Source organism: Bacillus sp. LNXM12-1, assembly GCF_003004375.1.
GTDB lineage: Bacteria > Bacillota > Bacilli > Bacillales > Bacillaceae > Bacillus.
On sequence record NZ_PVWX01000001.1, the window covers coordinates 460,988 to 518,658 of the forward strand.

The window sequence follows — 57,671 nt, forward strand, 5'->3', positions numbered from 1 at the left end:
ATGAACATGAAGGCCGGTTTCTCTTTGAATTCGTGCCATGAAACGAATAGCCGCAAAGCATTCATCTGTTTCCTGCAATGTACGCTTCTCTTCGTTTGAAAGGTGTACAGCACGTTCTAGCTTCATCCGCTTAAAGTAGAAAAAGAGATCCAAAGACAGCTGATCCAGCATGTCATCTGCAAACTCGAGCTTAAGCTCTTGTTCTGACTGCTCGAGGAGATGCTTTAACCGTTTATATGAAATTGGCCCCTTTAACCAAAAAGGTGGAAACGCTTTTTCGTTTTTTATCATTGTGCGAATGGAATGAATATAAGGTTTCAGCGCCAATCGAATCGCTCTTTCTTCTCCTGAAATCAAATAGCCGCAGGCTGCCTGATAGTGGAGGATAAGCTGCTGCTTTGAAAGTGCTTCTTTTAGCTGTTTCATATCTTCAAGCAATGTATTCCGGCTCACTTTGGTCATCTTCATAAAATCATCAATTCTTAGGCGTTTCTCACTGCATGCAATGGATAAGAGCAGGATGGCTCTTCTTTCCTTTACACATGGTTCATAATCATGGCCAACGAGAATGGTGTTCGCTTTTTGAATAATGACTTCTTTTTCATGTGGGTGTAAGTAGTAGCCAAGTTGATCTTTTCGCTGAATACCACTCAGCTGCTGAGTTTCCAGCCAGCTATTCATGCGTTTGATTTCAGAGTAGACGGTTCGAGTAGAGACATTCAGTCGATTCTGTAAATCTTCAATTGATAAATAAGATGTCGTGTGAATCAGCATTGATAGTAAAGTCGTGCCCCTTTTGGTTAAATACAGTTGGAATTCCTCCCTTCTTCCCTTTGGTTATAAGTCTAATCAACTCACATGCGTCAAAGAAGCCCAAATGTCTTCAGCACATGCTGTGCAGCTTTTGGGTGCTCTTTTGCCATAAGAAAAAGCACACCCGCTTGAGTGTGCTTTGAGACTTTTACAAAAAGAATCCTTTGTTTTCTTTAATGTGATAGAAAACCTTTGTAATGAGATCATGAATGTCCTGAAAAATCTTTTTGAATTTTTTTGATCCTTCACAATGCTTTTGGCATTCTTGATTCACACATATGTACTGCATCAGTGTCCGCAGGTTCTTTCTTCTGGACAAAATATTCACGTTCGTTTTGCTTGCCTCTATCATACGATGATCCACTTAGAAAAAAAGGTCCCCTTTTTCTCGGCCAATACAAATAAGAAAAAGTGCCCATAAACATGGACACTTTTTTTATATTATTTTCAAAACGCATCGCCTTCGTAATAAATATATTCCTCAACAAAAGTTTTAAAGTCTACATAAACGTCTTCAAACAGATAAAGCTGTCTTCTTCTATATCCTGTTGTTTTATTGTAACGTATCCCACAAAAACACTATGCTTTAATAATACCGTTTTCTTTTAGAAACCGTTCGAACAATTCATCCCCTTTATCCTCAATATATTCATCATCAATATTATACTCTCCAACCAACAAACCAAAATCATCATATTTTTCATATTTTTGTTTAAGTTTTATACCATAGCTTTCTTGATCAAAAAACAATAACCATTTCCCTGAATCTAAACTTTTAAAAAACACACCTTCATAATCTGAATCATTTTCATAATAGCCTACATGCAAATGCATTGTATCGTCTAAGTTAAGCAACGTTGATCTCTCCTTTAGAAAATAACATGATGATCTTTTAGATTAGGTGGAACATGATAATGCAGAACAGCAGGTCTTCCATGTTTTATAGGTGCATAATCTAGTCTGAATAGTGGTTTTTTGGTTTTTTTGCTACGTACCTGTATAATGCGCCCTCCTGATCCAGGGCCATCAATAATATAATTTTGAGGCGCCTTTAATGCTTTCTGCACATATGGTCTAGCTACTTTCCATCCTTTTTGCATTCCCTTTTTTCCAACTTGAGAAATTAATAATCTTAAAGCAGCAGCCACCACCGGTATCCACTGACCAGTTACACTGTCTTCTTTCAATTCAGCATTCTGGCTCTGTAACGCTAAAGTTTCTTCTAATTCAATAAATACTGGATCATTCAAAAGAAAGTCAAATTCTTTATTAAAGTTTGATACATCTACATTTGAAACATCTATACCGGTATCCTCGTATACTTGTTCAATCAATTGATCACTAACCACAAGTTCACTATCCTGTGAAGTTACGCTCTCAGCATATACTGGAGTCACCGCCGAAAAACATAGAATAAAAGACAGTACTACTAGAATAAGCTTATTCTTCATATAAACCCTACTTTCTCAAAAAAATTTATCTGTATTCATAACTGAATACCCGTTTATTTTATCTAAATTTTTGATTTTTTTCCATATTTTTTTCGAGATTGTGTGTTTATTATAAGAAGAATATTCTTCAAAAAAGAGAGCAGCAAGACCTGCCATGTAGGCAGCTGCCATTGAAGTACCACTACTATATAAAAAAGAACCATCTTTTGAATAACTTTTTATATACTGCCCCGGAAGTAACACATTTAATCCTTTACCTACAGTTGTCCCTTTCCATATATCACCGTTCATATTTAAAGCTCCTACAGCAATAACATCTTCAAATTTAGCAGGGTAGAGTATTTCGCTCTTTTCTTGTAACCCATAGTTCCCAACCGATGAAATTACAACAATATTATTTTTTAAAGCTCTATTTATTACAGATTCCAGTTTTCTAGAATATTTTAAAGTGCCAAATGACATTAAAATAATGTCAACCTTTTCTTCAATACTATAATTCACTGCTTCTATTACATTATTAATATCACCATTTAAATTGTTATCCAAGGCTTTAATTACATATAAATCGATGTTTGGCGCAACACCAATGTCTTTACTAGTTAATATTCCAGCTAAATGAGTTCCATGACCATGATTATCTTGATATGATCTTTTGGGATCTAAAACGTTTACCCCTTTCTTAACATTGACCTCCTGCTTTAATGAAACACCTGAATCAATTAATGCTACTTTAACACCTTTTCCAGTTAGTTTTTTCTGGTTATGCAGTTTATTAATTTTTAAATATTCATAGGCCCAATTTTCATTCTTAAATTTCTCAGTTTTGTTTTTATTTATTATTAATGTTATAGATACCACAGTTAGAATTAATGCTACTAGAAGGAGTGTAAGTTTCTTCTTCAAAATCATCGCACCTCTTTTAAACATATTATGAGAAACATGATGTATTTTACCATTAATTTTTTTCAAATACAAAACAGCACTCAGATGATTCCAAGTGCTGTCGAAAGGTTACCAAAAATCCTATAAATCGCAACAAATAAGGTATATTATAACAATACTCATGTTATTTTATATCCTTAATCATATTGTATCCTTATAGGTACTCCGTTTTTTGAATGAATACTAGTCTTTCCGTAATCAGGAATGTCTGATAAATAGGCTTTGTGGTTAACTCCGTCTAAGATTAGGAGTTTTACTCTTCCCAACTCTATGTGCTTTCAATTTTCTTTGTAGTTAGAATTTCAAAAAGAGATGTTCGTCCCTTAAATCTAAAGACAAATAATCAAAGCCTTCAGATCAGCTTCAGTCAGAGCCTCATCTATGTTTTCAGCCCAAGATAGTTATCTTTGACAGCTCAGTCCTCCTCTTATCATCAGTTATACTTTCAGCTAAACCATCTTCAAAAACAGCGTGCAGCCTTTGAGTCCATTTTTCCATAAAAAAGCACACCCGCATCAGTGCGCCTTCTTACGATTTAGACTTAAGCAATTGCAGCTCTTGGTCCATAATATCTGCTGCTTCGTTAATAAATTGAATGATTAAGTCTAATTCTTCTCGTTTGTATTCGTTTGTGAGCTGTTTAGTTGATGCCGATAAGGATTGGAAAAGTTCTTTTACCTGTGATTTCCCTGCCGTTAATGGAACGATGATAACTCTTCGTTTGTCTTTTGGGTCTTTTTCTCTTTTGACGTAGCCCGCTTTTTCAAGGCGATCAATAAGAGCTGTGACCGCACCTGAGCTAAGACCTGTTTTTTCACTTAATTCTCCTGCTGTGAGAGGACCGAGTTCGTTTAATAAATCGGCTGATTTGAGGTCTGTTGGGAAAAGGCCGAGCGATTGCGCGGCCGCTTGATGGAATAAAACCGTTCGTGTGGCGAGGCGCCTCATTGTATGTATGATCAGGTCTGCTCTGTCTTCAGTCTCGTTCTTTATTGACAACTTGTTCTCCTCCCTTTAAAATCAATTTATCTTGATCATCAAGATAAATGTTCTCTTACTTATGGTTAAGTTGATCATAGCAAAAATAAGAAGAGAACGTAAGCAGGAGGTAAATGAAATGAATCATGTGGATAAAGGCAAGGCATCCACTCGCTTTGTTGTCATCGGTTTGCTGTTAGGGATTTTTATGGCAGCGATGGACAATACCATTGTTGCAACAGCGATGGGAAGCATCGTAGCAGATTTGGGCAGTTTTGATAAATTTGCTTGGGTGACGGCTTCTTATATGGTGGCAGTGATGGCTGGAATGCCGATTTACGGAAAGCTTTCTGATATGTATGGTCGAAAGCGTTTTTTTCTGTTTGGACTTATTTTCTTTTTAATTGGATCAGCGCTGTGCGGTATCGCACAAACGATGGATCAGCTCATTATTTACCGGGCCATTCAAGGGCTTGGAGGCGGTGCCCTTCTTCCGATCGCGTTTACGATCATCTTTGATATCTTCCCGCCTGAAAAGCGCGGAAAAATGTCCGGTATGTTTGGTGCAGTATTTGGTTTATCGAGTGTACTAGGACCACTGTTAGGAGCTATTATCACAGATTCGATCGGCTGGCATTGGGTTTTCTATATTAACGTGCCAATCGGTATTGTTAGTGTGTTCTTGATCGCCAGATACTATCATGAATCGCTGGAACATCGCAAGCAAAAAATTGACTGGTCAGGTGCTATTACACTTGTCGTGGCAGTTGTGAGCTTAATGTTCGCACTTGAGCTTGGCGGTAAATCTTATGCGTGGGATTCGGTGCAAATCCTCACACTTTTTGCCGTGTTTCTTGTGTTTGGTACCATCTTCTTTATTGTTGAGCGTAAAGCGGAGGAACCGATTATTTCTTTTTGGATGTTTAAAAATCGTTTATTTGCGACATCTCAAATATTGGCGTTTTTATATGGGGGGACATTTATTATTCTTGCCGTCTTTATTCCTATTTTCGTGCAAGCGGTGTATGGTGAATCTGCGACAAGTGCAGGGTTTATTTTAACACCGATGATGATAGGATCTGTGATTGGCAGTATGATTGGCGGAACGATGCAGACGAAAGTGCCTTTCAGACGTCTTATGACGATCTCTGTTATTTCATTTTTTGCTGGGATGCTGCTTCTTGCCAATATGTCACCAGATACAGCTAGACTGTGGCTTACACTCTTTATGATGATATCAGGCTTTGGCGTCGGCTTTAGCTTCTCTCTTCTGCCTTCAGCTTCAATGAATGATCTTGCCCCTCGTTACCGAGGCAGTGCAAACTCAACCAATTCATTTATGAGATCACTTGGGATGACGCTTGGTGTCACGATTTTTGGGACGATTCAAACCAATGTCCTAACGAATCGCTTAGCAGATGCCTTTAGCGGAATAAAAGGAGCCCCTTCTCAAATAGGCGATCCACAAGCCATTTTTCAAGAAGGTGCTCGCTCACAAATTCCGCCTGATATTTTAAATAAAGTCATCGATGCGATGTCACAAAGCATTACGTACGTATTTTTGATTGCGTTGTTTCCTATTGCCCTTGCAGCGATTACGGTCCTATTTATGGGAAATGCACGAGTACGCACATCAAATGAAATGAAAGAAAGCGAATAATGTGAAAAAGCAGAGCCTTAGCGGCTCTGCTTTTTTGTTTCACTGATATAGAGGATGGGCTTTGCCCTCACTGCCAACGATCCGTATTTTCGATGTGACCATGTCTTTTGCTGCTTGTTTTGCTTTTTGTAAATACATACGTGGATCTAAGCTTTCAGGTTCGTTTGAGAAATGATCACGGATGGCTTCAGAGTACGCATTTTTCAATTCAGTAGAGACATTGACCTTTGCCATACCAAGTGCTACACATCGTCTGACGTCCTCATCCGGTACAGCGGAACCGCCGTGCAGCACAAGGGGAACATCGACCAGCGCTGCAATTTGTTCAATGCGGTCAAAGTCAATATCCGGTACCCCTTTATAAATGCCGTGAGCGGTACCAATCGCAGGCGCTAAAGTAGGTATCCTAGTTTCTTCCACAAATTGACAGCACTCTGAAGGAACGGCTTTTTCAGCATCCTTTTCATCGACGACGATATCATCCTCTACGCCGCCTACCTTGCCTAATTCTGCTTCGACGTTCACCCCTACTTTTAACGCGAGGTCTACGACTTCTTTTGTGCGGCGTACATTTTCTTCATATGAATGCATGGATGCATCGATCATGACGGATGTATATCCCGCTCGAATACAGGTGAGAATCACATCAAAGTCCGTGCAGTGATCAAGGTGCAGACCGATTGGGATTTGATATTGATCAGCCGCCGCTTTGACTGTATCTGCAATCGCTTTTGCTCCAAGTGATTGAACCGTTCCAACCGTTGTTTGCAAAATGACAGGTGATTTTAATTCTGCGGCCGTTTCGAGCACCCAATAAATACTGTCAAAGGAATGTACATTGAATGCAACGATTCCGTATTTTTCTTTTTTCGCAGCCTCAAGCATCGGTGTTGTTGAAAGTAAAGGCATGATCAAACATCCTCTCTCGTTAAAATATCTGTTTCTAAAACAGTAAGCATGTCTTCATTTGTTCTTGTTTCCAGTAGCTTTTGTCGTTTCGCTTCATCCATTAATCCTCGTGAAAGGGCAGAAAGAGCCTTTAGATGAGTGGTGCCCGCTTCATTTTTGGGGATCAGTAAGGATAAGAAGAAAAAGCATGGCTTCCCATCAAAAGCGTCCCATTCAATGCCTGTTTCCGTGCGGACGATCACGAGTGCTGGTTTTGTGATGGCTTCTGTTTGTGTATGTGGAATGGCAAATCCATCTTGAAATCCAGTCGTGCTCAGTGCTTCCCTTTCAGCTAAGCCTTTTTTGACATCCTCTGCTGATGTACAAATACCTGCTTTGTAGGCAATGTCAGCAATGGCTGTGAAAACGCCAGCCTGTGAAGAAGCTGTTTCATGAAGATTCATATAGATATGTTCCATCATTTCTCTTCCTCCCTATTAAACTGCGGGTTTGTCTATTTTTTTACGGTAAAGTCCGTATAGAATGGCACCTACAAGTGATCCGATCAGTATGGATAGTACCCACTGAAATGCACCTGTGACGACTGGAAGGACAAGGAATCCACCATGCGGAGCTGGAACCTGTACGCCAAATAGATACGTCAATATAGCAGAGATGGCTGAGCCAAACATGATAATTGGCAGGACAACGATCGGGTTTTTTGCCGCAAATGGGATGGCACCTTCTGTAATATGTGTCGCCCCTAGAATATAGTTGATTGCCCCTGCATTTCGTTCCTGCGGTGTGAAATGTTTTCTGAAAATCGTTGTGGCAATCGCAATGATAAGCGGCGGTGTGATACATGCTGCGGACACACCTGCCATGAAGTAAAGGTTGCCTTGTGCAAGTAAAGCCGTTCCTGTGACATAGGCTGCTTTGTTAAAAGGACCTCCCATATCAAATCCACACATCGCTCCAACAATTAAACCTAAGAGCAGCGGGTTCGTGGATTGAACAGCTGAGAGAAAATCCATTAATGAATTATTTAGGCCTGTGATCGGAACTAATAGTGGTGTCATCACAGCTCCAATCAAGAAAATACCGATAACAGGATAGATGAAGATTGATTTTAAACCGTCAAGTGATGCAGGTAATTTTTGAAGCAGGAATTGAAGGAATACGATGATATATCCTGCTGCAAAACCTGCGATAATACCACCTAAGAATCCAGCGCCACCGTCGTTTGCAAGCAGGCCGCCGATAAATCCGACAACCATCCCTGGGCGTCTGGCGATTGAATCAGCGATAAATGCTGCTAAAATAGGCACCATTAAGCTAAAGCCGAGTCCACCAATGCTTTTTAAATAGGCAGCAAACGGATGATACGTTTCATGCTGAGGATCAGCTGAGTAAATACCGAATAGAAAAGAAATAGCAATTAAGACTCCGCCTCCAACGACAAATGGAAGCATGTGTGATACACCGTTCATTAAATGTTTGTAGATCGTGTGTATCCATTTATTCGTCGTCTTTTGTTGAGAGGATGAAGGAGCAGATGTTTTCTCCGTCCCAGGAGCCCTTCCTTTCACTTGATGAACGGGTGCATCTCCATTGATAATGCCTTGGATCAGTTCTTCTGGCGTGCGGATGCCTTTCGCTACAGGCACTTCAATCAGTAGTTTGCCGTGAAAACGATCTGTATTCACATCTTTGTCAGCTGCGACAATGACCCCATCGGCCTCCAGAATGTCTTGATCGGTTAAAGCGTTTTCAATTCCTACTTGACCATGCGTTTCGACTTTGATGTCGACCCCTAATTGCTCAGCAGCTATTTTTAATGCCTCAGCTGCCATAAACGTGTGTGCAATGCCTGTTGGACAGCCAGTTGCAGCGACAATTTTTTTACGGCTCATATCTGATTCCCCCTTATATCTTGTGAATGTGTACTTGCTCAATTAATGAATGAATGTCATGTAAATCACTTAAGCCTTTAGAAAATGCAGTAGATGCGCCCGTTGCAATGCCGTAACGTAAGCATTCTTCAGGTGAATGACCTTCAAGCTGTTTACTAAGAAAGGCTGCGAGCATTGCATCTCCAGAACAAGCTGTGTTTACCACAGTGCCTGTCGGTGCGTTTCCTTTTAAGATGACGTCTTTCGTAATGAACAAAGCCCCTTCTCCTCCGCGGGAAATAAGCACTTGCTCTGCACCCATCTCAATGAGTTTTTCTCCTGATTGAATGAGTTCTTTTTCTGACATAGGATGTATTTTGCCGAAAAAAGCAGCGATTTCTTCTTCATTCGGTTTTAATAAATACGGCTTGTATTGAAGCGTCTCAAGAACTGCTGCGGAGCTTGTGTCTAAAATAAACTTAACGTTGTGCTGATGACAAATAGCTGCTACTTCTGAAAAAATGCTGGCGGGTACGCCCTTTGGCAGGCTGCCTGACATGATAAGGATGCCCCCCTGCGGGATGGCCGCTATTTTTTCACGAAAGGCGTGAAGCGATTTTGCTTCAATCGCAGGTCCTTGGTTCACGAGCTTGTATTCTTCTGTCGTATTAATAAAAACATTAATGCGTGTAATTCCTTCAACCGAGATAAAATCGGTTTGAATGGAAAGGTCCTTTAAGGATTGTTCAATATAAGAGCCTGAAAACCCAGCAATAAATCCTAATGCAGTGCTGGTGAATCCATATTTCTTTAGCATAATGGAGACATTGACTCCTTTGCCATTCGGCTGATAGTCTTCATCTTCTGTGCGGTTGACTGCATTTGCCCTCATTTCTTTTAATGCAATATATAGGTCAATAGCAGGATTTAAGGTGCAGGTATAAATCAATTGGTTTCACCTTCTTTCTTTTCTCTAAAGAAAGTATCTCATACGATGGAGTGAAAATGTTTTCAGATTGTGTAAAGGTTTTCATGATAAAAAGCCTTCCAGATCAAAGTCTCGAAGGCTTCTTAAGCGGTTATTTCATTCGGATCACATAGGCATCTAGTAAAATGCGGGCAATGACATGAAGAGACAGGCGCGATCTGACTTCATAATCTGGGAAGAAAGATTGTTCGCCTTTATATCCGACTAGAGTCATATCTGATATTTTGCTTAATGTAGAATCTATTCTTGTCGTGACGGTAATGGTTGTGACTTGCTTCATGCTGAGATTTTGACACGCTTCAACGAGCTCTGCTGTTTCGCCATTTAATGAAACAAAGATCGCAAGTTCATTTTTACCAATATCTCGTGATTTCAGCCGAATGATATTCGGGTCGTCGTGTACTTCGCATGTTTTTCCGATGAGCTGTAATTTGATGGTCATTTCTTTAGCAATCATCTCTGAGAACCCTCTGCCGAAAATATAAATTTTGTCCGCATTATGTATTTTTTGAACGGCATCTTCAATTTGCCCAATACTTTGCAGCTGAATCGTCTTTAAAACCTCTTCTTCATTTTTCCGAATCGCTAGTTTGATGTCTTCATCGATGTTTTTTAGCTGATCACTTGCATCGGTCATTTTCTTTTCTTGTTTCAATCGATACTTAAAGGAAGTATAGCCGTTGTAACCAATTTTTTTCATCAATCTGACAATTGTGGCTGTCGACACATTCGCTCTTTCACTTAATGTGACGATGGATAAGGTGGAGATATCCTCTAGATGCTGGTGAATATAATGGAGTAAATAACGTTCTGTTTCACTTAACGTTTGATACACATCGCTTGGAATGTTAAATAGTGGTTCATTCAATTCGATTCCCCCTTACTCATTTCATACTATAATTAAATACCCAATAAAAACAAGGTGATTCTTTTGTCATATATTTTGATGGAAAGCCAAAATGAGTGAAATTTGATTTTTGACATACACTAAGGAAAAGTTGTGTCTGTGTGAAAGGAGCTGATACCTATGCTTCATCTCTTGTTTTTTCTCATCCTTCTCTATGTCGTCTATGTATTTTTGACCGCATTTGTTTTGTTTTATTTACCGATACGAAAAACATGCAAAGAACATTGTATTTATAAAGCCTCTTCTATCTCAGGAGACGATCAGGGGACAAATCAAGTGATGCTTCTTGACGATGGGTTTGAATCTGGTCAGGTTAGAATCCAAATGATTCGTGAGGCAAAGAAGGTGATCCGTCTCAGTTACTATTCCATTCAAAAGGGAAAAACAGCCGAATGGGTACTAGGTGCTTTAATTGAAGCAGCTGATCGAGGTGTGAAAGTCCAGGTGTTGTTAGATGGCATTTGTCACAGTTTGCGCGGGCCGCTGAAGCATTTGCGCTATGCGGTGGCAAATCATCCGAACATGTCGATTCGTTTTTATGAGCCCTTTCGTTTGTTCAAGCCATGGACGTGGCATAATCGGCTTCACGATAAGCTGCTACTAGCAGATGGTCGAGTGGCTGTGATGGGCGGAAGAAATATCGGTGATAAATACTTTGCAGATCAGCCGCCGAAAGACTTTGCTTTTGACCGCGATGTGCTGCTCTATAACGCCAAAAAGGGAAAAGTATTAGATGAAATGGAGCAATATTTCGTTTATCTATGGAATCATGATTTTACGAAAAGAACAAAAGATGTGTTCTCCAAGCCAAAAGCGAAAAAAGGGTTAAAGCTTAGAAAACAGCTGCTCAGATCCTATCAAGAAGCAGTGCGCACAAAAGAACCTTTTGTGATGTCCTCCTTTGATTGGGCAGCAGATGCCACTTCAGTGAAACAGATTGCCTTTTTCACAAATCCTGTGGAACGCTTCAATAAGCGGCCGCTTGTGCTGAAAAAACTGAACGATCTTGCGCACCGGGCAAAGCGTTCTGTGCTTATACAAACGCCTTATGTCATCCCAACACGCCCAATGAAAGCCGGACTCACCCCCTTAGGTAGTGAGATTCAAACGACAATGGTCACGAATTCTCTTACAGCGACACCAAATCCGTTAGCCTTTGCTGGATATTTAAGCACTAAAAAGGAACTGATGAAAACAGGCGTTCATTTGTATGAATATGAAGGCCCCTATTCCATTCATGGGAAATCAATGGTGATTGATGATTACTTGAGTATTATTGGGACATATAACTTAGATGCGAGGTCTAGTTTTTTAAACACAGAGTCGATTTTGGTGATTGACAGTGCCCCGTTTGCGTTATCACTTACACAGGCAATCGAACGAAAAATCGCCTACAGTAATCTCGTTGCTAAAGACCGAACAGCCTATCATGCGAGCGCATATGGGCAGAAAAAAAAGCCTTTGATGAAAAGGCTCCTTTTAAATGGATTATCCGCGATAACGGTATTATGGCGGCGATTGATTTAAAAAAGGGCGGCTACTCTTGTGGCAGCCCTTTTTCTTGCGATTGATCTTTTTCTGCTGACTCCAATTTGGTCAATTTAAACACTAAGATCCCAGCAACAATCACAATGACACCTAATAGTTTTGTAAAAGAAAATGCCACTTTTTCTAACCCAAGCCAGCCAAGCGAATCAAACAAAAGAGCGCAGCCCAGCTGTGACGTGAGGACAATCGAGATGCCATAAGTCGGTCCAAGACGTTTGATACTCTGAACAAGACAAATGACCACTCCTACCCCAATGGCTCCGCTGATCCAGTACCAAGCTTCCATATGTCTTAATTGAAACATGCCAGTTCCCTCTAGTAAGAGACCCATCAGGAGTGAAGCAATAAAGCCCATTCCAAGAACGAGGGTTGTAGTTGACCAAGAGCCTGTATGCTCATTGACCTTACTGTTAAAAATGGTTTGTAAGCTGACGAGTGCGCCAGCAGTGATAGCTAATAGTATTCCTATGATCATATATAAATCCCTTCATTTCTTCTATTCATAAATATTGTGCTCTGCTATTTCTAGGAGCCCTTTCCGGTCACAAATCGTAATCTCTCCTCTACGCCTCTCTATCAGCCCTTTTTCACAGAATTGCTGAATGACCCGGTTAATATGACGATAGCTTGTACCGATTAAGCTTGCCGCATCAGTGAGACGAAGGGCGCTCGCGCTGTCATCATTTGTTACAACAGACAATAAGTAGCTTGCAAGCCTGACCTCCACAGGATATAAAAGGTGGAAACTCAAATCGTTTGATTTTGTATAAAATTTGTTTGTGATGCCTTTTAGCAGAAAGGTTAACACGCGTGGGTCATCCTTCGCATGGCGCATGAGCGCTTGATGAGAAACCCTTAGCATATGTACTTCTGTGACAGCTTCGACTGTATTGACCATATCCGTCTGCTGAACGTATTCAATATCTCCAATCGCTTCAAGGGGATGTTTAAAGCTAAGAATAAAGGTCTTCCCTTCCTTTGTGGTCGTGAAAATCTTTAATTTTCCTTTCACTAACAAGTACAGGTACTCCCTCTTATCCCCTTTTGAACAAACGAGCTCACCCTGCTCATAGCGCCACAAGCTCACGTGTGATATGAGCTTTTGATGAAAGACGTTTTCTAATTGATGTGCCTTCATATATGAGGCAAAAAGAGATTCATCATAAAGCTCCTCCATCTGACGCCCTCCTTTATAGCTTTAAAATGATCACGCCTGCGACCATCAGTAATATTCCTGCATAATGAGGCCATTTCATTTTCTTCTTCTGTACACCAAACCATCCTTTTGCATCGATTGCAAAGGTAAAAGCAAGCTGTGCAATAAGTAACGCTGCGATGGTGAGTGTGACACCGATCATTTGAATCGCGGTGACTTCATTAAAAATAATAATGGCTGCAAATGCGCCGCCTATTAAATAAAGTGGCCGCACCTTTTGATATTCCCTGAAGTGCCCGTCTCGAACGATCAGTAAGATGACAAGCGAGATGATAAAACCGGTTAGCTGTGTGATAGTTGCTGCCTGCCATGTGCCGATATCCTGGCTAATTCTTGCGTTGGCCACGCCTTGCAGTGTAATGCAAGCGCCTCCTAATAAAGCGAAAATAACACCTTTCATTCGTTCAAATTCTCCTTCTTTTTTCAGTCTAGTTCCATTAAATGATACATGCCCATCTATTGAAAAGGACATATGTCCCACTTTGCGTATTATATCAGAAACTTTTTCTTTTGCAGTTTCTTCGTTTTAGATTTTTCACAGTGGGTACAGTTTTATATCAGCTGAAAACAGAATATTGATTGAATCACATATAAAAAGGAGACATGTCAGAATGAGAAATCAAGAGAAACATTTTATTAACGGAGAATGGATTGCTTCAACAGGAAACGAAAAGACAGAGGTCATCAACCCTGCGACAGAAGAAGTCATTGGCACCATTAGCTTAGGAACAAAAGAAGATTTAGATAAGGCAGTGAAAGCAGCTCGTGCCGCCTTCCCTTCTTTCTCGAAAACATCTCGAAATGAACGCGTGAAGATGCTGGAAAACATTGTGCGCGGGTACGAAAAACGCAAGGATGAACTTGTAGAAGTGATGACACAAGAGCTCGGTGCACCGCTGAAAGTATCAGAAGAAGTTCATTACACAATGGGCTATGAACATTTTTCTAAAGCAGCGGAAGCACTTAAATCTTATACATTTACCGAGGACCGCGGCGGACATACCATTATAAAAGAAGCGATTGGCGTCAGCGGATTGATTACACCGTGGAACTTCCCAACGAATCAAACTTCTCTTAAAATTGCGGGTGCCATTGCGGCAGGCTCACCAGTTGTCTTAAAGCCAGCAGAAATTACACCTTTTGCTGCGATGATTCTTGCAGAAATCATTGATGAAGCAGGCGTACCGAAAGGAGTCTTCAACTTAGTAAACGGAACTGGTGACGTGATTGGTGACGGTATTAGCTCACATCCTGATATTGACTTTGTTTCATTTACTGGATCAGGTGCTGTCGGCTCGAAGATTATGGAAAACGCTGCTGACAATGTGAAGAAAGTGGCTCTTGAGCTTGGCGGGAAATCCCCTCTTATCGTCTTAGATGATGCAGATGTGGATGAGGCAGCAGAAACCGCCGTTCATCATATTGCGATGAATACAGGTCAAGTGTGTTCTGCGGCTACGCGTGTGCTTATTCCAGAATCAATGAAAGACAAATTTGAAAAAGCGCTGCTGAATGCCCTGCCGAAGTTTACAGTTGGTGATCCGAGAGAAGATCACGCCACAGGCCCGCTTGTTTCTAAAAAGCAGTGGGATACTGTGCAATCTTATATTGAAAAAGGAATCGATGAAGGTGCTACTCTGCTTGCAGGGGGAACTGGAAAGCCGGACGGAATCGATAAAGGATATTTCGCCAAGCATACCATTTTCACCAATGTAAAAAATGATATGGCCATTGCGCAAGAAGAAATATTCGGACCAGTCATGAGTGTCATCACGTACCAGGACCTCGATCATGCCCTTGAGATCGCCAATGATACGGTTTATGGCCTTGCCGGGTATGTTGTTGGAAAAGATGAAAAAACTTTAAAATATGTAGCTGAACATATCCGTGCTGGCCAAATCACCATTAACAATGCCGAAACAGATTACTTTGCCCCATTTGGCGGCTTTAAGCAATCTGGTATCGGAAGAGAATGGGGAGACTTCGGCATCGAGGAATATTTAGAAGTGAAAGCTGTGATGGGACTTCCAACGGCATAAATTGAGAAGGGAGAAAAACTCTAGGGTTTTTCTCCTTTTTTATTTGTGAATTTTAAGAAGTGCTCATTGCCCTCCTACTTATCCATAATGATTTTATATTTTTCGACCGTTGCTTTAGGAGGAAACGATTCTTGTAACTCATCAAACCAGATCTCAACCGTTTGACCCTGTGCCAGCTCTTTAGTATCAACTTTCGATAAATCCATAATGATGAGATCATGTTTATACTTATCAATAAGAAGGTGAGTATTCAATGAATAATCGCTTTTTAGAGGAGTTTTATTGTTTATAAGAAGTAAACCAGTCTCCTCTTTACTCAGCAGTATGCCTTTTTTTGAAAAAGGCGTTGTTGTTTTATTCTTATTGTATGAATCCTTTATATTGTCCTTTGGAGAATTGCACGCTACTAATAAAATGAGAAAAATCAAGAAGACAAACCGAAAACATTTTATGTTTTTAAACTTTAGCTGCATCAACTTTCCTACACCCCTTTTCAATTCTTCACGATAGCTTCTTCATGCTAGCATTCTCAGAACAAAACGCCTATTTTTCTTAAGGTGCTTTATAAGTTAAGCTGATTTACCTTCAAGTTCATTCACCTTGTAAAGGTATTAGAAATCTTAATCATGACAATCAATATTATATATTTTACTTAATGGCAAACTTTCGGTAAAGTTCAAATTGAACCTATATATATAATTCCTATCGAATTAATCTATGTTTATATTTCTTGTGAGGTGGATATCGTTGCAACTTCATGTATTGAACAGTCCTTTTAGTCAGCAGCAGGCAGACTTGCTCAATCAGCTGCTTCCGACTTTAACAGATCAACAAAAAATTTGGCTTACCGGTTATTTATCAGCACAGGCAGCTCTAGCCGGATCAGAAACGGCCGCTCTGGCCCCTACTCCTTCTGCCGCAGCCCCTGCGCAGCCTGTCAGTAAAGATGTGACCGTACTTTATGGCTCGCAAACAGGCAATTCTGAAGGATTAGCGAAAAAGACAGCGCAGCATCTCGAGGAGAAAGGTTTTCAAGTGACGCTCTCTTCTATGTCAGATTTTAAACCAAATAATCTGAAAAAAATACACAATTTACTGATGATCGTCAGCACACATGGCGAGGGAGATCCGCCTGATAATGCCCTTTCTTTCCATGAATATGTCCATGGTAGACGTGCGTCAAAGCTCGATCATTTAAGCTTTTCTGTTCTTTCGCTTGGCGACAGCTCTTACGAATTCTTCTGTCAGACTGGAAAAGAATTTGATGAGCGCTTCAAAGAACTTGGCGGAACGCGCCTTATAGGCCGAGTGGATTGTGACCTTGATTATGATGAGCCGTTTTCTGAATGGCTTCAAGGGGTGACATCGGCACTTAGCGAAGGTGAAGCCGCAGCATTCCCGCAAGAATCAGCAGGAGCAAACAACCAAACAGCAGCTTCTGAATATTCAAGAACGAATCCTTTTTATGCGGAAGTTCTTGAAAATATCAACCTAAATGGCCGCGGCTCTAACAAAGAAACCCGCCATTTGGAGCTCTCTCTTGAAGGATCAGGACTTGTTTATGAGCCGGGTGACAGCCTTGGTATTTATCCAACAAATGATCCTGCGCTTGTTGATGAACTGCTCACGACATGCGGATGGAATGCAGAGGAAGCCGTAACCGTGCATAAAAACGGCGACACTCTTCTTTTGAAAGAAGCACTCACCTCGCACTTTGAGATTACAGTATTAACAAAACCCCTTCTTCAAAAGATGGCGGACTTTACAAAAAGTGAAGCCCTCCATGCCCTTTTAGAAGAAGGGAATGAAGAAAAGTTAAAAGCGTATATAGCAGGAAGAGATCTAGTAGATGCAGCGCGCGATTTTGGTCCTTTTGAAGGAACAGCCGCAGATTTCACCGCTATTTTAAGAAAAATCCCTGCACGCCTTTATTCGATTGCAAGCAGCCTGAAAGCCAATGAAGAAGAAGTTCATTTGACAATAGGTGCTGTGAGATATGATGCACACGGGAGAGAACGCCAAGGTGTCTGCTCCATCTTATGTGCGGAGCGCTTAGAGCCAGGTGATACACTGCCTGTTTATATCCAGCACAACCAAAACTTTAAGCTTCCTGAAAACCCTGATGCACCGATCATTATGGTGGGACCAGGCACAGGTATCGCTCCTTTCCGTTCGTTTATGCAGGAACGAGAAGAAATCGGTGCAAACGGAAAGTCATGGCTATTCTTCGGTGATCAGCACTTTGTGACGGATTTCTTATATCAAACTGAATGGCAAAAGTGGTTAAAAGATGGTGTCTTAACGAAAATGGACGTGGCTTTTTCAAGAGATTCAGAGGAAAAGGTATATGTCCAGCACCAAATGAAGAAACAAAGTAAAGAATTATTCGAATGGCTGGAGCAAGGTGCCTATGTATATGTCTGCGGAGATGAAAAACATATGGCGCATGATGTTCATGGTACCCTTCTATCGATCATCCAAGAAGAAGGTGCGATGAGCAAGGAGAAAGCAGAAAGCTATTTAGCCAATTTGCAGCAGCAAAAACGCTATCAGCGTGACGTATATTGATTGATTTGATGCTTGAAAGAAAGGAGCTTTTACTTACATGGTGAAGACAGCATTAACAGCGCCGGATGGACCTCCGAGCGACGTAGAGGAAATCAAAGAAAAAAGTGATTATTTACGGGGTACGTTAAAAGAAGTGATGCTTGATCCGATTTCAGCGGGTATTCCTGATGATGACAACCGCCTGATGAAGCATCACGGCAGCTATTTACAGGATGATCGAGACCTCAGAAATGAACGGCAAAAACAAAAGCTTGAGCCAGCCTATCAATTTATGCTGCGCGTACGCCTGCCTGGCGGAATCGCCACATCTAAGCAGTGGCTAGTGATGGATGAGCTTGCTCACAAATACGGAAACGGTACGTTAAAGCTGACTACTCGTGAAACCTTTCAGCTTCACGGTATTTTAAAATGGAACATGAAAAAGACCATTCAAGACATCCATTCTACTATGCTAGATACAATCGCTGCTTGCGGCGACGTGAACCGGAATGTCATGTGTACATCAAACCCCTATCAATCAGAAGTGCACCATGATGTATACGAGCTGGCCAAAAAATTAAGTGATGACCTGCTTCCGCAAACGAGAGCGTATCATGAAATTTGGCTTGATGAGGAAAAGGTAGCGGCAACGCCTGATACAGAGGTTGAGCCGATGTATGGTCCGCTTTATTTGCCAAGAAAATTCAAGATTGGTGTGGCGGTCCCTCCTGCTAACGATATTGATGTCTTTTCGCAGGATTTAGGCTTCATTGCGATCATCGAAAATGAGCAATTGATCGGCTTTAATGTCGCAATTGGCGGTGGAATGGGCATGACGCATGGTGATACAGCAACCTACCCTCAGCTGGCAAAGGTGATTGGCTTTTGTACACCGGAACAAGTTGTAGAGATTGCGAAACAAGTGATTACCATTCAGCGTGACTATGGAAACCGTTCGGTGCGAAAAAATGCCCGCTTTAAATATACAGTGGACCGCCTCGGTCTTGAGAATGTAAAAGAAGAGCTTGAACGACGCCTTGGGTTTGCCCTTTTAGACGCAAAAGATTATCACTTTGATCATAACGGAGACCGCTATGGCTGGGTAAAAGGCATCAATGGCAGATGGCATTATACGATGTTTGTAGAAGGCGGCCGCATCACGGATTACGATGACTACCCGCTGATGACAGGTATTCGGGAAATTGCAAAGATTCATACAGGTGACTTCCGCTTAACAGCGAATCAAAATTTGATCATTGGAAATGTCACTTCTCATAAAAAGAAACAAATCGAGCAGCTCATTCAGGAGTTCGGTTTATCAGATGGCCAGCAGCACTCTGCACTCCGCCGCAGTTCAATGGCCTGTGTTTCTCTTCCAACATGCGGCTTAGCGATGGCAGAAGCAGAACGCTACCTTCCACTCTTGATTGACCGAATTGAAGAGATTGTTGAAGAAAATGGCTTAAGTGATAAAGAAATCACGATTCGAATGACTGGATGTCCAAATGGATGTGCCCGCCATGCGCTAGGTGAAATTGGCTTTATCGGCAAATCACCTGGCAAATACAACATGTATCTTGGCGCTGCGTTTGATGGCAGCAGATTAAGTAAGCTGTACCGTGAAAATGTTGGTGAGGAAGACATTTTAAACGAGCTTGGCTCTCTGCTCCCTCGCTATGCAAAAGAACGAGAAGACCAAGAACATTTCGGTGATTTTGTCGTTCGGGCAGGGATTGTCAAAGAAACAACAGATGGTACGAATTTTCATGTGCAATAAAAAAAGACAGGACACTCTCCTGTCTTTTTTTATGGATTCTGTTTCCGTTTCAAGTATTCGCAAATGCTTTTGTACACATGAGGGTTTTCTAAAGAAGAAAGATCTAGTGAAGGCTGCTGTTCATAGGCTCCTTTTAATAAACGCCGGACGATTTTTCCGTTTCTTGTTTTCGGCAAAGCTGAAATGAGATGAATTTCCTTTGGCATGAGCGCTTTTCCCGCGTGTGAACCAACATGTGTTTTGAGCTCTCGAATCAGTTTTGCTTCGTCACAAGATTGTGAGCTAGTCACGATGAAGCACACGAGTGCCTCCCCTTTCACCTCATCCTTTACCCCAATTACAGCTGCCTCATGTACAGCTGGATGACTGACAAGAATGGATTCAATTTCTGCTGGACCGACACGTTTTCCTGCTGTATTAATGACATCATCTGATCTGCCCGTGATATGGAATGTGCCATCCGCTGATTGCATCACCCAATCACCATGTGTCCACACCCCATCAAATCGTCTGAAATACGTGTCCTCATATCGCCCCAGATCTTTCCAAAAACCACATGTCATGCCGACCCATGGTTTTTTCACAACAAGCTCTCCTACTTCATTTATGACGCTCTGACCTGCTTCATTATACACATCTGCCGCCATTCCTAAGATCGCCGCATTAAAAAGGACTGGTTTGATTGGGCGAAGCAGCGTACTTCCTACAATTCCGCCAGAGACTTCTGTTCCTCCTGAATAGTTTAGAATTGGAATATGCTTTTGACCGATTTTGTCAAAAAGCCATTGCCATGGTGCTTCATTCCACGGTTCACCTGTAGAAATGATGGCTTTGACATGCGGCAGCTGAATACCTGAAAGGTTTTGCTGCATCGCAGACCGAACAAACGTAGGTGAAAGCCCAAAGTGGGTGACCTTTTGCTTGTGAATGAATGACCAGAGATGCTGTTCATCTGGATAATCGGGTGCACCGTCATATAAAACGATTGCAGCTCCGTTGATCAAGCCGCCAAAGACGAGAAATGGCCCCATCATCCAGCCCATGTCTGTGAGCCAAAACAAACGGTCTCCTTTTGCAACGTCCATACAAAGACCGGCGTCAAAAGCAGCTTTTATAGGGAAGCCTGCGTGTGTATGGACAGCTCCTTTTGGCGTACCAGTTGTTCCAGAAGTGTATAAGATCATGAGAGGCTCTTCATTTGTGAGATAGGTCGTTTCACTTATCGGATCTTCTTTTAACAAATCGTTTAGCCTAATATCTCCTTCATATTCAGTATCAGAGGAGGTGTGTACAATGACGGTTTTGACGGTCGTGGTTTTGTCGATGGCTTCTGCTGCACATTCCCGCATATTGATCTTCTTCCCGCGGCGCGTCATGTCGGAGCCTGTGACGACAATGGCTGCACCTGACGCACGAATACGCACGGCAAGAGGCTCGCTTCCATAGCCGGAGAAGACGGGGCTAAAGATGACACCAATTTTTGCAAAGGCTAGCATGACAGCGACCGTTTCAGGAATCATTGGCATATAAATGACCGCCACATCTCCTTTTTGAAGCCCATTCTTCAAAAAACCAGCAGTGAGGCGATTAACCTTTTCCTGAAGGTTGAGATACGTCCATCTCCTCTCTGCCCCAACTTCATTTCTCCAAATCACAGCTGGCTGATGCTGGGTCTCTTCGTTCTCTGCCCATTTGTCCACGGCCGTTTCGGTCACGTTTAGTTGACCGCCTTTATACCACTTCGGCCACATGAATGAATCTTGACCTAATGCGGCTTCATACGGCACCTTCCACTTGATGCCGACCGCCTTTTCAACTTCTCTCCAAAACCAATCGGTACGCTCGATACTAGCTTCGTAGAATGCATCATAAGTAGAGAAACCAAGTGAGTGCATCCATTTGTAAAGACGTGTATGTTTCACCTTCTGCTCTTCCGGTACCCATGCTGGTTTCAGGTTCATCATAAGGATGCCCCCTTTAGACCGGATAGACCGGATGTTTTCGTCTTGTAAATGTCATCTCTTTTGAGGAATAGGCTTGTAATCGATGACAAAGCTCAGCTCGCAGGTGGTCAAACGGGATGACGCCATCGACAATCATTTCAGAGGCAAGCTCATATATATTCATATCTTCCTGATATTCCTTACGTTTCTCTTGTATAAATGCAGCTCTCTCTTCGGCAGGCAGCTCTGCAATTTTATTCGCATAGACAGCATTCACAGCCGCTTCTGGCCCCATGACAGCAATTTGCGCTGATGGAAGAGCAAGACAGCAGTCTGGTTCAAACGCTGGTCCTGCCATTGCATATAAACCTGCACCGTATGCTTTACGCACAATGACCGATATTTTCGGAACGGTTGCCTCTGACATAGCGGAGATCATTTTCGCCCCGTGTCTAATAATGCCAGCTTGTTCCACTTTCGTTCCAATCATAAATCCCGGTATATCCGCAAGAAAAAGGAGCGGGATATGAAAGGCGTCACATAGCTGAATAAACTTGGCGGCTTTGTCAGCTGAGTCATGGAATAACACCCCGCCTTTCACCCTAGGCTGGTTGGCAATAAGACCAACAGGCTGACCATTCATGCGGCCAAAGCCTGTAATCAGCTCCGCGGCAAACAGTTTTTTGATTTCAAAAAATGACCCTTCATCAATGAGTAAATAAATGAGCTGATACATATCAAAAGGGGTATTCTGCCCCTTAGGGATAAGGTCTTGGATGGTCATCTCAGATGGCTGAGGTGCTTTTGCGGCTGCCCGTTTTGGTTTCTCTGTATAGTTGGCAGGCATGTAGGTTAAATAGTCGCGAGCGATTTGAATGGCTTCTTCCTCTGTTTTGGCTAAAATATCACCACATCCTGATATGCTGCAATGCATGTTTGCCCCGCCCATTTCTTCTAGTGATACTTTTTCTCCAATCACCATTTCGGCCATTCTCGGAGAGCCTAAATACATCGAGGCATTCCCTTCGACCATAACGACGATGTCACAAAAAGCAGGAATGTAAGCACCTCCTGCTGCAGAAGGACCAAATAGTAAACAAATTTGCGGGATACGTCCAGACAGCTTCACCTGGTTATAAAAAATGCGTCCCGCGCCCCTTCTGCCTGGAAACATGGCAATTTGATCGGTGATTCTTGCACCCGCAGAATCGACTAAATACAGCATCGGGCAGTTGAGCTTTTCCGCTGTTTCTTGGATTCTAATGATTTTTTCTACCGTTTTGACGCCCCATGATCCAGCTTTGACGGTAGAATCATTCGCCATGACGCAAACCGTTTGCCCATTCATCCGCCCCGTCCCTGTGACAACCCCATCTGCTGGTAAATGTTGATCTTTACACTCGGCAAACATGGCATCCTCAATGAAAGAATCCTCATCTAATAACAACTGGAGCCGGTCACGGACGAACAATTTTCCTTTTTCTTTGTTTTTTTGATGGTATCGTTCGGCTCCTCCTTTTACAATCCGCTGTTTTTTCACTTCATATTCTTCGATCATGCCCATTCCCCTTTCTTGCTAGTTGCCTCGGTAATGAGGCGTTCGTTTTTCTTGGAAAGCTTGAAGTCCCTCCATTCGATCTTCTGTATCAATGAGCCGTACATAGGCTTCGTATTCCTTCATCAGACCTGTACGTAAATCATGATCAAGGCTCATTTGAATCGCTTGTTTCGCTTCTTTTAAAGCAATTGGGCCGTTTTTGGCGATTTGTTTTGCGAGAGAAATGGCGTCATCCATAAGAGAATCTGCTAAAGAGAGGTGCTCAATCAACCCGATTTGAATGGCTTCTTCAGCTTGTAATGAACCACCTGTGAAAATCAGTTCTTTTGCTTTACCGAGTCCAATCAGGCGCGGAAGCCGCTGGGTTCCTCCGGCTCCTGGTATGATGGCTAGTCCAGTTTCTGGCAGGCCGAGTCTTGCTCCGGCTCGTGCGATGCGGAGATCACAAGCCAGTGCGAGCTCAAGGCCTCCGCCAAGTGCGTGTCCATTCATCATGGCAATGACAGGCACAGGAAGGGAGTCAATTTCTGTAAAGGTTTGCTGAATCGACAGAACCGCCGCTTTTGCTTCTTCTTCTGTCATCAATCGTCGCTCTTTTAAATCAGCTCCTGCGCAAAAGACGTTAGAACCAGCTCCTGTAATGAGCAGACAGCGGATGCTTTCATCGTGTTTGATTTCTTGAATGATTTGATTGATTTCCTCAAGCATCGCAGCGGATAGGGAATTCGCTTGTTCCGGCCTGTTTAAGGTCATGATCCCAATCCGTTCATCTTGTATCATAAAATTAACCAATGATGTCATGTCACATTCATCCTTTATGAAGTAGTATGAGAGTGAAAAGCACGTAAACAATGACTAGGCAGGGTTCGTTCTACTTTTGTTTCGATCCATTCTGCCGCTTTTATCAATGCAGGAAAATCGATATTTGTTTTAATTCCTAGTTTTTGAAGCATATGCACTACATCTTCTGTCGCGACATTTCCGCTAGAGCCAGGTGCATATGGGCAGCCACCAAGCCCGCCGCTAGAGGAGTCAAATGTTGTGATTCCCGCTTTTAATGCCGTATAAATATTGGCAAGACCCATCCCCTTCGTATCGTGAAAATGTAGAGCGATTTTATCAGCAGGAAAACGTTCAAGTAAAATGTCTAATCGCCTTTCTACTTGAAGCGGATGGGCTTCTCCAATGGTGTCGCCGAGTGATATTTCATCAATGCCATAAGAGAGCAGAATATCCGTTAACCGCAGAACTTGATCCATTGGCACTTGATGTTCATAAGGGCAGCCAAACACGGTAGAAATATATACGCGCGTGATCTTTCCTGCTGCTTTTAAATCAGCTGTCATTTGTTTGATGACAGGAAGTGTTTCGTGGATGGATTGATTCATATTTTTTTTGTTATGTGTTTCACTCGAAGAGATAAACATAGCGCCTGCGTCAAGATTTGCTTCAAAAAAGTGAGCCAAGCCTTTTTCATTAGGAATGAGTGCAGCATAGGTGATGTTGTCATTTTTGTGTAAGGATTGAGCTAACTCTTTGGCGTCTTTTAAGGCTGGGACCCATTTAGGATGAACAAATGAGGTGACTTCAATATAAGGGAGCCGGGCTGCTGTGAGCAGTTCAATCCACCTTTGCTTCTCGCTTGTGTCCAGCCAAGTGGATTCATTTTGCAGTCCGTCCCGCGGGCCGACCTCTCTAATAAGTACACGCTTTGGTAATGCCATCTCGCTCACTCCTATTCTGTCAGCTCTAGAAGGACCTCTCCTTCATCGACAAATTCCCCCTCTGCCTTATACACTTTGCTGATGACACCAGCCTCTTCTGCAACAATTGGAATCTCCATTTTCATTGATTCCAAGATAGCGACCTCCTGCCCTTTTTGCACTTCATCGCCTTGTTTCACAAGAAGCTTCCATAAGTTTCCGGCCATTTGTATCGTGACCATTTTCATGAACGGTTCCCCTCCCTTTTTTTCATGAGAAAATCGGTTGTGATGCTGCCATGTAAGAAAGCAGAAGATCCAGCCATTTCCCTTAAAAGCGGTAAGTTGGTTTTGATCCCTTCTATTTCATATGCTTGTAACGCCTTTTTTAATCGTTCTATTGCAAGTTTTCGTGTATCACCGTAAACGATCATCTTCGCAATCATTGGATCGTAATATGGGGTAATGACGCTCCCACTTGTCACACTTGATTCATGGCGTATATAGGGAGCTTCTGGCATAAATAGCCGAGTGATTGTTCCTGGTGACGGATAAAAGGTAACGGGGTCCTCCGCATAGATTCTGACCTCGATGGCATGCCCAATTTGATGAATATCCTCCTGAATGAAGGAAAGCGGCTCTGATGCAGCGATTTTCAGCTGCTCCTCGACAAGATCAATACCTGTAATTTCTTCTGTGACAGGGTGCTCTACTTGTAATCTCGTGTTCATCTCTAGAAAATAAAATTGTTGGTTTTGATCGACTAAACATTCAATCGTCCCTGCATTTTCATAGCCAATGGCTTTGGCTGCTTTGACGGCCATCTGTCCCATCTGTTGTCTCACTGATTCATCGAGACAGACAGCTGGTGCTTCTTCGATGATTTTCTGGTGTCTTCTTTGGAGTGAACAGTCGCGCTCAAATAAGTGAACCCCATGGCCGAAGGAATCAAAAAGGACTTGAATTTCAATGTGCCGCGCGTCTTCAATGACCTTTTCCATATAAAGCGTCCCGTCGTTGAAAAAACTTTGCGCTCTTTTTTGATTTCCTTCAAAAGCTTTATGCAGCTCCTCGTCATTTCGCACAAGCTGCATGCCAATTCCCCCGCCTCCGCTTGATGCCTTGAGCATGATCGGATAACCGAGTGACTGGGCTTTACTGACTCCTTCTTCTGCGTCATGGAGCGGGGCTGAAACGCCTGGTACAATGGGAACCCCCGCATGGTCCATCGTTTTTCTCGCTTCAATTTTATTCCCCATTCGCTGAATGACCTGTGCGGATGGTCCAATAAAAATAATTCCTTCGCTGCGGCAGCGTTCAGCAAAGCCCGCATTTTCTGATAAAAGGCCATATCCAGGGTGGATGGCATCTGTATTTGTCTGCTTGGCAACCTCGATGATCACTTCCATGTTTAAATAGCTTTCAGATACTTTCGCGCCTCCAATGAGATAGGCGCTGTCTGCTTCTTGCACATGAAGCGCATGCTGATCTGCCTCTGAATAAACAGCCACGGTGTTGATCCCGAGCCTTTTACAAGTCCGAATAATTCTACGAGCAATTTCGCCTCGATTCGCAATGAGTACTTTTTTGAACATCGCTGCCCTCACTCCTTTATTAGATCAAGCGCCTGTTTTTTCAGACGAAATTTTTGAATCTTCCCTGATGCGGTCATCGGATACTCGTCTGTGATGAAAAAATATTTTGGAATTTTGTAGCGAGCCATTTGTGACTGACAATAGCTGGTTAATGACTCAATCGTCACTGTGTGACCTTGTTTGAGCCGAATGAATGCGGCGGCTTCCTCTCCATAGGTCTCGTCAGGAATACCAACGACCTGTGCATCAAGAATGGCTGGATGCGTATAAAGAACGTCTTCAATCTCTTTTGGATAAACATTTTCCCCGCCTCTAATGATCATATCTTTCAGCCGTCCTGTGATTTTCACATAGCCATCCTCATCCATCTCCGCTAAATCCCCTGTATGAAGCCACCCGTCCTCATCAATGACTTCATTTGTGGCTTCTTCATTTTTATAGTAGCCTTTCATCACATGATAGCCTCTTGTACACAGCTCGCCTTGTTCTCCTCTTTGTACTTCATCCGGCGTACCTGGGGCGGTGATTTTTACCTCGATGTGAGGAAGTGCCCGACCGACTGTTTGAACCCGCCTTTCAAATGAATCATCTGTTCTTGTTTGGGTAATGACAGGTGAGCTTTCGGTCTGACCGTAGGCAATCGTGAGCTCCTTCAGGCCCATTTGTTCAATGACTGCTTTCATCACATGGGATGGGCAAAGAGATCCTGCCATAATGCCTGTTCGTAATGTGGACAGATCGTATTGGTGGAAATTCGGATGATCAAGCTCTGCAATGAACATTGTCGGGACGCCATGAAGAACAGTGCACTTCTCTTGTTCCACTGTTTGAAGGACTCGCTCTGGGTGGAAAGATTCAATTGGAATGATCGTGCCTCCTTTTGTGAGACAAGCAAGTACGCCAAGAACAGATCCAAAGCAATGAAAGAACGGCACGGGGATACACATGCGGTCTTCATGGGTGAGCTTCATGCGATCTGCGATCTGACTGGCATTGCAGACGATGTTTGTATGGCTGAGCATGACGCCTTTTGGGTAGCCGGTTGTGCCAGAGGTATATTGCATATTAATAACGTCATCAGGCGCCAGCTCATCCATTCGTTTCTCCCATGCATCATCCTCCATTCTTTTAGCAGCAGCTTGAATACTGTCCCAGCTGCGCATGCCCTTTGGCGTGTGCTCGCCAATATATACAACACTTTTTAAATATGGAAATGATGATGAAGTGATCTCGTCTTGATGAGCTGTTTGAAGCTCTGGAATGAGGTTTTCAAGCATCCTGACATATGATGTCTCTTTAAACCCGTCAACGATAAACAGCATGCTGCTATCAGAGTGCTTTAGTAAGTAAGCGAGTTCTTGTGATTGAAAGTTCGTATTCACGGTGACAAGAACGGCTCCAATGGAGGCGCAGGCGAATTGCAGCATGAGCCATTCAGGGACATTAGGTGCCATGATGGCGATATGATCCCCTTTTTGAACCCCTAATGCCATAAGACCTTTCCCTGTTTCCTTGACCTCTCTAAAAAACGCTTCGTATGAATAACGTAATGAACGTTCTGGATACACAATGGCTTCATGTGCTGGGTGCTGCTCCTTTTTCTCTTTTAATAGGGAGCCGATCGTTTGTGGATGAATCGACATCATGATTTTCCTCCTCCATCAGTGGTAAGCGTTTTCATAAAAGGGTTATGATAGCAGTTGTCTCGCGATGACTAGACGCTGAATTTCAGAGGTGCCTTCCCCGATTTCCATGAGCTTGGCATCTCTCACAAGCCGTTCTACCCCGCACTCTTTCATGTAGCCTGTTCCTCCGTGAATTTGGACAGCATCAAGACTTGCTTTTGTGGCCATTTCCGAAGCGAAAAGCTTGGCATAGGCAGCTTCTTTTGTAAATGGCTTGCCATGATCTTTCAGCCAAGCGGCTTTCCACACCATTTGACGAGCAAGTTCTATTTGCATCGCCATATCTGCCAGTTTAAATTGAATGGCTTGAAAGGACGAGAGGGTCTGCCCAAATTGCTTTCTTTCCTTTGCATAGGAGAGAGAAGCATCTAGTGCAGCTTGCGCGATACCAACAGATAAGGCAGCAATTGATATGCGTCCCCCGTCTAATGTATATAAAAATTGCTTGAAGCCTTTGGCTGGGTCTCCTAATATATGATGTGCTGGTACACGTACGTTGTCTAAAATGATTTCAGCCGTATCTGAACCGCGCACCCCCATTTTGTCGTATGGATTTGTAATGGACAGCCCTTTTTGACCTTTTTCTACAATGAAGGCGGAGATGATCGGGCGACCGTTCTCATCATGATCCGTGACAGCTGTGACGATAATGGTTCTGGCAAAATTGGCATTTGTGATCCAGCACTTCTCCCCGCTAATCACATACTCTTGTCCGTCTTTGACCGCTTTTGTTTTCGTCCCTTTTGCATCTGATCCTGCATTTGGCTCTGTTAATCCGAAGGAACCGAGTGCTGTTCCAGATGCCAGCGGGACAAGGTGATCCATCTTTTGCTCCTCTGTACCGAAGTAATAAAGCGGGCTTGCGCCTAAGGAAACGGCTGCGGCATAGCTAAGACCTGTACTGGCACACTGTTTTCCGATTTCTTCTACAGCGAGCGCATATGAGATCGTATCTCCTCCTGAGCCTCCGTATTTCTCTGGAAAAGGAATGCCCATCAAGCCGAGTTCTCCCATTTTTTGAAAAGTTTGGACCGGGAATACGGCCTGTTCATCAATGGTTTGAGCGAGTGGTGCAATTTCTTCCTTGGCGAATTCTTTGACCATCTGCCGAATCATTTGTTGTTCTTTCGTTAATTCAAAATCCATCTTGTTTCCCCCTTTGGCTCTTTTCTATCATATTTATTAATCAAGTGGCTGCTTCATGCCAAGCTTGGCTGAATTCAGAAAATTAAAACAAAAATAATAGAAAAAAGCATGAACGAAGAAAATCCTCATTCATGCTTTTTCGTTATCTCACTTTTATTGTAGAAGGCTTGCTTTCGTGATGAAGTCGATTGAGAGCCGTTACTTTGTAAGTATCACTCTTATTCTGATGAACTGAAAGATCTTTGACAGATGTCAGCGTGCCGGTTTCTTTTCTAACGGTTTGCAGCAATTCATATGTTCCTTTCGTCGTCAAGCGATAGACCGCGTAATAGGATGCGGTAGATTGCGGATCATTTTTGATCTGTAAAGCCGCACCCTCTGCTGTCTTTTTAATAGATTGAATGATTGGTTTTTTTGGCGCTTTCTGATGAAGCCAAGGCATTTCTGGAATGAGAGCCGGTTTACGGTAAGCATCTTCTATCAATCGATTTTTGACATTCAAAGGGTTGCGATTGATATCCTTTAGGCTAAAGTGCATGCTTCCCTGCACGAGAGGCGACTGTCTGTTCAGTTTGATCTGCCGAAAGTATTCTTCTGGATCAGACCAAGCAGGATCACTGTTTTGATTAATTTTATACGTCGCCTGACCAATGTACAGGTGAACAGGCTCTCCCTTCACTTCATTTGACCACCATTTTGTTAGCACATCGTATGCGGCTGCCTGAAAGCCGATGCTCCAGTAAATTTGCGGGGTGACATAATCGATATCGTGCTGCTGAATCCACTCTCTTGTATCAGCATACAAATCATCATAGTTGGTCATCCCTGCTGTGGTGTTTGAACCAGTCGGATCATCCTTTATGTTGCGCCAGACTCCGAAGGGGCTAATACCAAACTTCACATACGGCTTTACTTTCTTCACGGTGTCGTTGATTTGCTTGACCAATTGGTTCACATTATCTCTTCGCCAATCTTCTATATGCGTGAATGCCTTTTTTCCATATGTTTCATACGTTTCTTGATCTGGAAACGGCACACCGGCTATTTTATTCGGGTAAAAATAATCATCCATATGCACTGCATCAATATCGTAGTTTTTCACGACTTCTTCTATGCTGCCGACAATGAACTCCTGAGCTTTAGGAATGCCTGGATTGTAGTAAAGCTGATTACCGTACGCAATAGTCCAATCTGGATGTTTTTTTGCAGGGTGATCGGCTGATAAACGGCTGAGGTCGGTATGATTCATTGTGATTCGATACGGGTTAAACCAAGCGTGAAATTCGAGCCCGCGTTTATGAGCTTCTTCGATCATGAATTCAAGCGGGTTATACCCGGGATCTTTCCCTTGCGTGCCGGTCAAATATTCGGACCACGGGCCGTATGCCGAAGGATAAAAGGCATCTGCTGTCGGTTTAATTTGCATGATCACGGCATTCATATTCATCGCTTTGATCTCATCTAACAAATGAATAAACTCTTGTTTCTGCTCTTTGACAGGCAGTCCTTTCTTTGAAGGCCAATCTAGGTTATAAACCGATGCGATCCATACCGCGCGCATCTCTCTTGTGCTTTCAAGCTTCCCTTTTGGCATTGGACGAGCTAGACTGCTAGAAGGAATCAATAAGAATACAAACATCAAAATTAGTGTTAGACACGTCATACTGATTTTTTTCAGCATTTTTTGCATCACCTCATATTCAGTTTATTCCGCTTTTTGAGATCGAATGCCAGCAGATGGTGTCAGCAGGATGTTTTTCATTTCCTTGAGCTGAGCTTCAGGTATTTCGCAAGCCTCGATTAAATACCGCTCTGCACTTCCGTATGTGTCCATCATTTCGTTTAGCACATCTTCCAGATAATCTTGCTGCACACCGAGAAGCGGTTGAATTTGCTCTTTTGACACCCGGTATAAACTCATCATGCGGACAAATCGCTGCTGCCTTCTGACAAGCATTTTCACACCTTCATTGGAACGCATATATTCACTTAAAACGGCCGGCATCGGTACACCTGCTGCTAATTGAATGAGGGCAGATAAAAAGCCTGTCCGGTCCTTACCGCTCGTGCAGTGAAGCATCAGCGGGTAATTGCTCTTATCTGAAAGCAGCGAGAACAGCTGCTGAATCTCTTCTTTACGTTCTGTGAGCATACTTTGATATAAATCTTTCATAATCGGTGCAAATGAAAGAGATTTCCCTTCAGTTGTCAGCATACGAAACATGGTCCACTTACTTGGCATCTTACTGTCAGGCTGCATCGGGATATGAACGATTTTGTTGTGTTCCTTGATTTTTGGCGGATGTGATTTGCGTTCTGAGCTTGTTCGGAGATCACAAATGGTTTGAATCCTAAGCTTTGAGAACGTCAACATATCTTGTTTTGTGAGACGCGATAGATCTGCGGATCGATAAATCATTCCCTGCCTGATCACCATCTCACCTGTTGTTTGAAGTCCCCCTACTTCTCTAAAATTCGCAAGCTTTGAAAATGGGTTGTTTGATTGATTCATAGAAGTGAAAATCCTTTCCGTTACGTTCTTTTCTCTATCATACGCTTTTATTGAGATGGGGAAAAGAGAAGCCATTTGGTATAATGGAAAAAGGAGATTCGGATGGATTGGAGATATGAAGCATGATAAAAACAAAACGGATTCAGCAAATCAAAGAGTATGTGTTTGACCGGGAATCTGCCTCACTTGATGAGCTTGTGGCGCATTTTGGCGTCTCAAAAAACACGATACGCCGAGATGTACAAGCATTGGTCGAATCCGGCGTGCTCAAAAAAGTATATGGCGGAGTCGCTGTGAACCATTCAACATTAGTAGTATATCAAGAGCGAAAGACCCGCCAGCTCAGTAAAAAGCAATTGATCGGACAAACGGCTGCTGCTTTTGTGGAAAATGGGGATATGATTTTTGTTGATTCTGGTACGACAACACTTGAGATGCTTCCCTATTTGACTGAGAAACAGGTGACCGTTGTGACCAATAATGTAGATTTTATTACACAGGCGATGCCTTATGAAAATCTCACTATCTTTTCCACCGGCGGGATGCTTGAGAGAAAAACGAATTCTTTCGTTGGCTATCAAAGTGTAGAGCGTTTGAAAGCTTACAATGTCAATAAAGCCTTTATCGCATCAACTGGTTTATCCATTGATCACGGAGTCACGAATTCGTCCCCACTTGAAACGGATATTAAAAAGACAGTTGTTGAAAAAAGTGCCAAAACGTTTTTATTAGTTGATGATAGTAAGTTCGATCACTACGCTTTGACCACGTTTTGTGATTTACACGATCTTGATGTCGTCGTCACGAATAAACAGCCAAGTGAAGATTATCTTCAATATGGAAAAGAGCATGATGTACGGTTTGCCACGCCTTCATCAAATGAGCAGACGTAAATAAATGGATCACAAAAAAACGGCTCAGGAATTTGAGCCGTTTTTTGATTCATTCATTTCAAGCTGCATGATCATGCGGAATAAAAAACGGTATACGGCTGAGATGACTTCAATGAAAGGCATATCTTCGTGGATGTCCTCAAGCTCAAGAAGCTGTAAATTCACATCGAATAAGCCGTCTTGCCCATTAAATTGAAGCTGCGCACCATTTAATGGAGCCAGCATGTCTTTTAAAATACCTGTGTCTTTTTTAGGACGTTTTAAACCGAATAACACGGTATACGTTTGAAACACTTCGTCCCATTCAATGGCTAATCCATCGACTCTCACCACATCAAACCACTTTGATTCGATATAAATGAATTCTTTTTGATGTTTTTTTACATATGTAAGCGGTGTGTTTAGAAATGAGGCGCCTTCTGTTTGAATCATGTCCTCGGATTCTTTGTCTACACGCTCTATATATACATCGCTAAAGCGTGCCTCTTCCTTTATTCTTGCACCTTCTAAAGGCCAATTGTGGCGCGCCGCTTCGTCATATTCAAAGTCTGGCAGCGCTTGTCCTTCTTTCAGTAAATCTTGTAAGCGATTTTGCAATGACATGGCTATGTCTCCTTTCTTCTCTTTCATGTGCGTTTATTATTTTAGCATAACTCATGAAAAGAAAGATATGACTCAGCATATGATGGTATGATAGTGTCAAAAGAAACATCTCGGAGGGGTACGTTTTGCTCACAATGACACTGGCAGAAAAAATCGTAGACGAGGTCAAAAAAGTGCTGACTGAGGAAATCATCATCGCACAAACAAACGGCACCATCATTGCGGCAACAGATCCAGCGCGCATTGGTCAATTTCATGAAGGGGCGTATCTGACATCCTTTGAAGGACAAAAACGAATCCTCACAAAGGATGATGAGCAGCAAATGAAAGGGGTCAAAGCCGGCATCAATCTGCCTATTTATTTTAAGCAAGAGGTCATTGGGGTGATTGGGATGACAGGAAATCCCGTCCATGTCTCTCCATTTGGCGAAATATTACGAAAAATGACCGAACTGCTTATTCAAGAGCATGAATTTTTTCTAGAAACGGAAACCGATGAACGGCAGCTTGAAGCGTTTGTGTTCGACTGGCTTCATCTGCCAGAGACAGCAATCAATCTCACTGAAAAAGCAGCGCGGCTTCAGCTTGATGTCAACAAGCAGCGTATCGTCGTCCTCATTGATTGTCACGATGAATCGTTTATGAAGCAGGATCAATACAAAAAAGTAAAGGAAATGCTGCATCTCACAAGTCAGGAAATGATCGTTCGCTGGGGACATGCCCGCTTTTTGCTCATGCTGCAAACCTCGGCAAATGATCGTGATACCTTGCAGCAGCGTCTTTTTCACATCCATGCTTCCCTCACCTCACGTTCCACGTCAAAGGTTTTGATAGGTGCGGGAAAACCAGCAGCTGGACATATGATGAAGCAATCCTTTCATCAAGCCTTTCGTGCCTTAAAATTGGCGAATGTGGATACACCGATTGTGTTTGATGAGGATTTAACACTTGAACTTTTTATAGAAGAAGTGAGTCAGGAAACAAAAGAAGTGTTCCTTGATCGAACGATCGCCCCACTTCTCCCCTACCCTGAACTAGTGAAAACATTGCGTGTACTCATAACATCAGATTACTCATTGAAGTATACCGCGGAAGCGATGCACGTACATATCAATACACTGCATTACAGACTAAAACGTATCCAAGATTTAACGACACTTGATCCAAAACGCATGCAAGATGCGATGCTCTTTTATTTAGCCTTGATGCTATTAGATCATCATCCAAATAAACGAGGCGAACAGCCCAATATTTTGTAGAATCGTCCATAGGCATGAGGCGATTCTTTTTTTATACTGAAAGAAACGGTATGTCTAATCAGTAGGAGTGAATGCGCATGTTAAATTCTGAATTTTTAAGTCAATTAAAAAAGATTGTCGGGGCGCCCTATGTACAAGACAGTAAAGCCGATCGGCTTGCCTACTCTTATGATGCAACACCTAATTTTCAGCATATGCCAGATGTCATCGTAAGCCCGCGCGCGGCTGAGGACATCCAGCAAATTGTCCGGCTCTGCGCTTCATATAAGGTGCCGATCGTGCCTAGAGGATCAGGAACGAACCTTTGTGCAGGAACCTGTCCTACACAAGGCGGACTTGTGATGTTGTTTACAAGAATGAACCAATTAATCGAAATAGACGAAGAAAACCTCACCGCAACGGTCCAGCCTGGTTTGATCACACAGGAACTTATTCGCCAAGTAGAGGCAAGAGGTCTCTTCTACCCACCAGATCCAAGCTCGATGAAAATCTCCACGTTAGGCGGCAATATTAATGAAAATTCAGGTGGTCTCCGGGGGTTAAAATATGGCGTGACGAGAGATTATGTACTTGGACTTGAAGTGGTTCTGCCAAACGGTGACATCATCAAAACGGGCGGCAAGCTCGCAAAGGACGTGGCCGGATATGATCTGACCCGTTTATTTGTTGGATCAGAAGGAACGCTCGGAATTGTCACAGAAGCCACGCTGAAGCTTTTGCCGCTTCCAGAAACCAAACAAACGATGCTTTGCTTATATGAAAGCCTAGAGGAAGCAGCCGCTTCAGTTTCGGCGATTATTGCAGAGCGTATTATCCCCGCCACATTAGAATTTATGGATCAGCCGACACTGAAAGTCGTCGAAGACTTTGCCAAAATCGGCCTGCCGACTGACGTTCAAGCGGTGCTATTAATCGAACAGGACGGCAACCCTGAGGCCGTTTCCCGTGATATAGAGAACATCGCAAAGGTCTGTCAGCAGCACGGTGCAAAAGGAGTAAATATCGCACATTCTGAAGAAGAGGCAAGTGCCCTTTTAACAGCGAGACGAGCCGCTTTATCTGCCCTCGCCCGTTTAAGCCCCACAACGATTTTAGAAGATGCTACAGTCCCCCGGTCTGAAATTGCGAACATGGTGCGGGCGATCGAAGACATTGCGAGAGAGTACGAAGTGAAAATCTGTACATTTGGTCATGCAGGTGACGGGAATTTACATCCTACTTGTGCAACCGATGCAAGAAATGAAGAAGAAATGAAGCGGGTCGAAGAAGCCTTTCAGGCCATTTTTGAAAAAGCAGTCTCCCTTGGCGGCACCATTACGGGTGAACATGGCGTGGGTCTGATGAAAGCCCCCTATTTAGAGCTAAAGGTCAAAAAAGAAGGAATCGCTGCAATGAAAGCAATCAAACAAGCGCTAGATCCAGCAAATATTATGAATCCTGATAAGGTGTTTGGAAAAGCAGCAAGAAAGCGGGTGGTGGTCTCATGAATTCCCCTAAACAATCAGAGATTCAGCAAAACTTTCAGCAGCAAATGGATGAAAAGGAGCTGCTCAACTGCATGCGCTGCGGCTTCTGCCTCCCTTCCTGCCCTACTTATATTGAATCCGGTCAACAAGAAACTCACTCTCCCCGCGGCCGGATTGCTTTAATGAAGGCGGTGAGAGACGGCGTGATTGAGCCGGATGAAGATGTCGAACATTCACTGAACCTTTGTCTTGGATGCCGTGCATGTGAACCGGTCTGCCCTTCCGGCGTCAAATATGGACGTTTACTTGAGGATGCGAGAGACATCCTTCAGCAGCACAAAAAACAATCTCTTCCTGTCAAATTTGTGAGACGTGTTGTGTTTAAAGGACTCTTTCCTTCACAAAGTCGAATGCGTCAAGCGGCTGGACTTCTGCGATTTTATCAAACCTCTGGTCTGCAAACGGCCGCCCGCAAGTCTGGCATGCTAAAGGTGCTTCCGCCGCATTTACAGCTGATGGAGCAGGCCCTTCCAAAGGTGCCGCGTCAACAAAAAAGCCGTGCGTTAGAATACAAAGCCATTGGCACGGCAAGAAAGCGTGTGGCCTTTTTTACTGGCTGTTTAATGGACACCGTTTTTTCCAGCACAAACGAAGCGACCATCCAGCTTTTGCAGCTGGCCGGCTGTGACGTTGTCGTCCCTCCTGTTCAGACTTGCTGCGGTGCACTTCATGGCCATAGCGGAGAAAAGGAGCAAGCGAAACAGTTAGCAAGGCGGAATATTGAAGCATTTGAGGAGATTGAGGCAGATGCCATTGTCATGAATGCGGGCGGATGTGGTGCCTTTTTAAGTGATTATGATCATTTGCTAAAGGATGATCCGGCTTTTCAAAAGCGAGGTGAAGCCTTCTCAAATAAAATCACGGATATATCAGATATTCTCGTGGAGCTTAAGTTTCACCGGCGTACATCGCTTGCCTTGCCAGAGCAGATCATCACCTATCAAGACTCTTGTCACTTACGAAATGGAATGGGTGTAGAGCAAGCGCCAAGGGTGCTGATGAAGGCGATTCACGGGGTATCATTTAAAGAAATGAAGGATGCCGACCGCTGCTGCGGATCCGCCGGAATTTATAATATTTTGCAACCAAAGATGTCGATGCAAATTTTAGATCATAAAATGACAGAAGCTAGTCAAACAGCGGCGGCTGCCATTGTCACGTCCAATCCAGGCTGTCATTTGCAAATGGCAGCGGGTATCAAACGTTCAGGACAATCGCCCAGCATGCGTGCCGTCCATCTCGCAGATTTTTTATTAGAAGCCGTTCAATATGGAAAAAAAGCGTCTAGCTCATCAAGCTGAACGCTTTTTTTCATGCATATCTTCAGACAATTAGTTGGATAATAGAGGCAAATCGCGGAAGGAGATGATTCAAGTGCTGAAGAAAAACAAACAACATCAAAAGGACCCAAATTCAGTATTTGAGGCATTGTCACGTTCCTCTGATTTTACAAACGAATTGTCACGAAGTGAAGGTTTTCTTTATCGAATCTCTTTTTTTCGTTCTTTAATTAATGGTCATCTACTCCATGAACAAATTTTGCCCTGCATGAAAGAGTTGCACCTCACCCCCACTCTTGAGGAGCTGAAAGAACGAATCCCCATTGAACAGTCTGTCATCACGACCGATCTTCAAAAAGTGGAAGAAGCCCTTCATCTGGGCAATATGGCCATTCGGCTCGAAACGGACTGGGGCAAAGCACTTCTGATACCGATTGAAGAAAAGAAAGGCAGACAAGTTGGGCCCCCCGAGATTGAATTTGGCATTATCAGTGCCCAGGAAGCATTTGTGGAGGTTTTGGATACCAATTTAAATTTGGTCAGGCGGCGGCTGCCGACGCCGAACCTGAAAGTGGCAGAAAAGACAGTTGGCACGCTATCTCAAACAAAAGTAGCGGTGTTATATATTGAAGAAATCGCCAACCCGCAAAACATCGAAACCGTTCTCCAGCGCATTGAGGACGTTGATTATGATCAGATTTTAGATGCGAATTACCTCGCTCAAATGCTTTATGATGTATCCAATACGATCTTTCCATTGTTTTTAAATACAGAAAGACCCGACCGCGTGTCGTCAGGTTTAACAGAAGGGAAAATTGCCATCTTAGTCGATGGATCGCCTCATGTCTTGCTTGCCCCGACTATTTTACTTGAGTATTTTTCCACAATGGAAGACTACAATATGTCGTGGATGGCGGCTTCTTGCTTTCGGCTGTTACGCATATTTGCAGTGATATTCTCCATTTTTGCGACACCTTTATATGTAGCCGTTTTAACCTTTCATTATGAGCTGATCCCAAAGGATTTATTAGAAACCATTGTGTCCTCGCGCTATCTTGTTCCATTTCCTCCGATTATTGAGGCCCTATTTTTAGAGATTTCGATTGAATTACTAAGAGAAGCAGGTTCGAGGCTCCCAGCTAAAGTCGGGCAGACGCTCGGGATTGTTGGCGGGATTGTCATTGGACAGGCTGCTGTGGCAGCAGGCTTAACAAGTAATATTTTACTCATTATTGTCGCCCTTTCTGCTCTTGCCTCATTTGTCACCCCTATTTACAAAATGGGCAGTGCCATTCGGCTGCTGAGATTTCCATTTCTATTTGCAGCACAGATTTGGGGTGCATTAGGCATTGCCGTGATGGGATCTTTCCTACTCACCCATTTAATGAAATTAACGTCTATTGGAAGGCCGTATCTAGAGCCTATTTTTCCACTGCGTCTGACGGATTTAAAGGGTAGCTTGATTCGTCCTCAGCTCCGCTTTTTGAATAAAAGACCGGAAAATTTACGCCCGCAAAATGAAACGATTCACCGGCAAAAGCCTAAGCAAGGCCGTAAGGGGAAAAATGATTTTTATGAATAAGGAAGTGAAAGCATGAGTTCTTCTTCTGTGAAAGAAAAATTTCAAGTTTCCCCTTTTTTTGTGTTTTTTCTCATCAATGCCAATCAAGTAGGTGTCGGCATTTTAAACTTTCAAACAAACCTTGTTCGTTCTATGAATAATGATGGATGGATCGCCATTCTTATTTCTGGCATCAGCGTCAATGTGATGATCTTTCTGATGTACTTGATGTTTAGAAAGGCCCCTTCGGATGAATTTGGTGATATCACGCAATACGTATTTGGCAAATGGATTGGGCAATTATTCAACATACTCTATATCTTATATTTTGCTTCTTTGTCGTTGACCGTTCTCGTCCACTATATGGATGTGATCCATGTATGGCTGTTTAAAGAAATTCCTGGTCTATTGTTTGCGTCTGTACTGCTGCTGCTTGTGTATTACATTCATACCGGCGGCTTTAGAACCATTGCTGGATGGGCATTTTTTAGCATTGTACTGACGTATTGGATGACGTTTATTTGCTTTTATGTCATGAAATATAGTCACATTCGCTTCATGTTTCCGATGTTTGATCATACATTTTCGCAGCTGGTAATGGGCGTCAAAGATGCCTCCTTATCCATGTTTGGTTTTGGCACGCTGCTTGTCTATTATCCCTTTATTAAACAAGCACAGACGTCACAAAAATTTGCCCACATGGGGGCATTATTCACGACATGCTTAAATTTACTTGTCTTTCTCGTCTCCATTGCGTATTACTCTAGTGCTCAGCTCAAATTAACAAAATGGCCGACATTAACGTTAACAAGTATTGTGAAACTTCCCTTTATCCAGCGCTTTGAATTTATTGAAGTGTCCCTCTGGCTGCTTCTGATCATTCCAAATATCGCCATTCCATTATGGGCAGCGAGCCGAATGGCGAAACAAGTATTTCATACGAGTCAGCGCGTCACTTTAATCTGTCTCAGCATCCTCATTTTGGTCATGTTTTCGTTTTTTGCCGGGGCAACCTCTTTTGAAGCCTTTAATCAATGGGTGGAATATAGCGGATACATTCTTATATATGGATTGATTGTCTGTATGGTCATTGGGCTGATGCTGAAAAAAAGGTGGGTGAAAAAACGAGCATGAAACGTTATATACTCATGGGTCTCATGTTGTTTAGTCTTTTGTTAACTAGCTGTGCACAGCCTCGCCTTTTAGATGAATTAAATATCTCTCAGGCGGCAGGATTTGATTTAGTAGAAGATGGCGAAATGAAGGGCTTCTTCGTCTTCCCTGTCTTTAAAAGTGAAGAGCAAGGAAGTTATCAAATATTAAGTGCGAGGTCAAACACCATTAGTAATATTCAGTTTCTCGTGTCAGAAAAATCACCTTTTCCAGTGGTCATGGGCCAGGTGCTCGTTATTTTAATCAGTGAAAAATTAGCAAAAGAAGTCGGCATGATCGATTTAATGAATTACATTTATCGTGATCCTATCATTGGTTCACGCCAAGTGTTTGCGATTGTAGGCGGAGAAGTTGAAGAGTTATTATACACAAAAATGAATCAAACGAACTTGAATATTGGCGTGTATCTCTCTGATCTGTTAACCCAAAATATGCGAAATGGCAATGAACCTGTGACCAATCAGCATATTTTTATGAATCAGATGCTGGCAAAAGGGGTCGATGCTTACCTCCCTTACATCAAAAAAACAAGCAATGCCATCAAGGTCACAGGAGTCGCTCTGTTTGATCAAGAAAAAATGGTGGGTCATATCCCTGGAGAAGAAACGTTCACATTTAAAGCGATGATTGAAAATCATAAAAATGGCATCTACGAGTTTCAATTGGATGATCAAGCAAAGACCCATGTCGTCATTGAAAATATCAAATCACATGTGTCTTACCAGATCAAACCAACGAAAAACCTAACAAAAAAGCCTCATATCACGATTGATATCAAGCTGAAAGGTGAATTAAAAGAATTTATGAAGTCCAAAAAAATTGATAAACCTTCTATATTGGACCATGTTGAAAGAAAAGTTGAAAAACGTGTCGCTAAGCAAGGACAAGACCTTGTTCAGTCCTTTAAAAAGCAAAACATAGATCCGCTTGGGCTGGGTTTGAGGTATCGATCAAAAGACAAAGCAATGACACCAGAAAAATGGCAGGAAATCTATCCTGATGCGGATGTACAAATTAAATGCCATATGAAAATTGTTCAAACCGGTGTCAGTCAATAAATGAGTGAAAAATTATTCGAAAATGTCTTCTTTGTTATTCATTATTTTAGACACGTTCATTTTGACTCGTGGCACGCGATCTTTTTGAAGATAGTCATTTAAAGTGTTCTCTACTTCATTTTTATCTGTTCTAAGGATTTTAGGTGAACATTGTTCCACAAGGACTGGTCTATTCCCTTTAGCGCAGTTTGCCATTGTATCCAGTGCAATTAAGCTGAAAGGTCTTCCTTTGTCGAGCCATGTTTTCATTCTATCCCAGGTTGGACAGCTTACGGCTGCCAGCCTTCCCCAATGATCGTGAAATTGGGTACAGGCAGACTCCATCCAATCCATGATTTTGTAAGAACGGAAACGGTACAGGCAGATAAAAGCAGCTGTCGGCAATTCTTTTTCACTGATCGATTTCAATTTCTCTATCACATGTTGTAAACCCTCATCTTCTGGCAGGCTGCTGGCTGCTGCCCAGGAAAGTGGATAAAGAAATTCTTCGTCAGCCTGATCCAAAAGTTCCCTAACCCACCCAGCGGCAGATGTACCTAAAACATCAGCCGCGATTTCTATCATTCGTGATTTCACTTCGACATGCCGAGTTTCATCAAACCGACTTTGAACAGAGTCTAAGATCTTTTTCTCATCGTGCTGTTTCAGAGCATCGATGACATCACCCTCAAGAAACCACCTAGTGATTGAAAAGTCTAATAAAGACGCCAAATCTTGCCGAACGTCTTGTAATGTGGGTGCTTTATCTTCTTTGGTGACGATGACATCATCCTCTAATTGGAAAGCCTGTCCGTCCTCTCCATAAAAGTCATCGTGCAGTAAAAATTGTTTAGGAGAATGGAGAACGGCTAAGTTATACCATTCAATAGGTCGTAATGAATAGTTGAGTAGTCTCTTGTGACACGGATGACATAATTGATAAGGCTGTTTCGGCTCATCAGAATTCTCTACTACATTCATTGCGTTTTTTTGACAGGCTTCACATAAAGCGGCTTTTTCCACTCCATTCACTTCCTTTTATTGCATATGTATGATCTTTTATATTTGTCATCATTGAATCATGTGAAAAGAACAATGTTTTCTAATCTTCGTCCTTTACATCTGGATCTTCAGGAATCGGTTCATTTAAAATCTCTTGGACGAGCTCTTTGTATTGTTCAAGCTGCTTCATATGCGTTTGAAACTGTCCTTGATAAATCAGATAGGATTCGCCGTCAAATACATAGCGGATCTTTTTTTGCTGGATTAATTTCTCAATATACGCTTCAGCTACTTCTAAGTATTCAGCTGTTTCTGCGATTGTTAAATACATGTTTGTGCACCACCCGTTCGTTTCATCTAACAAATTATATCATGATCTGTTGAAAAAAACGGATGCAGCCTGTTCATATTTTCTTTACTGATTTGACCACTGACATCATGATAGTTCTTCACATAACAAGTGTTCAGCAAGTAGATCGTCTAGGTACAAGCAAATATGGTATGATAAAGTTTGCTAGACGAGAGTTTATCGTCACAGACTTGGTGGAAAAGCCAGGCATTCATGAGGCGTCTTTCGGTTTAGCCGTGGGAGGTAAGCGGAAAGCATACTCATGAGAAAAGCAAAACAAGCATAGGCTTTTATAAGGATGCTTGAAGAAAATTCGTATTTAAAGGCAGAGTGAAATGAATGGGAACCTTGTTCAATGAAATTTTAACCTGGCTGACAAGCCTTGGTTATGTAGGTGTAGCACTAGGTCTGATGATTGAAATCATTCCGAGCGAAATTGTTCTTGCTTATGGCGGATATATGGTGTCAACAGGAACAATCGGTTTTGTTGGAGCTGTTATCGCTGGCGTCATCGGAGGTACGCTCGCACAGTGTTTTATATACTGGATCGGTCTTTATGGCGGAAGACCTTTTTTAACAAAGTACGGAAAATACTTATTCATCCATGAACACCATATCGCAACTGCAGAGCGCTGGTTTGACCGATATGGAACCGGTGTGGTGTTTACAGCGCGCTTTATTCCTGTTGTCCGCCACGCCATCTCCATTCCAGCAGGTATTGCCAAAATGCCTTTTTTGAAATTTGTCCTCTTGACAGGATTAGCTGCCATCCCTTGGTCGATCTTATTTATCTATCTCGGTATGCAGCTTGGGACAAAGTGGGATCACATTCAAAGTGTTGCTCACGCTTATACAACCCCTATTATGGCCATTGCGATCGTCCTGATCGTTCTCTATTTCGTCATCAAAAAAATTCGTACGAACCGAAAACGGACAATCTAATGAAAAACGCCTTCCACTGATCGGGTGAAAGGCGTTTTTTCTATGAATGTGATGATTGTTTTTTCATATATTGGGATAATTCCATAATCATTGCACCCATTCTCTCAAGTGACGGAGCTAGAATTCTGTCTATTCCCTCTACTTTTAAAGCTTCAGCTGTGACTTTTCCGACGGCCACTGCCAGTACGTGCTGCTCGAATAGCTCTTGGAGTTCTTGTTTTCTACCCCATTTTGCCGCTAGTGTGAAAAAGGCGTGAACCTGAACAGCGGTTGTAAAACAGACGGCATGGACTTTATCATCTTTCATTTCTTGAAGCAATGTTTCTGCGGCCTCTGGTTCAGGAGGTGTGTGCTGATAAGGTAAAAGCGGCAAAACATCAGCCCCTTTGTCATGTAAAAACTGGATGAGAGCCGGAGCGTTTTCCCCGTGAAGCTGCACCATGACGCGTTTGCCATGAAACTCCTTGTCTTCAAGCTTTGAGATCATGTCACGAACCGTTCCATCTTCATCAGATACGTCTGGCTGAATTCCGCGTTTTTTGAGTGCTGCAAAGGTTTTATACCCTCTTGAAGCAATATGCGCATTTGATAGAATGTGCATAAATGCTTCCCCCAGATGAAGCTCTTCTGCACTCTCAATCAATGTGTCTGTCCCGATGCCTGTTGTGAAAATCACCCAATCCGCACCTTGCTTCACAAAGGTTTCAATGCCTGGCTTTAACTCCTCTTTGGCTAAAAATACAGTTCCTTGAAGAGAACGAATAACGGCTTGTCCTCCTTGCTTTTCGACAAGTGTACGCATTTCTTCTGTTTTTCTCGTTCCACAAATGGCAATCGTTTTTCCAGCTAAGCCTTTACTCATTTTATCCCTCTTTTTCTATCACATTTGATATGTATTAAATATAGATTTATTTGGAAGACGTTGCAAGTGTCTACTAAAAAAGAGCTTGACGTTTCGGTCTAATTCGAGTATCTTTTGTAAGTGCAAATTGTAGGAGGTCATTATGGAAAAACAGAATGTTCAAGCTATTCGATTATCAATTGCAGACCCAACACCACTTGGTTTGTTTGGTTTAGCAATGGTGACGCTCGTTGCGTCCTCACAAAAACTAGGAATTACAGAGGGCACTTCCCTTATTTTACCTTGGGCTATCTTCCTTGGAGGCATCGCGCAGCTAATCGCGTCCATACAAGATTCAAAGCATCATAATATTTTTGGAGCCACTGCCTTTGGCGCATTCGGTCTTTTTTGGATGGGCGTTGGAACGACTTGGCTCATTCAAGCCGGCGTTTTTGGGAAAACGCTTGCGGGAGCAGCAGATCCAAAACAACTAGGTTTTGCGTTTATCGGTTATTTGATTTTCAGCTTGTTTATGACGATTGGTGCAATGGAAACACATAAAGTATTATTTTTGATTTTCGTCTTTATTGATTTCTTATTCCTTGGTCTTTCCCTTAGCTCGTTTGGTGTGATGTACGATGTGACTCATACCATTGCAGGTATCGCAGAATTGATCATTTCCCTGCTTTCGTTTTATGGTTCAGCAGCAGTTGTGCTCAATACTCATTTTGGCCGTACTGTGCTGCCAATTGGACAACCATTTCGTATTTTTACAAAAGCATAAATAAAAAAGAACTGCTTTGTGCAGTTCTTTTTTCATGTTTATTTTTCTTGTGCCTCTTGGAAGATCTCTCCGATGATTTCATACGAGCGCATTCTTTCTTGATGGTCAAACATATCCGAATTAATCATCACTTCGTCTGCTTGAGTGGCTTCAATAAAGGCTTCCAATTCTTTTTTCACCTTTTCTTTATCCCCGATCATTGTCGAACTTAATTGTTCATCCACCATCGCTTTTTCATACGGACTCCAAAGGCCGTCCATACTGTCAACAGGCGCTTTGAGTTTTCCTGGAGTATTTCGAATGAGACTCAAAAACCGCTGATAATGAGAGGTCGCCAAATATTCAGCTCGCTCTGTTTGATCTGCAGCAAAAACTGTCACACCCACCATGGCATAAGGCTCTTTTAACACATCAGAAGGTCTAAATGACTGTCTATACAACTCTAAAGCAGGAATTGTATTTTTAGGTGAAAAATGTGCCGCAAAGGCAAATGGCAATCCAAGCTCTCCTGCAAGTCTTGCGCTAAAACCGCTTGAACCAAGCAGCCAAATCGGAATGTCTAGACCCTCTCCTGGAACGGCTCTTACTTGTTTTTTGACCTGTCCGGTTGGTTTAAAATATTGCCGAAGTTCTTCTAGCTGCTCAGGGAAATCTTCTCCGTTATGAAGGTTACGTCTGAGAGCTCTTGCCGTTAACTGATCTGTCCCTGGTGCTCTTCCAAGACCTAAATCAATTCTCCCCGGATATAATGTCTCAAGTGTCCCAAATTGTTCGGCAATGACAAGTGAAGAGTGGTTTGGCAGCATAATCCCGCCAGATCCTACTCGAATTTTTTCGGTTCCCCCAGCAATATATCCAATTAAAACGGACGTTGCAGAGCTCGCAACACCTTCCATATTATGGTGTTCTGCTAGCCAGTATCTATGATAACCCCACTTCTCCGCCTTTTTTGCTAAATCCATACTATGTTCAAAAGACTCCTTAATGGTGCCTCCTTCTGTCACAGAGGATAAATTTAAAACGGAATAAGCTGTGCGCTGTAAAACTGATTGACTCATAAATGATGTCCCCATTTCTGTCAAAAATCATACTAGTTATATACTTTCAACACCATAACATAAAATCATGAAACATTTAAATGATTTGATTCGATGATTTTCGAAATGATGAGTTTCTAGGTTTTACTTCAAATTTGAAAATTTGCACATAGAATGAAATATCAATTTTAGGAGATGGGCAATTTGTACAATCAATTCGATCACAAATGTCCCTTTTGCGGTAAATATCATGAGCAGCCTCATTACAAAAGATCACGTCATGACCGTCCTCAAAGAAGAGACTGTCCATTTATCAATCAAGAACATTCAAAACAAAACAGGTCTCGAGGGAATCCCCATGTGAAAAAGGAGAAAAACAATCAAAAACAATTCAAAGGGTTGGACGAAGAGGCCCAGCAGGTCCCGCTGGGCCAACCGGACCAACTGGACCTGCTGGCGGATTAACCGGCACCCTCCCTTTTAACCCCTCACAATCACAAGATTACGAGGCGGGTCAAGTTGTCACTTATGAAGGTGGTACGTATATTGTGGACTCTGCTCCACCTTTAGGTACGCCAGATACGTCACCGGATTATACGCTTTTGGCAGCACCTGTGCTACAGGTTCAACAGGTAGCACAGGTGCTGCTGGACCTACTGGCGAAACGGGAATCACCGGTGCTACTGGAACAGGTGGTTTTACGGATACAGCACTTTATGCTGCTAATAGTTCTGGCCCTACCATTGTTACTGTAGCCGGAGGAACGAATATTCCTTTGCCAAACTTTCAAAACATTACTGGTTTTACAGCAAACGGCACAAGTACTGTTTTTACCGTTCTGCAAACTGATAAATATTATATTACGTATCAAGTCAACACCACTGCAGCTCTTTTAATTAATACATGTTTGCTTTTAAATGGAGCAACCACTGTGCCTAGTTCTGTTCAATCACCTGTTATCTCTACTTCGTTTATCCATAATACTGTAATCGTTAATTTAACAGCTGGAAGCATCATTTCACTGCAGTTTTTTGGGGCTGTTGCCACAGCTGTTTTAGTTGGCGGGGGTGCTGCTGCAGGTGCTGCCTTGACCATTATACGGCTCAGCTAAACGAAAAAAGAAAGGCTTTTTCAGCCTTTCTTTTTTATGTCTTCTATTACATTTATACAATGTTCAATATCATGAGACTGCAAAAGGTGAAAAATAGATTGGATGATTGCAAACTCTAAATTCCACCATTCTAATAACTGCAGTTTTTCGATCATTTCGGATGAAAACCGATATTTCATGAACTGCTGCGGATTTCCTGCAGCAATTACATATGGCGGCACATCTTTTGTGATGACACTATTTGCTCCGATCACTGCTCCGTTCCCTATACATACTCCTGACATAATCGTCGCGCCATATCCAATCCATACGTCGTGTCCTATCTGCACATCTCCTTTTGATTTGGGATGTCCTTTGATGTGGGCAGCTTCTTTGAAAATTTGATTAAACGGATACGTTGTGACCCAATCTGTCCGGTGTTCACCGCCAAGGAAAATTTTCACTTCGTTTGCGATGGAACAAAACTTCCCAATGTTTAGTGTCGCACCTTCCCCCCATGTCAGCACTTGGAAATCTGGTCCGGCATAAGAAAAATCACCGATATTGTGCGAGCTCAGTTCACTTCTTTGATTCAAAAACATAGAAGATCAGACCTCCTGAAAAGTGATAGATCTTCGTATGTATATGCTGCTTCACACTTTCACATTATGACTGAACAAGCGCTACAATTTGTTTTTTCTTCCATACGAGCTGATAGTAGCCGTATTGAAGGAGTAAGTTCACAAAGAAAGCCGCAGGATAGCCAATCCATATGCCCTTGATGCCAAGGGATGTGTAGTGCGATAGCACATAAGCGACTGGTACTTCTACAAGCCAAATGGAGCAAATACTAAAGATTGTTGGCCATAAAACTGTTCCACTTGCTCTCATCGTGGCTGCAACAATTTGGGCCGTTCCAAAAATAAGATAGCTCCATAATGTAATGACGACCAAGCTATAGGCAATGTCAATCGTCTTAGAATCTGTTAAAAAGATAGATAAAATCTGTGGTGCAAAGAGATAAACGATGATAATAATGAATCCGCCTATGGCAAAATTGAGCCCTAACCCGATTTTTATCACATCTTTCAAGCGGTTGATATTCCCTGCACCGATGAATTGTGCTGCAAAGATAGAGACTGCAATGCCAAGACTCACTGCCGGCATCTGCACATAGCTCACGACTTGATTGACAACACCATAGGCAGCTGTGGCCTGTGATCCATAATCGTTGACAAAAGAAATAACAGCAATTTCTGATAAAGAAATAAGGATCATATTAATGCTCGATGGAATGCTGAGCTTTAATAATGTTTTTAGTAGATCCCCTTTCATCAATAAATGCTTTCTCACTGATGCATCAATGCGAAGCGGGTGCTTTGTCTTATATAAGTAGATATGTAGAATAATAAACGTCACAATGGTTGAAATCACAGAAGCATATGCAGCGCCGTATAAACCAAATGCCGGCAGTCCCATCCAGCCAAATAATAAAATGGGCAGCGTCAAAATATTCGTTGCCGTACTAATCATTAAGAAATAAAAAGGCGTTTTTGAATCCCCAGTTCCTCGCAGGAAGGTTGTGTAAACAAAATAAAGAAATAAGATCGGCATTGAGATGAATAGAATTCTGGCATATGCCGCACTTTCCTCCACAATATTTGCAGGTGTTCCCATGAGATTTAGGATGTCTGTTGCAAATAAACCTCCAATGATCGCTAAAGAAAGTCCGATTAAAAAGGTGAATGAAAGCGTTGTGCCAATAATTTCTTTTAATCTTTTTTCATTTTTCGCGCCATACGCTTGTCCAATAAGGATGGAACTTCCCGATCCAATTCCAATGGAAAAAGAAACGAGTAAAAAGAAAAGCGGAAAGAATGCAGAAATAGCAGCTACTGCATCCTCTCCAATCCATCTACCGACAAGAACGATGGATACAAGCTGTCCGATTGATTGCAAAATATTGCTAAGCAAAAGCGGGACGAGAAAAATGGACATGGTTTTTACTAAAGATTGATTGTTATCTAACGTCATGATGGTACTCCTTCTCTATCTAAAGATTCTCAGCTAAAATGCTGACAATATGGTCTTCTATCTCTTTCCCTTTTTCGTCATCAACAAGATGATTTAATAAAATGGAAAAGGCGACCGTCTTTCCGCTCTTCGTGTCAATATATCCAGAAAGTGTGCTAACCGTTGTTAATGAACCTGTTTTTGCACGTACTTTTTCTAGTGTAGCTGGTTCTTTCAATCTGTTCCTTAACGTCCCTCCGACCATTCGTTCACTTGCCCCTGCTAACGGAAGCGCATGTTCATAGGTCTTAAACCATTTTTCCTTTTGAATGTTTGTCAAAAATAACGTGAACTGGTTGGCAGAAACAAGGTTAATAGGTGATATGCCCGACCCATCTCGCAGCACTGCATGCGAAGGATTGATGCCAAAAGCAGGAAGCCTTTCATTCATGACATCCAGTCCATCCTCAAAGCTCCCTTTGCTTTTCACTTGTTTTCCAAGTTCCTTTAGCAACATTTCTGCATGGGTATTGTTGCTGAGTTTCATCATGGGAACAAGCAGATCTGATAAAGGCATCGATGAATGGGTGGCAATTTTCTTGGCTTTTTTAGGAACTTGTTTTGTTTTAAGCGGTCCTTTTACTTGAATCCCTTCCGCCTTTAACGCTCGTTTCATTAAATCTAACGCATAAGTGGTTGGCTCCCATAACGCTACCCATTGTCTAGATGAACTCGCTTTAACCGGAATGGTTCCAGTCAACGTAATCTTGTTTGTGCCGTGAGAGCGCTTAAAAGAAATTTTCTTTTTTCCGCCTTCTGGCACGGTTTTTACTTGATTCATGACTTGAGGGACAGAAGTCTTCGGGATGATGTCATAGGTCGCTTTTTGCCCTGCTTTCTTTCCTGGTTTTACTTCGAGAATCACGGTTCCTGCATCATAATCTTGATTCGGTGAAGCTGTGAGAGCAGAGATTTGTGCACCGTAATATTGATCTTCATCACTCCAAGGCAAATCAATAGAATATCGCGTATCATCATACCAAGTGTCATCTGCCGCAAGCTGTCCGCGAATCGTATGTATTCCGGCCTTTTTCACTTGTTTGGCAAGTGCTGCAAAATCCTCCTCTAATAAAGTCGGATCCCCGGTACCGCGTAGATACAGGTTGCCATGTAACGTTTTCTTTTGAATAGAACCATCCATCCAGATATCTGTCAGGAATGTGTGTGTTTCTCCTAGTATATCAAGGGCGATGGCTGATGTGAGCAGTTTCATATTAGAAGCAGGAGTAAGACGAATATCGGCTTGATGTTCATAAAGAAGAGAGGAGTCAGAAGTATTGCGGACGCTGACGCCGGAGATCGCGCCCTCTAAATCAGGTGCTGTTCGTATGAATTCATCTAAAGCTGTCATCCACGGCAGTGAGTCGTCACGAGCTGTAAGTTGATCATCTTTTGCTGAAAAAGGGAGAAATAAAATCGACAGGATACATATTTGTAAAAACAAGAGCTGTGAAAAACGCTTCACGCAATCCCTCCTTTTTTATCGCAGCCAATTTTAGAAGAATATGTTCATTATACACAAAAGAACGTTTGTTCTCAAAGGTTTTTTAAACAGAAAAGTCAGCTTTCTTTGACGAAAACTGACAAGCCCTTTACCTCTTTTCTGGATTCCAGCCATCGGTTCCGCCAAGAACAGCTTGCACCGTGATTTGACTTGCTTCGTTTTTCGTTAAAATGTTGGACCATTTAACGCGATTTGCTACATTGCTTCCGGTCCCAGTCGATCCATATTCTTTATATCTTGCTGTTCTTTCGTTATCACGGTTATCCCAGTTATGCCATCCCTCTGCCTTAATATGTTCATCCATTTTTGTATAGAGGAATGTCACAGCGGAATGTGGCCTCCACGGACGTCCTAAATAAACCGATTGAGCAGCTGCCGTCCCCTTTTTCAACGTAGAATCGATGAATACATAGCCATACCTTTGTGCTTCTGTTGTGGATGCTGCAGTAATATACCCATTTCCAAGACTTTTTATTTCAGCTCTTTTAAACACAGCTGTGGCTGATCCAAAAATAAAATCGACCGTGCCCTCGATATAGCAGTTTTCATAATATTGCCGGCCTGAGCCTGTTGCATAAAGTGTATCTTGATACCCTAAGACCCGTATTTGTTTGAACGCAGCCCGGTCGCCAGACACATACAGCGCAACCGCCTGACCAGCATGTCTGCCAGCTGTATTTTGAAAGGTGATATTTTCTGCGTAAAAGTCGTTCGAACGAATCATAGTGCTGGAGCTATTTGTTGTGCTGCCAGTTCTTGCATTTGTATCATCATACGTCAGAATCGTCTTGTGCTGGTTTTCGCCGATAAAGGACACGTGCGGTTTATTTTGCGGAAGCAGGATCTTTTCTTTATACACACCATTTTTAATATAGATCGTTACGCGCTGTTGATTGTTCGCTGGAATCGCATCAATGGCAGACTGAACGGTTCGAAACGTGCCATTTCCCTTATGATCGACCACAAGGACGCGGTTTGTTTGATTCTGATGTCCGGCTGCTTGAAGTGAAGCTGAGTCAAATAGTAATAAAGACAAAACGAATACAAGCCATACCTTTCCATACTTCATCGCACATCTCCTCCTCTTTGTGAACATTTTCAATCAAACATTCTTTTTGATCCTATTCATGACACACAAAAAAAACACCCACTTAATTTTGTTGTGGATGTTTTTTAGATTTTTCATATTTTATCGCATAAATCCCTTCATTTTCAATCCATTCACAAAATAGAACGTCTCGATGAGAAGAAATGTGCTGCTTTTTTAATTGCTCACTCAGCCATGTTTCGTCAAAGCCAGCTTCTTGTAGGTCATCTTTTAAAATTTCGCCATCAATAATAAATGTTCTAGGCAATTTGACTTCTTTTCCCTTCACGTTCACATCTTCTGCTGTGGCAGTTGCGTATTTCATTTTCGGAAGAACACTGACAGAGCCGTCTGTTTCCAAAATGGCATATTCTATTTCATGCAAGGCAAAATGACCTTTCGCGCGAATCAGTGTCTGCAGCTGATTGAGATCAAGCATATTTTTCTTCAAACGATTGTAGTGAATGTTCCCTTTATCAATGACAAGCGTAGGTCTTCCTTCTAAAAAGGCTCGAATACCTTTAAAGCGTTGTGAAAACCATTCAACTGTATAGATGAGAACGCCCCACACTGCAACAGCAAACAAAATGTGCTGAATCTTGACTTCTGGGTCAAAAATGGCGTTTCCGACCATTTCGCCTAAAATCAGTGCAGAAATAAAATCAAACGGCGTGATTTGTGCAAACTGTGTTTTCCCTAATAATTTTGTAATAAAAAATAAGGCGGAAAACCCGATAAATAGTTCAATCAAAATACTAAAAAACGGCACAGAAATTCCTTCCTTTCTTGCTGCATTTACATACAGCATATACATGAAAGGAAGGATCTAAACTATTTATGAGGGCAATAAAATAAAGACATCGTCCCCCTCGACCAATGTTTCATACGTTTTAACGCATCCGTGATCTGGTGCTTGAACGTTCCCTGACGAAAGATCAATCTTCCAATCATGCATTGGACAGAAGACATGGTCTCCACTTACCATTCCTTCAGCCAGAACACCGCCTTTATGAGGGCAGCGGTTTTCAATGGCTTTGAACTGCTTATTAGAGGTTTGAAAGACAGCTAATTCAAGAGTACCGGCTGCGACTGTTTTCCCTAGCTGCAGCGGAAAATCTGAAAGGGTGCCAATGTGAACTTTTACAACTGAAACTGTCATATGATCTCATCCCTTCAATTGATTTATACAGAAGCCGTCGCTTTTTGAAATAATTGTTTCGTGTCTTTTTGACTCTCGCGCAGCTCCTGCCAAGGCTCCTCATACGTTGACAGTGCGATGTCCATTCTTTGGATTAAGGCTTCTCGTTTCTCATCATCTAGGAGTACTGATTGAATATGATCTAATCCAAGTCGTTCAACCCAAGCAGAGGTTCTTTCTAGATAATTTGCCGTTTCTCTGTAATATTGAAGGTACGCAGCTGCCACTTGCTCTACTTCTTCTGCTGTACTGACCTTCATCAATAAATCTCCAGCCCGCAAGTGTGTGCCGCCATTTCCGCCGGCGTACAATTCAAACCCTCCATCAATTCCCACAATGCCAAGGTCTTTAATGCCAGATTCTGCACAGTTTCTAGGGCAAGCAGAGACAGCCATTTTGACTTTATGCGGTGTCGCAAGACCTTCGAATTTCTTTTCAAGTGCAATGCCAAGAGCCATCGAGTCCTGTGTGCCGAACCGGCAAAATTGTTCTCCAACACAAGTTTTGACCGTTCTTAAAGATTTTCCGTAAGCATAACCAGATGGCATATCCAGGTCTGCCCATACTTTAGGTAAATCTTCTTTTTTGACACCTAGAAGGTCAATACGCTGGCCGCCAGTCATTTTCACAAGCGGTATTTCATATTTGTCGACGACATCAGCTATTTTTCTCAGGTCATTTGCATTTGTCACGCCGCCGTACATCCGCGGAACAACCGAATAGGTGCCATCTTTTTGAATATTGGCATGCATGCGTTCATTCACAAATCGTGAGCTCTTTTCATCTTTGTACTCAAGAGGTTGAAGCATGCCTAAATAATAATTCAGGGCAGGTCGGCATTTTGAACAGCCTTCCTCTGTCTCCCAGTCAAGTACGTTCATCACTTCTTTGACATGCTGCAGGCCCTTCTCTTTGATTTCATGAATGACTTCATCTCGTGAACGAGTGGTGCAGGCGCAGATGGTTTCTTTTTGGGCTGTTCGGTTCGCATCATCGCCCAACGTGTGCCAAAGAATCTCTTCGACAACGGGCTTGCAGCCTCCACATGATCGTGAGGCACTTGTACATTGCTTCACTTCCTGAATCGTTGTTAAGCCTTCTTTTTGAATGGCTTCCACAATCTGACCCTTTGAGACACCATTACAGCCGCAAACGATATGGTCATTTGCCATGCTTTCAATCATGCTTTCTTGCGCCGGATCATTCGAGGTTAAGACAGATACCTTCTCCATATCCGACATATCTACCCCTTCTCTAATATACGAGAATAGACGAGGTCCATCGCTTGTTTCTCCAAACATGACGGCACCTACTAATCGGTTTTGCTGGAAGACTAGTTTTTGATAGATGCCTTTTTGTTCGTCAAAGATTTTGATCGCTTTTTTCTCATCGTTTTCTATAAAGTCACCAGCTGAAAACACGTCAACTCCCGATACTTTCAGTTGCGTTGACAGAACAGAGCCTTCATATGGCACAGGATTCATGTCACATACATGCCCAGCAAGCACATTCGCTTGATCGTATAAAGGAGCGACAAGCCCGTACGTTTGTCCTCTGTGTTCTACACATTCTCCGACGGCATAAATGCCTGGGACACTCGTTTCCATGAAATCATTGACGATAATACCTCGGTTCACTTCAAGGCCGCTTATTTCTGCAAGCATTTTACTTGGTTTAATTCCTACAGCCATGACGACTAGGTCTGTCTCAAGTGTCGTGCCATCTGAAAATGATAACCCTTCAACTCTTGTATCTCCTAAAATCTCATTTGTCTGTTTTCCTAACAGGAAGTTCATGCCCTGTTCTTCTAATGCTTTTTGTAGAAGCTGACCTGCAATAGGGTCTAGCTGGCGTTCCATTAAATGAGAGCTGAGGTGAATGACATTCACTTCCATGCCTAAGTTGAGTAGGCCGCGTGCTGCTTCCAGTCCAAGAAGGCCGCCTCCAATGACTGCTGCTTTTTTGTACCTGCTAGAGGCATTGACCATTTCCTCTGTGTCTTGCAATGTACGAAAGGCCGTCACGCCTTTTTTATCACGCCCTGGAATCGGCAGGATAACCGGAAGTGACCCTGTTGCTAAAATCAATCGGTCATAATGCACGGTCCGTCCTTGATCACTGGTGACTGTTTGGTTATCTGTATCGATCTTCACAATGGTCTCATTTGTAAACAACTGAATATCATGCTCCTGATACCAATTCCAATCGTTTAGTGTAATATCTTCAACCTTCGTATCTCCTTGAAGCACCTTCGATAAAAGAATCCGGTTATAGTTAGGATGCGGTTCACTTCCAAATACCGTCATGTCGAATCGTTCGCTGTCTGTTTTTAAAATGTTTTCGAGGCTTCGAATGCCAGCCATACCGTTCCCCACTAATACGAGTTTTTCTTTCACGATAAAACACCCCTCATGTGATCATTTTTTAGAAAGTACCATCATCTAAACATAGATGGAAAATACATGTTATGATTTCTCACATATTTTTTAATTCACATAGGCTGACAGCTCTACAGGACAATATTTAAAGCCTGGCATTTTACTGTGCGGATCTAGTTGTTCACTAATTAATTGATTAATGGATTGATGTTTACTCCAGTGAAATGGAACAAACACGGTATCTTTTCGAATGGTGTCTGATATGCGGCATCTCATGATGACACTTCCTCTTTTTGACTGGATGGTCACAAGCTCCCCGTGCTGAAGTCCATACGTTTTTGCTGTGTCAGGATGAAGCTCTGCATAAGATTCAAACTGCCGGGCAACAAGAGAGGTACTTTTTCTTGTTTGAACGCCCGTTTGGTAGTGAGCCATCACTCTGCCCGTCGTTAAATAAAGAGGATATTCTTGACTGACTGGTTCCTTTGCCACATTTTTTCCGTGTGTGACGACGGCAAACTTTGCTAAACTGTCAGAATGTGAGAATGCATGTTCAAATAATCTTTCGGTTCCTGGGTCTTCTAGATGCGTACAAGGCCATAATATGCCTTGCTCCTCCCTCAGTCTTTCATAGGTCATGCCTGAGTAATCCGCTTTTGCGCCTTTCGTTGCGGCTCTTAATTCTTCAAAAATCTCTTCTGCGGATGAAAAGGAGAAATAGCCGCTTTTGCCTAATACAGCTGCTATATCACAAATGATTTGCCAATCGTGTTTTCTTTGATGCTTAAGTGGATAGGTTGCTTCTCTAAGCGTAACGCGCCCCTCTACATTTGTCACCGTACCTTCATCCTCTAAATATGACGAAGTAGGTAAAATTACATCTGCCAGCGCAGCTGTCTCAGACATAAATAAATCAACAGCTACAAAAAAGGACAATTTCTTGATGGCTTGTTGAATAAAGCGCGCGTGCGGGCCTGACTGAACGGGGTTAGAGCACATTAAAAAGAGCGCTTTTATCTCTCCTTCCTGCATTTTTTCAAACATCTCAAAAGCAGACACGCCTTTTCCAGGGAGTTCTTTTTCATCAATGTTCCATATGTCAGCTATTTCTTTTCTGTGAGCAGAATTTGTGATATCTCGATACCCTGGAAGCTGATCTGCTTTTTGTCCATGCTCTCTTGCCCCCTGGCCATTTCCTTGCCCGGTTATTGCGCCATAGCCGCACCCAACGCGGCCGATCTTCCCAGTAACAAGCAGAATATTCAGGAAATTTCGCACAGATGCTGTCCCGTCTATTTGCTGCTCAATGCCTCTTGCTGTGAAAATCATGCCTGTCTTTTCTTGTGCGAATTTCCTTGCTATTTTCTGCAGAACTTCAATCATCACACCGGTTTGCTCAGCAATGTTTGAGAGGGACATGCGCGAGACGTGCTCCTTTAATTTTTGGAACCCTGACGTTCGAAGACGAATAAATGATTCATCTATTAAATGTTCATGAAGCATAATGTGCAAGATGCCGTTTGCCAGTGCAGCATCTGATCCTGGTTTCAGGCTGACATGTACATCGGCTAATTGGGCTGTCTGTGTTTTGCGCGGATCGATGACGATGAGAAATGCACCGTTTTTTTTCGCCTCTTCGACGTACGGCATGAAGGTTGGCTGACATTCTGCTATATTCGTTCCAACCAATATCAATACCCGTGTATGCTTGATGTCACTGAGAGGAAACGTAAGACCCCGGTCAAGTCCGAATGTTTGATTCGCCGCAGTTGCTGCTGACGACATACAAAGTCTCCCGTTGTAATCGATGTATTTCGTTTTCAGCGCCACTCTCGCAAACTTTCCGAGTAAGTACGCCTCCTCATTTGTAATAGATGCGCTTCCGTACACACTGATGGCATCATGCCCGTGTGCCATCTGAAGGGATTCCATGTTTGTTTTGATTTCATTAAGTGCCTCCTGCCATGACGCTTTTACAAATTGCCCGTTTCTTTTGATGAGCGGGTGATTCAAACGTTCTTTGTGCAGTGCGTGCTGGTGTGCATGCTGCCCTTTTATACAAAGTCTCCCGTGCGTAGTTGGATTGTGTACGCCAATCGTTTGATATCTGGTTCGTCCTTCCACATGCTGCTCTACTAGCTGCATTTTGCACTGCATACTGCAAAATGGACATTGGGATGGATACACTCGCTTTCGTTCTTCCTGCTCTGATATTTGCTGGGCATATCGTAAAAAAGACTGACTCATACCTTCACATCCTTTTGTCT

53 protein-coding genes and 1 pseudogene (2 of these 54 running past the window's edge) are annotated in these 57,671 nt (G+C 42.6%); 16 read left to right on the top strand and 38 right to left on the bottom strand.

The window, feature by feature from the left end; all coding sequences use genetic code 11:
- The 5 genes from C6Y07_RS02365 to C6Y07_RS02390 form a co-directional block, all read right to left on the bottom strand.
- A protein-coding gene (locus tag C6Y07_RS02365; RefSeq protein WP_223254137.1) for a BglG family transcription antiterminator crosses the window boundary here: on the bottom strand, nucleotides 1-810 show its 5' end (the start). 1,263 nt of this gene lie to the left of the window's left edge; 810 of the gene's 2,073 nt are visible here — the first part of the coding sequence; the start codon lies at nucleotides 808-810; the stop codon falls past the left edge of the window.
- A gap of 582 nt (nucleotides 811-1,392) precedes the next feature.
- Complete coding sequence (locus C6Y07_RS02375) at nucleotides 1,393-1,668, bottom strand: DUF3986 family protein (RefSeq protein ID WP_223250439.1); 276 nt, start codon at nucleotides 1,666-1,668, stop codon at nucleotides 1,393-1,395.
- A 14-nt stretch (nucleotides 1,669-1,682) separates the two neighbouring features.
- Complete coding sequence (locus C6Y07_RS02380) at nucleotides 1,683-2,264, bottom strand: hypothetical protein (RefSeq protein ID WP_039166537.1); 582 nt, start codon at nucleotides 2,262-2,264, stop codon at nucleotides 1,683-1,685.
- A gap of 15 nt (nucleotides 2,265-2,279) precedes the next feature.
- Nucleotides 2,280-3,167 (bottom strand): S8 family serine peptidase, encoded by an 888-nt coding sequence (locus C6Y07_RS02385; protein WP_187704536.1) that lies wholly within the window; start codon nucleotides 3,165-3,167, stop codon nucleotides 2,280-2,282.
- 567 nt (nucleotides 3,168-3,734) lie between these two features.
- On the bottom strand, nucleotides 3,735-4,154 hold the full coding sequence (locus C6Y07_RS02390) for a MarR family winged helix-turn-helix transcriptional regulator (protein WP_223250451.1): 420 nt from the start codon (nucleotides 4,152-4,154) through the stop codon (nucleotides 3,735-3,737).
- A gap of 169 nt (nucleotides 4,155-4,323) precedes the next feature.
- Between C6Y07_RS02390 and C6Y07_RS02395 the strand changes: the two are divergent.
- A pseudogene (locus tag C6Y07_RS02395) lies at nucleotides 4,324-5,890 on the top strand (MDR family MFS transporter).
- On the opposite strand, the gene C6Y07_RS02400 reads toward C6Y07_RS02395, so the two are convergent.
- The 5 genes from C6Y07_RS02400 to C6Y07_RS02420 all read right to left on the bottom strand — a co-directional run bounded on the left by C6Y07_RS02400 (nucleotide 5,884) and on the right by C6Y07_RS02420 (nucleotide 10,480).
- Complete coding sequence (locus C6Y07_RS02400; protein ID WP_106156191.1) at nucleotides 5,884-6,753, bottom strand: class II fructose-bisphosphate aldolase; 870 nt, start codon at nucleotides 6,751-6,753, stop codon at nucleotides 5,884-5,886. The pseudogene C6Y07_RS02395 and the gene C6Y07_RS02400 sit on opposite strands and share 7 nt — an antisense overlap.
- Before the next feature lie 2 nt (nucleotides 6,754-6,755).
- Nucleotides 6,756-7,214, bottom strand: coding sequence for a PTS sugar transporter subunit IIA (locus C6Y07_RS02405; protein WP_106037277.1), 459 nt, complete (start codon nucleotides 7,212-7,214; stop codon nucleotides 6,756-6,758).
- A gap of 15 nt (nucleotides 7,215-7,229) precedes the next feature.
- Nucleotides 7,230-8,645, bottom strand: a complete 1,416-nt coding sequence (locus C6Y07_RS02410) for a PTS fructose transporter subunit IIC (protein WP_106156193.1) — start codon at nucleotides 8,643-8,645, stop codon at nucleotides 7,230-7,232.
- A gap of 13 nt (nucleotides 8,646-8,658) precedes the next feature.
- On the bottom strand, nucleotides 8,659-9,573 hold the full coding sequence (pfkB, locus tag C6Y07_RS02415; RefSeq protein WP_060596475.1) for a 1-phosphofructokinase: 915 nt from the start codon (nucleotides 9,571-9,573) through the stop codon (nucleotides 8,659-8,661).
- 130 nt (nucleotides 9,574-9,703) lie between these two features.
- Entirely contained in the window at nucleotides 9,704-10,480 is a 777-nt protein-coding gene (locus C6Y07_RS02420; protein ID WP_066030821.1) for a MurR/RpiR family transcriptional regulator, read from the bottom strand.
- Between the two features lie 159 nt (nucleotides 10,481-10,639).
- Between C6Y07_RS02420 and C6Y07_RS02425 the strand changes: the two genes are divergently transcribed.
- Complete coding sequence (locus C6Y07_RS02425) at nucleotides 10,640-12,046, top strand: phospholipase D-like domain-containing protein (RefSeq protein WP_060596476.1); 1,407 nt, start codon at nucleotides 10,640-10,642, stop codon at nucleotides 12,044-12,046.
- 10 nt (nucleotides 12,047-12,056) lie between these two features.
- On the opposite strand, the gene C6Y07_RS02430 is transcribed toward C6Y07_RS02425, so the two are convergent.
- From C6Y07_RS02430 to C6Y07_RS02440, 3 genes are read right to left on the bottom strand one after another with little or no spacing between them, the layout of a single operon-like run.
- On the bottom strand, nucleotides 12,057-12,542 hold the full coding sequence (locus C6Y07_RS02430; RefSeq protein WP_034660841.1) for a DMT family transporter: 486 nt from the start codon (nucleotides 12,540-12,542) through the stop codon (nucleotides 12,057-12,059).
- A 21-nt stretch (nucleotides 12,543-12,563) separates the two neighbouring features.
- Nucleotides 12,564-13,244 carry a Crp/Fnr family transcriptional regulator gene (locus tag C6Y07_RS02435; protein WP_066030818.1) on the bottom strand — a complete coding sequence of 227 codons (681 nt, stop codon included), beginning with the start codon at nucleotides 13,242-13,244 and terminating at the stop codon, nucleotides 12,564-12,566.
- Between the two features lie 13 nt (nucleotides 13,245-13,257).
- Nucleotides 13,258-13,683, bottom strand: coding sequence for a DMT family transporter (locus tag C6Y07_RS02440; RefSeq protein WP_060596692.1), 426 nt, complete (start codon nucleotides 13,681-13,683; stop codon nucleotides 13,258-13,260).
- 211 nt (nucleotides 13,684-13,894) lie between these two features.
- Between C6Y07_RS02440 and C6Y07_RS02445 the strand changes: the two genes are divergently transcribed.
- Nucleotides 13,895-15,322, top strand: a complete 1,428-nt coding sequence (locus C6Y07_RS02445) for an aldehyde dehydrogenase family protein (RefSeq protein ID WP_106156195.1) — start codon at nucleotides 13,895-13,897, stop codon at nucleotides 15,320-15,322.
- A 74-nt stretch (nucleotides 15,323-15,396) separates the two neighbouring features.
- Here C6Y07_RS02445 and C6Y07_RS02450 read toward each other — a convergent pair whose 3' ends face one another.
- Entirely contained in the window at nucleotides 15,397-15,795 is a 399-nt protein-coding gene (locus C6Y07_RS02450) for a DUF3221 domain-containing protein (RefSeq protein ID WP_223254138.1), read from the bottom strand.
- Nucleotides 15,796-16,069: 274 nt separating this feature from the next.
- Here C6Y07_RS02450 and C6Y07_RS02455 point away from each other — a divergent pair, with 274 nt between their 5' ends.
- Complete coding sequence (locus tag C6Y07_RS02455; protein ID WP_106156199.1) at nucleotides 16,070-17,890, top strand: assimilatory sulfite reductase (NADPH) flavoprotein subunit; 1,821 nt, start codon at nucleotides 16,070-16,072, stop codon at nucleotides 17,888-17,890.
- Nucleotides 17,891-17,927: 37 nt separating this feature from the next.
- Entirely contained in the window at nucleotides 17,928-19,646 is a 1,719-nt protein-coding gene (gene cysI, locus C6Y07_RS02460) for an assimilatory sulfite reductase (NADPH) hemoprotein subunit (RefSeq protein ID WP_106156201.1), read from the top strand.
- 29 nt (nucleotides 19,647-19,675) lie between these two features.
- On the opposite strand, the gene C6Y07_RS02465 is transcribed toward cysI, so the two are convergent.
- The 10 genes from C6Y07_RS02465 to C6Y07_RS02510 all read right to left on the bottom strand — a co-directional run bounded on the left by C6Y07_RS02465 (nucleotide 19,676) and on the right by C6Y07_RS02510 (nucleotide 31,787).
- Entirely contained in the window at nucleotides 19,676-21,610 is a 1,935-nt protein-coding gene (locus C6Y07_RS02465) for an AMP-binding protein (protein WP_060596483.1), read from the bottom strand.
- A 13-nt stretch (nucleotides 21,611-21,623) separates the two neighbouring features.
- The gene (locus C6Y07_RS02470) at nucleotides 21,624-23,147 is read right to left on the bottom strand and encodes an acyl-CoA carboxylase subunit beta (RefSeq protein ID WP_106037285.1); all 1,524 of its coding nucleotides are present in this window, start codon (nucleotides 23,145-23,147) and stop codon (nucleotides 21,624-21,626) included.
- Nucleotides 23,148-23,165: 18 nt separating this feature from the next.
- The gene (locus C6Y07_RS02475) at nucleotides 23,166-23,948 is read right to left on the bottom strand and encodes an enoyl-CoA hydratase (protein WP_066030812.1); all 783 of its coding nucleotides are present in this window, start codon (nucleotides 23,946-23,948) and stop codon (nucleotides 23,166-23,168) included.
- 14 nt (nucleotides 23,949-23,962) lie between these two features.
- A complete protein-coding gene (locus C6Y07_RS02480; RefSeq protein ID WP_060596486.1) occupies nucleotides 23,963-24,871 on the bottom strand; it encodes a hydroxymethylglutaryl-CoA lyase in 909 nt (302 codons plus the stop codon).
- An 11-nt stretch (nucleotides 24,872-24,882) separates the two neighbouring features.
- Nucleotides 24,883-25,098 (bottom strand): acetyl-CoA carboxylase biotin carboxyl carrier protein subunit, encoded by a 216-nt coding sequence (locus C6Y07_RS02485; protein WP_034660850.1) that lies wholly within the window; start codon nucleotides 25,096-25,098, stop codon nucleotides 24,883-24,885.
- Nucleotides 25,095-26,444 (bottom strand): acetyl-CoA carboxylase biotin carboxylase subunit, encoded by a 1,350-nt coding sequence (locus C6Y07_RS02490; protein ID WP_106156203.1) that lies wholly within the window; start codon nucleotides 26,442-26,444, stop codon nucleotides 25,095-25,097. The genes C6Y07_RS02485 and C6Y07_RS02490 overlap by 4 nt, the downstream gene beginning before the upstream one ends.
- An 8-nt stretch (nucleotides 26,445-26,452) precedes the next feature.
- Complete coding sequence (locus C6Y07_RS02495) at nucleotides 26,453-28,090, bottom strand: AMP-binding protein (RefSeq protein ID WP_066030809.1); 1,638 nt, start codon at nucleotides 28,088-28,090, stop codon at nucleotides 26,453-26,455.
- Between the two features lie 42 nt (nucleotides 28,091-28,132).
- The gene (locus C6Y07_RS02500; protein ID WP_066030808.1) at nucleotides 28,133-29,275 is read right to left on the bottom strand and encodes an acyl-CoA dehydrogenase family protein; all 1,143 of its coding nucleotides are present in this window, start codon (nucleotides 29,273-29,275) and stop codon (nucleotides 28,133-28,135) included.
- Nucleotides 29,276-29,417: 142 nt separating this feature from the next.
- Nucleotides 29,418-30,956 carry a glycoside hydrolase family 10-like protein gene (locus C6Y07_RS02505; protein ID WP_106156204.1) on the bottom strand — a complete coding sequence of 513 codons (1,539 nt, stop codon included), beginning with the start codon at nucleotides 30,954-30,956 and terminating at the stop codon, nucleotides 29,418-29,420.
- A 24-nt stretch (nucleotides 30,957-30,980) separates the two neighbouring features.
- The gene (locus C6Y07_RS02510; RefSeq protein WP_060596491.1) at nucleotides 30,981-31,787 is read right to left on the bottom strand and encodes a tyrosine-protein phosphatase; all 807 of its coding nucleotides are present in this window, start codon (nucleotides 31,785-31,787) and stop codon (nucleotides 30,981-30,983) included.
- 122 nt (nucleotides 31,788-31,909) lie between these two features.
- On the opposite strand from C6Y07_RS02510, the gene C6Y07_RS02515 reads away from it, so the two are divergent.
- The gene (locus C6Y07_RS02515; RefSeq protein WP_060596492.1) at nucleotides 31,910-32,680 is read left to right on the top strand and encodes a DeoR/GlpR family DNA-binding transcription regulator; all 771 of its coding nucleotides are present in this window, start codon (nucleotides 31,910-31,912) and stop codon (nucleotides 32,678-32,680) included.
- Nucleotides 32,681-32,704: 24 nt separating this feature from the next.
- Here C6Y07_RS02515 and C6Y07_RS02520 read toward each other — a convergent pair whose 3' ends face one another.
- Nucleotides 32,705-33,283, bottom strand: coding sequence for a hypothetical protein (locus C6Y07_RS02520; protein WP_060596493.1), 579 nt, complete (start codon nucleotides 33,281-33,283; stop codon nucleotides 32,705-32,707).
- A gap of 125 nt (nucleotides 33,284-33,408) precedes the next feature.
- Between C6Y07_RS02520 and C6Y07_RS02525 the strand changes: the two genes are divergently transcribed.
- The 6 genes from C6Y07_RS02525 (at nucleotide 33,409) to C6Y07_RS02550 (ending at nucleotide 41,140) form a co-directional block, all read left to right on the top strand.
- Entirely contained in the window at nucleotides 33,409-34,542 is a 1,134-nt protein-coding gene (locus C6Y07_RS02525) for a CdaR family transcriptional regulator (RefSeq protein ID WP_060596494.1), read from the top strand.
- A gap of 77 nt (nucleotides 34,543-34,619) precedes the next feature.
- A complete protein-coding gene (gene glcD, locus C6Y07_RS02530; RefSeq protein ID WP_060596495.1) occupies nucleotides 34,620-36,029 on the top strand; it encodes a glycolate oxidase subunit GlcD in 1,410 nt (469 codons plus the stop codon).
- Entirely contained in the window at nucleotides 36,026-37,369 is a 1,344-nt protein-coding gene (locus tag C6Y07_RS02535) for a (Fe-S)-binding protein (RefSeq protein ID WP_060596496.1), read from the top strand. The genes glcD and C6Y07_RS02535 overlap by 4 nt, the downstream gene beginning before the upstream one ends.
- A gap of 73 nt (nucleotides 37,370-37,442) precedes the next feature.
- On the top strand, nucleotides 37,443-38,930 hold the full coding sequence (locus C6Y07_RS02540) for a spore germination protein (RefSeq protein ID WP_060596497.1): 1,488 nt from the start codon (nucleotides 37,443-37,445) through the stop codon (nucleotides 38,928-38,930).
- A 12-nt stretch (nucleotides 38,931-38,942) separates the two neighbouring features.
- A complete protein-coding gene (locus C6Y07_RS02545; protein WP_060596498.1) occupies nucleotides 38,943-40,043 on the top strand; it encodes a GerAB/ArcD/ProY family transporter in 1,101 nt (366 codons plus the stop codon).
- A complete protein-coding gene (locus tag C6Y07_RS02550) occupies nucleotides 40,040-41,140 on the top strand; it encodes a Ger(x)C family spore germination protein (RefSeq protein WP_060596499.1) in 1,101 nt (366 codons plus the stop codon). The genes C6Y07_RS02545 and C6Y07_RS02550 overlap by 4 nt, the downstream gene beginning before the upstream one ends.
- 12 nt (nucleotides 41,141-41,152) lie before the next feature.
- Here the strand turns inward: C6Y07_RS02550 and C6Y07_RS02555 are convergent, their stop codons facing one another.
- Both C6Y07_RS02555 and C6Y07_RS02560 read right to left on the bottom strand, forming a co-directional pair.
- Nucleotides 41,153-42,142, bottom strand: a complete 990-nt coding sequence (locus C6Y07_RS02555; protein WP_223253260.1) for a hypothetical protein — start codon at nucleotides 42,140-42,142, stop codon at nucleotides 41,153-41,155.
- 79 nt (nucleotides 42,143-42,221) lie between these two features.
- Nucleotides 42,222-42,452: an excisionase family DNA-binding protein gene (locus tag C6Y07_RS02560; protein WP_034660863.1), complete on the bottom strand. Its 231-nt coding sequence runs from the start codon at nucleotides 42,450-42,452 to the stop codon at nucleotides 42,222-42,224.
- 357 nt (nucleotides 42,453-42,809) lie between these two features.
- On the opposite strand from C6Y07_RS02560, the gene uptA reads away from it, so the two are divergent.
- Nucleotides 42,810-43,412: an undecaprenyl phosphate transporter UptA gene (gene uptA, locus C6Y07_RS02570; protein WP_060596501.1), complete on the top strand. Its 603-nt coding sequence runs from the start codon at nucleotides 42,810-42,812 to the stop codon at nucleotides 43,410-43,412.
- A 40-nt stretch (nucleotides 43,413-43,452) separates the two neighbouring features.
- Here uptA and C6Y07_RS02575 read toward each other — a convergent pair whose 3' ends face one another.
- Nucleotides 43,453-44,274, bottom strand: a complete 822-nt coding sequence (locus tag C6Y07_RS02575) for a uroporphyrinogen-III synthase (RefSeq protein WP_106047894.1) — start codon at nucleotides 44,272-44,274, stop codon at nucleotides 43,453-43,455.
- 142 nt (nucleotides 44,275-44,416) lie between these two features.
- Here C6Y07_RS02575 and C6Y07_RS02580 point away from each other — a divergent pair, with 142 nt between their 5' ends.
- Entirely contained in the window at nucleotides 44,417-45,037 is a 621-nt protein-coding gene (locus C6Y07_RS02580; protein ID WP_106047896.1) for an acetate uptake transporter, read from the top strand.
- 38 nt (nucleotides 45,038-45,075) lie between these two features.
- On the opposite strand, the gene C6Y07_RS02585 is transcribed toward C6Y07_RS02580, so the two are convergent.
- On the bottom strand, nucleotides 45,076-46,095 hold the full coding sequence (locus C6Y07_RS02585) for an LLM class flavin-dependent oxidoreductase (protein ID WP_106156206.1): 1,020 nt from the start codon (nucleotides 46,093-46,095) through the stop codon (nucleotides 45,076-45,078).
- 183 nt (nucleotides 46,096-46,278) lie between these two features.
- Here C6Y07_RS02585 and C6Y07_RS18790 point away from each other — a divergent pair, with 183 nt between their 5' ends.
- Nucleotides 46,279-46,539: a hypothetical protein gene (locus C6Y07_RS18790; protein WP_060596505.1), complete on the top strand. Its 261-nt coding sequence runs from the start codon at nucleotides 46,279-46,281 to the stop codon at nucleotides 46,537-46,539.
- A gap of 310 nt (nucleotides 46,540-46,849) precedes the next feature.
- A complete protein-coding gene (locus C6Y07_RS02590) occupies nucleotides 46,850-47,185 on the top strand; it encodes a BclA C-terminal domain-containing protein (protein ID WP_106156208.1) in 336 nt (111 codons plus the stop codon).
- Between the two features lie 20 nt (nucleotides 47,186-47,205).
- On the opposite strand, the gene C6Y07_RS02595 is transcribed toward C6Y07_RS02590, so the two are convergent.
- From C6Y07_RS02595 to nirB (C6Y07_RS02635), 9 genes are all read right to left on the bottom strand, one after another.
- A complete protein-coding gene (locus C6Y07_RS02595; RefSeq protein WP_060596511.1) occupies nucleotides 47,206-47,766 on the bottom strand; it encodes a CatB-related O-acetyltransferase in 561 nt (186 codons plus the stop codon).
- Nucleotides 47,767-47,830: 64 nt separating this feature from the next.
- The gene (locus C6Y07_RS02600; RefSeq protein WP_060596512.1) at nucleotides 47,831-49,198 is read right to left on the bottom strand and encodes an MATE family efflux transporter; all 1,368 of its coding nucleotides are present in this window, start codon (nucleotides 49,196-49,198) and stop codon (nucleotides 47,831-47,833) included.
- A gap of 19 nt (nucleotides 49,199-49,217) precedes the next feature.
- The gene (gene dacB, locus C6Y07_RS02605; RefSeq protein WP_066030797.1) at nucleotides 49,218-50,702 is read right to left on the bottom strand and encodes a D-alanyl-D-alanine carboxypeptidase/D-alanyl-D-alanine endopeptidase; all 1,485 of its coding nucleotides are present in this window, start codon (nucleotides 50,700-50,702) and stop codon (nucleotides 49,218-49,220) included.
- Between the two features lie 127 nt (nucleotides 50,703-50,829).
- Nucleotides 50,830-51,810 carry a pectinesterase family protein gene (locus tag C6Y07_RS02610; RefSeq protein WP_060596514.1) on the bottom strand — a complete coding sequence of 327 codons (981 nt, stop codon included), beginning with the start codon at nucleotides 51,808-51,810 and terminating at the stop codon, nucleotides 50,830-50,832.
- An 82-nt stretch (nucleotides 51,811-51,892) separates the two neighbouring features.
- Complete coding sequence (locus C6Y07_RS02615) at nucleotides 51,893-52,636, bottom strand: DUF421 domain-containing protein (protein WP_170938391.1); 744 nt, start codon at nucleotides 52,634-52,636, stop codon at nucleotides 51,893-51,895.
- A gap of 27 nt (nucleotides 52,637-52,663) precedes the next feature.
- Nucleotides 52,664-52,987 carry a nitrite reductase small subunit NirD gene (nirD, locus tag C6Y07_RS02620; protein ID WP_034660879.1) on the bottom strand — a complete coding sequence of 108 codons (324 nt, stop codon included), beginning with the start codon at nucleotides 52,985-52,987 and terminating at the stop codon, nucleotides 52,664-52,666.
- A gap of 23 nt (nucleotides 52,988-53,010) precedes the next feature.
- Nucleotides 53,011-55,422 (bottom strand): nitrite reductase large subunit NirB, encoded by a 2,412-nt coding sequence (gene nirB / locus C6Y07_RS02625; RefSeq protein WP_106156209.1) that lies wholly within the window; start codon nucleotides 55,420-55,422, stop codon nucleotides 53,011-53,013.
- 90 nt (nucleotides 55,423-55,512) lie between these two features.
- Complete coding sequence (gene nasC, locus C6Y07_RS02630; protein WP_066030795.1) at nucleotides 55,513-57,651, bottom strand: assimilatory nitrate reductase catalytic subunit NasC; 2,139 nt, start codon at nucleotides 57,649-57,651, stop codon at nucleotides 55,513-55,515.
- Nucleotides 57,648-57,671, bottom strand: the end of a protein-coding gene (gene nirB / locus C6Y07_RS02635) for a nitrite reductase large subunit NirB (RefSeq protein WP_106072801.1). Its footprint extends 2,235 nt past the window's final position; 24 of the gene's 2,259 nt are visible here — the last part of the coding sequence; its start codon lies off the right edge, out of view — the gene reads right to left on this strand; the stop codon is at nucleotides 57,648-57,650. The genes nasC and nirB (C6Y07_RS02635) overlap by 4 nt, the downstream gene beginning before the upstream one ends.

Bases quoted from the DNA above. Each gene is read 5' to 3' on its own strand.
- C6Y07_RS02470 (WP_106037285.1), bottom strand. From the start codon at position 23,147: ATGATCGAAGAATATGAAGTGAAAAAACAGCGGATTGTAAAAGGAGGA.
- C6Y07_RS02535 (WP_060596496.1), top strand. From the start codon at position 36,026: ATGAATTCCCCTAAACAATCAGAGATTCAGCAAAACTTTCAGCAGCAA.
- C6Y07_RS02405 (WP_106037277.1), bottom strand. From the start codon at position 7,214: ATGATGGAACATATCTATATGAATCTTCATGAAACAGCTTCTTCACAG.
- C6Y07_RS02440 (WP_060596692.1), bottom strand. From the start codon at position 13,683: ATGAAAGGTGTTATTTTCGCTTTATTAGGAGGCGCTTGCATTACACTG.
- C6Y07_RS02400 (WP_106156191.1), bottom strand. From the start codon at position 6,753: ATGCCTTTACTTTCAACAACACCGATGCTTGAGGCTGCGAAAAAAGAA.
- C6Y07_RS02435 (WP_066030818.1), bottom strand. From the start codon at position 13,244: ATGGAGGAGCTTTATGATGAATCTCTTTTTGCCTCATATATGAAGGCA.
- C6Y07_RS02480 (WP_060596486.1), bottom strand. From the start codon at position 24,871: ATGGCATTACCAAAGCGTGTACTTATTAGAGAGGTCGGCCCGCGGGAC.
- C6Y07_RS02505 (WP_106156204.1), bottom strand. From the start codon at position 30,956: ATGCTGAAAAAAATCAGTATGACGTGTCTAACACTAATTTTGATGTTT.
- nirD (WP_034660879.1), bottom strand. From the start codon at position 52,987: ATGACAGTTTCAGTTGTAAAAGTTCACATTGGCACCCTTTCAGATTTT.
- C6Y07_RS02615 (WP_170938391.1), bottom strand. From the start codon at position 52,636: ATGCTGTATGTAAATGCAGCAAGAAAGGAAGGAATTTCTGTGCCGTTT.
- C6Y07_RS02425 (WP_060596476.1), top strand. From the start codon at position 10,640: ATGCTTCATCTCTTGTTTTTTCTCATCCTTCTCTATGTCGTCTATGTA.
- C6Y07_RS02485 (WP_034660850.1), bottom strand. From the start codon at position 25,098: ATGAAAATGGTCACGATACAAATGGCCGGAAACTTATGGAAGCTTCTT.
- C6Y07_RS02510 (WP_060596491.1), bottom strand. From the start codon at position 31,787: ATGAATCAATCAAACAACCCATTTTCAAAGCTTGCGAATTTTAGAGAA.
- C6Y07_RS02580 (WP_106047896.1), top strand. From the start codon at position 44,417: ATGGAAAAACAGAATGTTCAAGCTATTCGATTATCAATTGCAGACCCA.
- C6Y07_RS02430 (WP_034660841.1), bottom strand. From the start codon at position 12,542: ATGATCATAGGAATACTATTAGCTATCACTGCTGGCGCACTCGTCAGC.
- C6Y07_RS02490 (WP_106156203.1), bottom strand. From the start codon at position 26,444: ATGTTCAAAAAAGTACTCATTGCGAATCGAGGCGAAATTGCTCGTAGA.
- C6Y07_RS02495 (WP_066030809.1), bottom strand. From the start codon at position 28,090: ATGATGTCGATTCATCCACAAACGATCGGCTCCCTATTAAAAGAGAAA.
- C6Y07_RS02545 (WP_060596498.1), top strand. From the start codon at position 38,943: ATGAGTTCTTCTTCTGTGAAAGAAAAATTTCAAGTTTCCCCTTTTTTT.
- C6Y07_RS02390 (WP_223250451.1), bottom strand. From the start codon at position 4,154: ATGAGGCGCCTCGCCACACGAACGGTTTTATTCCATCAAGCGGCCGCG.
- nasC (WP_066030795.1), bottom strand. From the start codon at position 57,651: ATGAGTCAGTCTTTTTTACGATATGCCCAGCAAATATCAGAGCAGGAA.
- C6Y07_RS02380 (WP_039166537.1), bottom strand. From the start codon at position 2,264: ATGAAGAATAAGCTTATTCTAGTAGTACTGTCTTTTATTCTATGTTTT.
- C6Y07_RS02520 (WP_060596493.1), bottom strand. From the start codon at position 33,283: ATGTCATTGCAAAATCGCTTACAAGATTTACTGAAAGAAGGACAAGCG.
- C6Y07_RS02515 (WP_060596492.1), top strand. From the start codon at position 31,910: ATGATAAAAACAAAACGGATTCAGCAAATCAAAGAGTATGTGTTTGAC.
- uptA (WP_060596501.1), top strand. From the start codon at position 42,810: ATGGGAACCTTGTTCAATGAAATTTTAACCTGGCTGACAAGCCTTGGT.
- C6Y07_RS02550 (WP_060596499.1), top strand. From the start codon at position 40,040: ATGAAACGTTATATACTCATGGGTCTCATGTTGTTTAGTCTTTTGTTA.
- C6Y07_RS02445 (WP_106156195.1), top strand. From the start codon at position 13,895: ATGAGAAATCAAGAGAAACATTTTATTAACGGAGAATGGATTGCTTCA.
- C6Y07_RS02585 (WP_106156206.1), bottom strand. From the start codon at position 46,095: ATGAGTCAATCAGTTTTACAGCGCACAGCTTATTCCGTTTTAAATTTA.
- cysI (WP_106156201.1), top strand. From the start codon at position 17,928: ATGGTGAAGACAGCATTAACAGCGCCGGATGGACCTCCGAGCGACGTA.
- C6Y07_RS02475 (WP_066030812.1), bottom strand. From the start codon at position 23,948: ATGACATCATTGGTTAATTTTATGATACAAGATGAACGGATTGGGATC.
- C6Y07_RS02410 (WP_106156193.1), bottom strand. From the start codon at position 8,645: ATGAGCCGTAAAAAAATTGTCGCTGCAACTGGCTGTCCAACAGGCATT.
- C6Y07_RS02600 (WP_060596512.1), bottom strand. From the start codon at position 49,198: ATGACGTTAGATAACAATCAATCTTTAGTAAAAACCATGTCCATTTTT.
- C6Y07_RS02465 (WP_060596483.1), bottom strand. From the start codon at position 21,610: ATGATGAACCTGAAACCAGCATGGGTACCGGAAGAGCAGAAGGTGAAA.
- C6Y07_RS02595 (WP_060596511.1), bottom strand. From the start codon at position 47,766: ATGTTTTTGAATCAAAGAAGTGAACTGAGCTCGCACAATATCGGTGAT.
- C6Y07_RS02450 (WP_223254138.1), bottom strand. From the start codon at position 15,795: ATGCAGCTAAAGTTTAAAAACATAAAATGTTTTCGGTTTGTCTTCTTG.
- C6Y07_RS02610 (WP_060596514.1), bottom strand. From the start codon at position 51,810: ATGAAGTATGGAAAGGTATGGCTTGTATTCGTTTTGTCTTTATTACTA.
- C6Y07_RS02500 (WP_066030808.1), bottom strand. From the start codon at position 29,275: ATGGATTTTGAATTAACGAAAGAACAACAAATGATTCGGCAGATGGTC.
- C6Y07_RS02560 (WP_034660863.1), bottom strand. From the start codon at position 42,452: ATGTATTTAACAATCGCAGAAACAGCTGAATACTTAGAAGTAGCTGAA.
- glcD (WP_060596495.1), top strand. From the start codon at position 34,620: ATGTTAAATTCTGAATTTTTAAGTCAATTAAAAAAGATTGTCGGGGCG.
- C6Y07_RS02575 (WP_106047894.1), bottom strand. From the start codon at position 44,274: ATGAGTAAAGGCTTAGCTGGAAAAACGATTGCCATTTGTGGAACGAGA.